Annotated in this window: 64 protein-coding genes (1 of these 64 running past the window's edge); 60 read left to right on the top strand and 4 right to left on the bottom strand. The window is 58.7% G+C overall.

Annotation, left to right across the window (positions count from 1 at the left end):
- From H7B90_RS13230 to ilvE, 26 genes are all read left to right on the top strand, one after another.
- Positions 1 to 1,566: the 3' portion of an SPOR domain-containing protein gene (locus H7B90_RS13230; protein WP_185136357.1), read on the top strand. It extends 3 nt beyond the left edge of the window; 1,566 of the gene's 1,569 nt are visible here — the last part of the coding sequence; the start codon falls outside the window, past its left edge; the stop codon is at positions 1,564 to 1,566.
- Positions 1,567 to 1,743: 177 nt separating this feature from the next.
- Positions 1,744 to 1,986: a DUF4321 domain-containing protein gene (locus H7B90_RS13225; protein WP_185136356.1), complete on the top strand. Its 243-nt coding sequence runs from the start codon at positions 1,744 to 1,746 to the stop codon at positions 1,984 to 1,986.
- 127 nt (positions 1,987 to 2,113) lie between these two features.
- The gene (locus H7B90_RS13220) at positions 2,114 to 2,734 is read left to right on the top strand and encodes a Maf family protein (protein WP_185136355.1); all 621 of its coding nucleotides are present in this window, start codon (positions 2,114 to 2,116) and stop codon (positions 2,732 to 2,734) included.
- An 81-nt stretch (positions 2,735 to 2,815) separates the two neighbouring features.
- On the top strand, positions 2,816 to 3,526 hold the full coding sequence (radC, locus tag H7B90_RS13215) for a RadC family protein (protein ID WP_246578539.1): 711 nt from the start codon (positions 2,816 to 2,818) through the stop codon (positions 3,524 to 3,526).
- 39 nt (positions 3,527 to 3,565) lie between these two features.
- Entirely contained in the window at positions 3,566 to 4,600 is a 1,035-nt protein-coding gene (locus H7B90_RS13210) for a rod shape-determining protein (protein ID WP_185136354.1), read from the top strand.
- Between the two features lie 62 nt (positions 4,601 to 4,662).
- The gene (gene mreC / locus H7B90_RS13205; RefSeq protein WP_185136353.1) at positions 4,663 to 5,529 is read left to right on the top strand and encodes a rod shape-determining protein MreC; all 867 of its coding nucleotides are present in this window, start codon (positions 4,663 to 4,665) and stop codon (positions 5,527 to 5,529) included.
- Positions 5,526 to 6,056 carry a rod shape-determining protein MreD gene (gene mreD / locus H7B90_RS13200; RefSeq protein ID WP_185136352.1) on the top strand — a complete coding sequence of 177 codons (531 nt, stop codon included), beginning with the start codon at positions 5,526 to 5,528 and terminating at the stop codon, positions 6,054 to 6,056. Before mreC ends, mreD begins: the two co-directional genes overlap by 4 nt.
- An 86-nt stretch (positions 6,057 to 6,142) precedes the next feature.
- On the top strand, positions 6,143 to 6,802 hold the full coding sequence (locus tag H7B90_RS13195; RefSeq protein WP_185136351.1) for a septum site-determining protein MinC: 660 nt from the start codon (positions 6,143 to 6,145) through the stop codon (positions 6,800 to 6,802).
- A gap of 4 nt (positions 6,803 to 6,806) precedes the next feature.
- On the top strand, positions 6,807 to 7,601 hold the full coding sequence (gene minD / locus H7B90_RS13190; RefSeq protein WP_185136350.1) for a septum site-determining protein MinD: 795 nt from the start codon (positions 6,807 to 6,809) through the stop codon (positions 7,599 to 7,601).
- Between the two features lie 6 nt (positions 7,602 to 7,607).
- A complete protein-coding gene (locus tag H7B90_RS13185) occupies positions 7,608 to 8,756 on the top strand; it encodes an FtsW/RodA/SpoVE family cell cycle protein (protein ID WP_185136349.1) in 1,149 nt (382 codons plus the stop codon).
- A 207-nt stretch (positions 8,757 to 8,963) separates the two neighbouring features.
- On the top strand, positions 8,964 to 10,217 hold the full coding sequence (locus H7B90_RS13180; RefSeq protein ID WP_185136348.1) for a peptidoglycan DD-metalloendopeptidase family protein: 1,254 nt from the start codon (positions 8,964 to 8,966) through the stop codon (positions 10,215 to 10,217).
- The gene (locus H7B90_RS13175; RefSeq protein ID WP_185136347.1) at positions 10,210 to 11,085 is read left to right on the top strand and encodes a M50 family metallopeptidase; all 876 of its coding nucleotides are present in this window, start codon (positions 10,210 to 10,212) and stop codon (positions 11,083 to 11,085) included. Before H7B90_RS13180 ends, H7B90_RS13175 begins: the two co-directional genes overlap by 8 nt.
- Before the next feature lie 33 nt (positions 11,086 to 11,118).
- On the top strand, positions 11,119 to 12,354 hold the full coding sequence (locus H7B90_RS13170) for an Rne/Rng family ribonuclease (protein WP_185136346.1): 1,236 nt from the start codon (positions 11,119 to 11,121) through the stop codon (positions 12,352 to 12,354).
- Between the two features lie 109 nt (positions 12,355 to 12,463).
- Positions 12,464 to 12,748, top strand: coding sequence for a hypothetical protein (locus H7B90_RS13165; protein ID WP_185136345.1), 285 nt, complete (start codon positions 12,464 to 12,466; stop codon positions 12,746 to 12,748).
- Between the two features lie 119 nt (positions 12,749 to 12,867).
- Positions 12,868 to 13,644: a class F sortase gene (locus tag H7B90_RS13160; protein ID WP_260411002.1), complete on the top strand. Its 777-nt coding sequence runs from the start codon at positions 12,868 to 12,870 to the stop codon at positions 13,642 to 13,644.
- Positions 13,645 to 13,794: 150 nt separating this feature from the next.
- Positions 13,795 to 14,304 (top strand): YhcN/YlaJ family sporulation lipoprotein, encoded by a 510-nt coding sequence (locus H7B90_RS13155; RefSeq protein ID WP_185136344.1) that lies wholly within the window; start codon positions 13,795 to 13,797, stop codon positions 14,302 to 14,304.
- 287 nt (positions 14,305 to 14,591) lie between these two features.
- Positions 14,592 to 14,903 (top strand): 50S ribosomal protein L21, encoded by a 312-nt coding sequence (rplU, locus tag H7B90_RS13150; RefSeq protein ID WP_185136343.1) that lies wholly within the window; start codon positions 14,592 to 14,594, stop codon positions 14,901 to 14,903.
- 16 nt (positions 14,904 to 14,919) lie between these two features.
- Entirely contained in the window at positions 14,920 to 15,252 is a 333-nt protein-coding gene (locus H7B90_RS13145; RefSeq protein ID WP_185136342.1) for a ribosomal-processing cysteine protease Prp, read from the top strand.
- Positions 15,253 to 15,270: 18 nt separating this feature from the next.
- Positions 15,271 to 15,582 (top strand): 50S ribosomal protein L27, encoded by a 312-nt coding sequence (gene rpmA / locus H7B90_RS13140; RefSeq protein WP_185136341.1) that lies wholly within the window; start codon positions 15,271 to 15,273, stop codon positions 15,580 to 15,582.
- A gap of 160 nt (positions 15,583 to 15,742) precedes the next feature.
- Complete coding sequence (locus tag H7B90_RS13135) at positions 15,743 to 16,513, top strand: Spo0B domain-containing protein (RefSeq protein WP_185136340.1); 771 nt, start codon at positions 15,743 to 15,745, stop codon at positions 16,511 to 16,513.
- 24 nt (positions 16,514 to 16,537) lie between these two features.
- Positions 16,538 to 17,875 carry a GTPase ObgE gene (gene obgE / locus H7B90_RS13130; protein WP_185136339.1) on the top strand — a complete coding sequence of 446 codons (1,338 nt, stop codon included), beginning with the start codon at positions 16,538 to 16,540 and terminating at the stop codon, positions 17,873 to 17,875.
- A gap of 353 nt (positions 17,876 to 18,228) precedes the next feature.
- Positions 18,229 to 18,666 (top strand): ACT domain-containing protein, encoded by a 438-nt coding sequence (locus H7B90_RS13125; protein WP_185136338.1) that lies wholly within the window; start codon positions 18,229 to 18,231, stop codon positions 18,664 to 18,666.
- A gap of 19 nt (positions 18,667 to 18,685) precedes the next feature.
- Positions 18,686 to 19,972, top strand: a complete 1,287-nt coding sequence (locus H7B90_RS13120; RefSeq protein ID WP_185136337.1) for a homoserine dehydrogenase — start codon at positions 18,686 to 18,688, stop codon at positions 19,970 to 19,972.
- 15 nt (positions 19,973 to 19,987) lie between these two features.
- Positions 19,988 to 21,028 (top strand): homoserine kinase, encoded by a 1,041-nt coding sequence (thrB, locus tag H7B90_RS13115; protein ID WP_185136336.1) that lies wholly within the window; start codon positions 19,988 to 19,990, stop codon positions 21,026 to 21,028.
- A 5-nt stretch (positions 21,029 to 21,033) separates the two neighbouring features.
- Positions 21,034 to 21,903, top strand: a complete 870-nt coding sequence (gene pheA, locus H7B90_RS13110) for a prephenate dehydratase (protein WP_185136435.1) — start codon at positions 21,034 to 21,036, stop codon at positions 21,901 to 21,903.
- 22 nt (positions 21,904 to 21,925) lie between these two features.
- Positions 21,926 to 22,807 carry a branched-chain-amino-acid transaminase gene (gene ilvE / locus H7B90_RS13105; protein ID WP_185136335.1) on the top strand — a complete coding sequence of 294 codons (882 nt, stop codon included), beginning with the start codon at positions 21,926 to 21,928 and terminating at the stop codon, positions 22,805 to 22,807.
- A 215-nt stretch (positions 22,808 to 23,022) separates the two neighbouring features.
- Here ilvE and H7B90_RS13100 read toward each other — a convergent pair whose 3' ends face one another.
- From H7B90_RS13100 to H7B90_RS13085, 4 genes are read right to left on the bottom strand one after another with little or no spacing between them, the layout of a single operon-like run.
- Entirely contained in the window at positions 23,023 to 24,249 is a 1,227-nt protein-coding gene (locus H7B90_RS13100; RefSeq protein WP_185136334.1) for a tyrosine-type recombinase/integrase, read from the bottom strand.
- Complete coding sequence (locus H7B90_RS13095; RefSeq protein ID WP_185136333.1) at positions 24,242 to 24,580, bottom strand: helix-turn-helix domain-containing protein; 339 nt, start codon at positions 24,578 to 24,580, stop codon at positions 24,242 to 24,244. The genes H7B90_RS13100 and H7B90_RS13095 overlap by 8 nt, the downstream gene beginning before the upstream one ends.
- A gap of 4 nt (positions 24,581 to 24,584) precedes the next feature.
- On the bottom strand, positions 24,585 to 24,926 hold the full coding sequence (locus H7B90_RS13090) for a helix-turn-helix domain-containing protein (protein ID WP_185136332.1): 342 nt from the start codon (positions 24,924 to 24,926) through the stop codon (positions 24,585 to 24,587).
- Between the two features lie 2 nt (positions 24,927 to 24,928).
- Positions 24,929 to 25,516, bottom strand: a complete 588-nt coding sequence (locus H7B90_RS13085; RefSeq protein ID WP_185136331.1) for a helix-turn-helix domain-containing protein — start codon at positions 25,514 to 25,516, stop codon at positions 24,929 to 24,931.
- A gap of 79 nt (positions 25,517 to 25,595) precedes the next feature.
- Between H7B90_RS13085 and H7B90_RS13080 the strand changes: the two genes are divergently transcribed.
- From H7B90_RS13080 to yajC, 34 genes are all read left to right on the top strand, one after another.
- The gene (locus tag H7B90_RS13080; RefSeq protein ID WP_185136330.1) at positions 25,596 to 25,808 is read left to right on the top strand and encodes a helix-turn-helix transcriptional regulator; all 213 of its coding nucleotides are present in this window, start codon (positions 25,596 to 25,598) and stop codon (positions 25,806 to 25,808) included.
- A gap of 194 nt (positions 25,809 to 26,002) precedes the next feature.
- Complete coding sequence (locus H7B90_RS13075) at positions 26,003 to 26,236, top strand: helix-turn-helix transcriptional regulator (protein WP_185136329.1); 234 nt, start codon at positions 26,003 to 26,005, stop codon at positions 26,234 to 26,236.
- Positions 26,233 to 26,880 (top strand): hypothetical protein, encoded by a 648-nt coding sequence (locus H7B90_RS13070; protein WP_185136328.1) that lies wholly within the window; start codon positions 26,233 to 26,235, stop codon positions 26,878 to 26,880. Before H7B90_RS13075 ends, H7B90_RS13070 begins: the two co-directional genes overlap by 4 nt.
- Complete coding sequence (locus H7B90_RS13065; RefSeq protein ID WP_185136327.1) at positions 26,877 to 27,143, top strand: hypothetical protein; 267 nt, start codon at positions 26,877 to 26,879, stop codon at positions 27,141 to 27,143. Before H7B90_RS13070 ends, H7B90_RS13065 begins: the two co-directional genes overlap by 4 nt.
- Entirely contained in the window at positions 27,118 to 27,432 is a 315-nt protein-coding gene (locus H7B90_RS13060) for a helix-turn-helix domain-containing protein (RefSeq protein ID WP_311772725.1), read from the top strand. The genes H7B90_RS13065 and H7B90_RS13060 overlap by 26 nt, the downstream gene beginning before the upstream one ends.
- A 15-nt stretch (positions 27,433 to 27,447) precedes the next feature.
- Positions 27,448 to 28,392: a phage replication protein O gene (locus tag H7B90_RS32930; RefSeq protein WP_260411000.1), complete on the top strand. Its 945-nt coding sequence runs from the start codon at positions 27,448 to 27,450 to the stop codon at positions 28,390 to 28,392.
- Complete coding sequence (locus H7B90_RS13055; protein ID WP_260411016.1) at positions 28,274 to 29,038, top strand: ATP-binding protein; 765 nt, start codon at positions 28,274 to 28,276, stop codon at positions 29,036 to 29,038. Before H7B90_RS32930 ends, H7B90_RS13055 begins: the two co-directional genes overlap by 119 nt.
- 13 nt (positions 29,039 to 29,051) lie before the next feature.
- Positions 29,052 to 29,522 (top strand): ArpU family phage packaging/lysis transcriptional regulator, encoded by a 471-nt coding sequence (locus H7B90_RS13050; RefSeq protein ID WP_185136326.1) that lies wholly within the window; start codon positions 29,052 to 29,054, stop codon positions 29,520 to 29,522.
- Positions 29,523 to 29,677: 155 nt separating this feature from the next.
- On the top strand, positions 29,678 to 30,886 hold the full coding sequence (locus tag H7B90_RS13045) for a phage portal protein (RefSeq protein WP_185136325.1): 1,209 nt from the start codon (positions 29,678 to 29,680) through the stop codon (positions 30,884 to 30,886).
- A 60-nt stretch (positions 30,887 to 30,946) separates the two neighbouring features.
- On the top strand, positions 30,947 to 31,525 hold the full coding sequence (locus tag H7B90_RS13040; protein WP_185136324.1) for an HK97 family phage prohead protease: 579 nt from the start codon (positions 30,947 to 30,949) through the stop codon (positions 31,523 to 31,525).
- A gap of 6 nt (positions 31,526 to 31,531) precedes the next feature.
- Positions 31,532 to 32,761 carry a phage major capsid protein gene (locus H7B90_RS13035; RefSeq protein WP_185136323.1) on the top strand — a complete coding sequence of 410 codons (1,230 nt, stop codon included), beginning with the start codon at positions 31,532 to 31,534 and terminating at the stop codon, positions 32,759 to 32,761.
- 90 nt (positions 32,762 to 32,851) lie between these two features.
- On the top strand, positions 32,852 to 33,130 hold the full coding sequence (locus tag H7B90_RS13030) for a head-tail connector protein (RefSeq protein ID WP_185136322.1): 279 nt from the start codon (positions 32,852 to 32,854) through the stop codon (positions 33,128 to 33,130).
- Entirely contained in the window at positions 33,130 to 33,489 is a 360-nt protein-coding gene (locus tag H7B90_RS13025) for an HNH endonuclease (protein ID WP_185136321.1), read from the top strand. The genes H7B90_RS13030 and H7B90_RS13025 overlap by 1 nt, the downstream gene beginning before the upstream one ends.
- A gap of 88 nt (positions 33,490 to 33,577) precedes the next feature.
- Entirely contained in the window at positions 33,578 to 33,883 is a 306-nt protein-coding gene (locus H7B90_RS13020) for a hypothetical protein (RefSeq protein ID WP_260410999.1), read from the top strand.
- Complete coding sequence (locus tag H7B90_RS13015; RefSeq protein WP_185136319.1) at positions 33,880 to 35,520, top strand: terminase large subunit; 1,641 nt, start codon at positions 33,880 to 33,882, stop codon at positions 35,518 to 35,520. Before H7B90_RS13020 ends, H7B90_RS13015 begins: the two co-directional genes overlap by 4 nt.
- A 16-nt stretch (positions 35,521 to 35,536) precedes the next feature.
- Positions 35,537 to 35,869, top strand: a complete 333-nt coding sequence (locus H7B90_RS13010; RefSeq protein WP_185136318.1) for a phage head closure protein — start codon at positions 35,537 to 35,539, stop codon at positions 35,867 to 35,869.
- Between the two features lie 14 nt (positions 35,870 to 35,883).
- The gene (locus H7B90_RS13005) at positions 35,884 to 36,096 is read left to right on the top strand and encodes a hypothetical protein (protein ID WP_185136317.1); all 213 of its coding nucleotides are present in this window, start codon (positions 35,884 to 35,886) and stop codon (positions 36,094 to 36,096) included.
- A complete protein-coding gene (locus H7B90_RS13000) occupies positions 36,093 to 36,653 on the top strand; it encodes a hypothetical protein (protein WP_185136316.1) in 561 nt (186 codons plus the stop codon). The genes H7B90_RS13005 and H7B90_RS13000 overlap by 4 nt, the downstream gene beginning before the upstream one ends.
- Positions 36,653 to 37,255, top strand: coding sequence for an Ntn hydrolase family protein (locus tag H7B90_RS12995; protein WP_185136315.1), 603 nt, complete (start codon positions 36,653 to 36,655; stop codon positions 37,253 to 37,255). The genes H7B90_RS13000 and H7B90_RS12995 overlap by 1 nt, the downstream gene beginning before the upstream one ends.
- Positions 37,256 to 37,377: 122 nt before the next feature.
- On the top strand, positions 37,378 to 37,572 hold the full coding sequence (locus H7B90_RS12990) for a helix-turn-helix domain-containing protein (RefSeq protein WP_185136314.1): 195 nt from the start codon (positions 37,378 to 37,380) through the stop codon (positions 37,570 to 37,572).
- A 9-nt stretch (positions 37,573 to 37,581) separates the two neighbouring features.
- The gene (locus H7B90_RS12985) at positions 37,582 to 37,938 is read left to right on the top strand and encodes a DUF771 domain-containing protein (RefSeq protein ID WP_185136313.1); all 357 of its coding nucleotides are present in this window, start codon (positions 37,582 to 37,584) and stop codon (positions 37,936 to 37,938) included.
- 383 nt (positions 37,939 to 38,321) lie between these two features.
- Positions 38,322 to 40,949, top strand: coding sequence for a LysM peptidoglycan-binding domain-containing protein (locus H7B90_RS32925; protein ID WP_260410998.1), 2,628 nt, complete (start codon positions 38,322 to 38,324; stop codon positions 40,947 to 40,949).
- Positions 40,950 to 41,013: 64 nt separating this feature from the next.
- Positions 41,014 to 41,718 (top strand): BofC C-terminal domain-containing protein, encoded by a 705-nt coding sequence (locus tag H7B90_RS33400; RefSeq protein WP_185136312.1) that lies wholly within the window; start codon positions 41,014 to 41,016, stop codon positions 41,716 to 41,718.
- A gap of 186 nt (positions 41,719 to 41,904) precedes the next feature.
- Positions 41,905 to 42,840, top strand: coding sequence for a copper amine oxidase N-terminal domain-containing protein (locus tag H7B90_RS12970; RefSeq protein WP_185136311.1), 936 nt, complete (start codon positions 41,905 to 41,907; stop codon positions 42,838 to 42,840).
- Between the two features lie 28 nt (positions 42,841 to 42,868).
- Positions 42,869 to 46,111: a PKD domain-containing protein gene (locus H7B90_RS12965; protein WP_185136310.1), complete on the top strand. Its 3,243-nt coding sequence runs from the start codon at positions 42,869 to 42,871 to the stop codon at positions 46,109 to 46,111.
- 376 nt (positions 46,112 to 46,487) lie between these two features.
- Positions 46,488 to 49,016: a glycoside hydrolase family 78 protein gene (locus H7B90_RS12960; protein WP_185136309.1), complete on the top strand. Its 2,529-nt coding sequence runs from the start codon at positions 46,488 to 46,490 to the stop codon at positions 49,014 to 49,016.
- A gap of 135 nt (positions 49,017 to 49,151) precedes the next feature.
- Positions 49,152 to 49,655: a crossover junction endodeoxyribonuclease RuvC gene (gene ruvC / locus H7B90_RS12955; RefSeq protein ID WP_185136308.1), complete on the top strand. Its 504-nt coding sequence runs from the start codon at positions 49,152 to 49,154 to the stop codon at positions 49,653 to 49,655.
- Positions 49,652 to 50,278: a Holliday junction branch migration protein RuvA gene (ruvA, locus tag H7B90_RS12950; RefSeq protein WP_185136307.1), complete on the top strand. Its 627-nt coding sequence runs from the start codon at positions 49,652 to 49,654 to the stop codon at positions 50,276 to 50,278. Before ruvC ends, ruvA begins: the two co-directional genes overlap by 4 nt.
- A 35-nt stretch (positions 50,279 to 50,313) precedes the next feature.
- Entirely contained in the window at positions 50,314 to 51,318 is a 1,005-nt protein-coding gene (ruvB, locus tag H7B90_RS12945) for a Holliday junction branch migration DNA helicase RuvB (RefSeq protein WP_185136306.1), read from the top strand.
- Complete coding sequence (locus H7B90_RS12940; RefSeq protein WP_185136305.1) at positions 51,315 to 51,782, top strand: thiol-disulfide oxidoreductase DCC family protein; 468 nt, start codon at positions 51,315 to 51,317, stop codon at positions 51,780 to 51,782. Before ruvB ends, H7B90_RS12940 begins: the two co-directional genes overlap by 4 nt.
- Positions 51,779 to 53,887, top strand: a complete 2,109-nt coding sequence (locus H7B90_RS12935) for a SpoIID/LytB domain-containing protein (RefSeq protein ID WP_185136304.1) — start codon at positions 51,779 to 51,781, stop codon at positions 53,885 to 53,887. Before H7B90_RS12940 ends, H7B90_RS12935 begins: the two co-directional genes overlap by 4 nt.
- Positions 53,884 to 54,936, top strand: coding sequence for a tRNA preQ1(34) S-adenosylmethionine ribosyltransferase-isomerase QueA (gene queA / locus H7B90_RS12930; RefSeq protein ID WP_185136303.1), 1,053 nt, complete (start codon positions 53,884 to 53,886; stop codon positions 54,934 to 54,936). The genes H7B90_RS12935 and queA overlap by 4 nt, the downstream gene beginning before the upstream one ends.
- Before the next feature lie 15 nt (positions 54,937 to 54,951).
- Positions 54,952 to 56,088, top strand: coding sequence for a tRNA guanosine(34) transglycosylase Tgt (gene tgt / locus H7B90_RS12925; RefSeq protein WP_185136302.1), 1,137 nt, complete (start codon positions 54,952 to 54,954; stop codon positions 56,086 to 56,088).
- 24 nt (positions 56,089 to 56,112) lie between these two features.
- Positions 56,113 to 56,484, top strand: a complete 372-nt coding sequence (gene yajC / locus H7B90_RS12920; protein WP_185136301.1) for a preprotein translocase subunit YajC — start codon at positions 56,113 to 56,115, stop codon at positions 56,482 to 56,484.
- Positions 56,485 to 56,576 lie beyond the last annotated feature (92 nt).

Genomic DNA, 56,576 nt, shown 5'->3' with positions numbered 1-56,576 from the left:
CAGCCAAAAGCGAGAATGACGTTCCGCTTCGACGGGGCGCCCCCCGCGAGGCCGGAGCCGGAGCGGCAGCGGGAGCAGGCCCGGATTCCGAACCGAAGCGAGGCGGAACCGATCGAGCGGAAGACATTGGAGACGCCGGAGCCCGCCGCAGGTCCCCCGACGGACGACTATTACGCGTGGAGCAGCCCCTATCAGGACGATATCCGCGCTTTGGAAGAGATTATCCGGCAGCCCGCGAAGGCTTCGGCGGAAGGCAATCGGCGGAGGGCCGCCGAATCGGAAGGCCATTCGGCCCGGGAAGGCCGGCCCGCTGTCCGGGAAGTCGAGGAGGACGAGCGGGGGACGGAGAGCCGGGACGGGCGGAAGACAGAGGTCCGGGGCGCCCGGGCGTCGATGGAAGACGGCTCGCGTTCGGCCAGGGCCGGCGGAACGAAGGAGATAGAGGATCGGGGCGACGAAGAGACGACGATCGCCGGATTCGGCCGCCGCGCGTATCCCGCCCCCGCGGAGCGTTCGGTCCGAGAGGCGCCGTCCGGCCGGATGGGGCGCACGATCCCGTTCCCCGGCGCGCGGCGAACGGACGAGCCGGACCCGGAGGAGGAGATCGACGACGAGGGTATCCCCGAGCTTGAAGCGGAATGGGGGGCGGCAACCCGCTATTCCCGTCAGGAAGGACCGTCCTGGTGGCGGGTGATCGCGACGGTCGTCGGGGCCATCGCGACGGGCGGGCTGTTCGGCTACTTGCTCCTGACCTTGTTCACGGGCGAGCCGCTGTTCCCTTCTTCCGATCCGACGGGCGGCGCGGTGCCCGCGGCGGCTCTCCCGGCCGGGGAAGCTTCCGCGCCGGCTGCGACCGGTGCCGGCGCTGCCGGCGCAGCCGGCAATGCCGGAGCGGGAGCCTCCGCGGCGAAGCCCCCGGCGGCAGCGGAGACGCCGCCGGGCAAAGCCGGCGCGACGGAAGCCGCCGCGGCCCCGGGCGCTGCCGTCTACTTGCTGCAGTACGGCGTGTTCCGCACCGAGCAGAGCATGAACGAGGCGGCGAGCCAGCTGAGCGGCAAGGGGCTCGCTTCCGCCTCCGACGCGTCGGACGGCTACCGGGTCTACGCCGGCATCGCGTCGAGTAAGGATGAAGCCGAGGCGTTGGCAGACCGGCTAGCCGGCACGGAAGTGTACTTGAAGCCTGTCGCAAGTCCGGAGATTCGCTTGACCGGCTTGAAGCAGGCCCAGAGCAAGGCGAACTTCCTCGCTCTCGGCTCGGAGCTGTACGCCAAGATCGCTTCCTTCACGTCCGCGGCTCTCGCCGGCTCCGGGGAGGATACCGGCGTCCAGAAGATCCGCACGGCGCACCAGCTCTGGTTGGAAGCCGGGAAGGCCGCGGGCGAGTGGGAAGAGCCGCTCGCGAAGGCGGTTCAGAACGAGACGGAGCAGCTCAACGCCGCCGTGTCGGCCATCAACAAATACAGCGACAAGCCTTCCGAAGCGCATCTGTGGAACGCCCAGTCCGCGGCCATGAAGGCGGCGCTCGCCGATCTGGCCATCCGCTCTCTGGCCGGCCAGGCGGGCTGAAGCGGAGTCCGCCTCCTTCGAGATGGACCGGGGCGAAGACGAAGAAGCGCGCGCCATAGGCCGATCGTCCCGACAGCCTCCTCCCGGGGGCTGTCTTCGTTTTGTGCATTGTCTACCTTGCCGGGGGGACGTATAATGAATTCACAAGTGTCAGAAAATGGTGGGAGACGTTGAATCGTGAAGAAAAACGGTTGGATTTTGCTGCTGCTCGTGTTTATCGGACTTCTGGCGGGAGCGTTGGTCTCCAGATGGCTGGAGGCGGTTCCCGGCCTCGACTTCCTGACCAAGACGTACAAGGTCGATTGGTCTCCCGCCGCCGATCTGCTCGTGCTGAACTACCATATCCAGATCGGCTTGAACATCAGCCTTCTCAGCATCGTCGGAGCCGCGGCCGCGATCTGGATTTACCGCAGAATGTAATCGCGGCGATCCGGCGTTCGAGACGGCATCGCGGAGAGGATCCGCGATCCTCAGGCGTTGGGACGCAGCATGGAAGGAATTATTACGCGAACGTAAAGAAAATGGCGAATCGAAAGGAACTTGATCGATGCTTGCAACGTCTAATTCTATATCCCCGGTTACTCTGGTGCTGGCCTCCTCTTCTCCGCGAAGACAAGAGCTGATCGCGACGCTCGGCCTCCCCGTTCTCGTCCGCCCGAGCCTCGCCGACGAGAGCACGCCGCCCGGCTGGACGCCCTCCCGCGTCGTCGAAGAACTGAGCCTGCGCAAGGCGAAGGCCGTCGCCGAATCGATGGAAGCGCCGCCGGCCGGCGAATCCTTCATCGTCGTCGGAAGCGACACGATCGTCGCTCTCGAAGGCGAGATCATGGGCAAGCCGAAGAACGAGGAAGACGCGCTCGGCATGCTCGAGCGACTCTCCGGGCGAACCCACGAGGTCTATACGGGCGTAACCTGCCTCGAGCTCGGAACGGGCAAGGCGGCCACCTCCCACCGCTCGACGAAGGTGCGGATGCGGCCTCTCTCGAGCGTTCAGCTCGCCAGATACGTCGCCACGGGCGAGCCGATGGACAAGGCCGGCGCCTACGGCATTCAAGAGAAGGGAGCTCTTCTCGTGGAAGGCATCGAAGGCGACTTCTTCAACGTCGTCGGCCTCCCTCTCTCCCTGCTGGCCGAGATGCTCGAGCCCTTCGGCGTCTCGCTGCCGTAACGCCCGCGCGAAGACATGTCCGGACGACCCTAAGCCGATACCCGCGGCCGACGCGGAAGACCGAGAAGAGGGAATTGCGCGATGGAGCTTAAGAAGGAACAACGGTCTCCCCGATCGTATATGCTGCGGGAGGTGCCGGCGGACGAACGGCCGCGGGAGAGGATGCAGAGGCACGGCGCGGGCGCGCTCAGCCACGCGGAGCTGCTCGCCATCCTCCTGCGCACGGGAACCCGCGACGAATCCGCCGTCCGGCTGGCGGAGCGCATCCTGAGCGACTGCGGCGGCCTTCGGGGATTCGCCGAGCGGAGCTGGGACGAGCTCACGCACATCCGCGGCATCGGCCCGGCCAAGGCGCTGCAGCTTCAGGCGTCGATCGAGCTGGGGCGCCGGGTGGCCCGGTCGCGTCTGCCCGACATGGTCAAGATCACTCGTCCGCAGGACGCGGCCGATCTGCTCATGGAGGAGATGAGGCATCTTCGCGAAGAACACTTCGTCTGCCTGTTCCTGAACACGAAGAATCAAGTGATCGGCCGCCAGACGCTGTCCATCGGGAGCTTGAACGCCTCCGTCGTCCATCCCCGGGAAGTGTTCCGGGCGGCCATCCGCCGGAGCAGCGCTTCGATTCTGTGCGCGCACAACCACCCGAGCGGCGATCCGACGCCCAGCCCGGAAGACATTCAGCTCACCCGCCGCCTCGCGGAAGCCGGCGAGCTGATCGGCATCGAGCTGCTCGACCACCTGGTAATCGGTGACAATCGCTATATTAGTTTGAAGGAAGCCGGACGCTTGTAATATAATAATAAGGATTGTCCCAACAGGAGGTAGCAGCATATGTTTGGTGGATTTACGCGCGATCTGGGCATTGACCTTGGAACCGCAAACACGCTTGTATACGTCAAAGGCAAAGGAATCGCCGTTAGGGAACCTTCCGTGGTCGCCCTGCGTACCGATACGAAAAAAATCGAGGCCGTAGGCGAAGCCGCCAAGAAGATGATCGGCCGCACGCCGGGCAACATCCGGGCCATCCGCCCGATGAAGGACGGCGTCATCGCCGACTTCGAGACGACCGCGACGATGATCAAATACTTCATCCGCAGAGCCCAGAAGGAGCGTTCGTTCCCGCCGCGCCATCCGAGCGTGATGGTATGCGTGCCTTCCGGCATTACCGCCGTCGAGAAGCGCGCGGTCGAGGACGCCACCAAGCAAGCGGGAGCCCGCGAGGCGTATACGATCGAGGAGCCGTTCGCGGCCGCGATCGGCGCCGATCTGCCGGTATGGGAGCCGACCGGCAGCATGGTCGTCGATATCGGCGGAGGCACGACCGAAGTCGCCGTCATCTCTCTCGGCGGCATCGTGACGAGCCGCTCCATCCGCGTCGCCGGCGACGAGATGGACGAAGCGATCATGCAGTACATCAAGCGGCTGTACAATCTGATGATCGGCGAGCGGACTTCCGAGCAGCTCAAGATGGAGATCGGCTCGGCGCTTCCGCTCGACAAGGTCGAATCCATCGAGATTCGCGGACGCGACCTCGTCTCCGGTCTCCCGAAGACGCTCGCCATCACCTCGGACGAGATTACGGAAGCTCTGTCCGATACGGTGAACGCCATCGTGGAAGCCGTCAAGGTAACGCTCGAGAAGTGTCCTCCGGAATTGTCCGCCGACATCATGGACCGGGGCATCGTGCTCACCGGAGGCGGCGCGTTGCTGCGCAACCTGGACAAGATGCTGGCGCGCGAGACGGGCATGCCGGTCATCGTCGCCGAGCATCCGCTCGATTGCGTGGCCATCGGCACGGGCCGTGCGCTCGAGAATATTCACTTGTTCAAATCCTCCAAGGGCGGATCCGGCTCGAAGAGGCGCTGATAGCGTTCGGATCGGAGCCCGATGGGGGAAGGGAAAGCAGGTGATCGGTTATTTTTAAGATAATGCGCAACAAACGCTTGTTCATTCTCATGATCGGGCTGATCCTGTTTATCGCCATGCTGGGCTTCACATCGGGACGTACCGGACTGACTTGGCCCGAACGCTTCGTCAACGACGCGTTCGGGACGGTCCAAGGGGCTTTGTACCGGCCGGTCGGGGCAGTGTCGGAATTTTTCCGCGACCTCGGCCGGCTTTCCGATGTGTATAAGGAGAACGAAGAGCTTAGACGGACGGTGGCCCAATATACGCAAGACAAGATCCATTACAACATGGTCGAGAATCAGAACAAGCAATTGATGAAGGCGCTCGAGTTCAAAGAACGGCAACAGAAATTATATAATTATAAATACATTCCCGCGCAAGTCGTGGCGAACAGCTCGAACCCTTACGACAAGACGATCAAGATTAACCTCGGCGCCCACGACGGCATCAAGCCGAAGATGGCCGTGACGTCGGTCGACGGCATGGTCGGCCTCGTCAGCAAAGTGTCGGAGTTCACGTCGACGGTTATGCCGATCACGGAGCTCGATCCGACGTCCAGCGACCGGATCTCGATCTCCGCGACGGTGCTCGGCCGGGAGGAGCAGACGTTCGGCATCGTCGATTACGACAAGGAGAACAACGTGCTTCAGATGACGAGAATCGACGAGAACGCCGAAGTCAAGGAAGGCGACCTGATCGTCACGTCGGGACTCGGCAACGTTCTGCCTATGGGAATCATTATCGGCACCGTCGTCAGCAACGAGGTAGGGGACTTCGGCTTGACGCATACGGCCGCGATCAAGCCGGCCGCCAAGTTCGACCATCTGACCGACGTGTTCGTCGTCATCGCCCCGGATGTGGACGCTCCGGATGTGGACGCCCCGTGACGAAGGTTCGCATCAATCGGACGATTCTGTTGACGCTGGCGCTTCTGCTCATTCAGACCTCGGTGCTGCCCTGGCTCGTCCCGGACGCGTGGAGCGAGCGGCTGCTGCCGAACTTGCCGTTCATCATGTCGGTGTTCGTCGCCCTGTTCGGCGGCCGGCATCCGGCGTTCCTGTTCGGCCTGGGCTTCGGCCTTCTCGAAGATTTGCTTTTCTACGGACATCTGATGGGCTCTTACGGATACTTCATGGCTCTGCTAGGCTACCTGATCGGGCTGGTCTCCGACCGCAGGCCCCGCACGATCGGCTTCACGCTGCTCGCCGTCGGCGTCGGCAGCGCCATCCTCGACACGCTGATCTATCTCGTCTATCGGCTGTTCCAATATACGTCGGACAGCTACGGGTTCGCGGTCTACTGGCATATCGTCCCCACGCTGCTCCTGCAGGTGGCGCTGGCTCTCGCGCTCTATCTGCCCGTCCGCCGCTGGATGCTCAAGGCCGCCTCGGCTTCCGACGAGAACGCCGGGTGACGTTCCGTACCGTTCCTCCGCGCGGCCGGCAGGAATTCAGGTTCGTCCGGCAGAATGTTATATAGCATGGGGAGGGGCGGACGAAGGTGAGCGTCAAAACGGCCATAACGATCAAAGGCACCAAGGAAGGCCTCGTATTCCTGCTGGACGACCGGTGCGAATTCGGGGCGCTTCTGGACGAATTGCAAGAGAAGTTGGACAAGCACGAGCAGCAGCTGACCGGGCCGATCGTGCACGTCTTCGTCAAGCTCGGCTCGCGAAGAATCGGCGAAGAGGACAAGGAGAGGCTGCGCGCCGCCATCCGCAGGCAGGGGAACTTCCTCGTGCAGGCGATCGAGAGCGATCCGACGCCGGAGGAGCTCGAAGCGCAGCGCAACGTCATGCGCACGATGACGGGAATCGTGCGGTCGGGTCAGACCGTCCGCCACGAGGGCCATCTGCTGCTGCTCGGGGACGTGAACCCCGGCGGTTCGGTCCTCTGCACGGGCGACATTTATATTATGGGCGCGCTGCGGGGGACGGCCCACGCGGGCTGCGAGGGCAACGCGAACGCGATTATCGCGGCGTCGCTCATGACGCCGACCCAGCTGCGGATCGCGGAGGTCATCAGCCGCCCTCCGGAGGAATGGGCGTCGGCCGAGCCGACGATGGAATACGCTTATCTGCGGGACGGAGTCATGGAACTCGACAAGCTGACGCATCTGCATCATCACCGCAAGGAAGCCATGTTTTTCAAAGGAGTGTAGAACGATGGGAGAAGCGATTGTCGTCACTTCCGGCAAAGGCGGCGTGGGGAAAACGACGACGTCCGCGAACTTGGGGACGGCGTTGGCGCTGCTGGGACGCAAAGTCTGCATGGTCGATACCGACATCGGATTGCGCAACCTGGACGTCGTCATGGGGCTCGAGAACCGCATCATATACGATCTGATCGACGTGGCGGAAGGCCGCTGCCGGCTGAATCAGGCTCTCGTGAAGGACAAGCGGTTCGACGAGCTCTACATGCTGCCCGCCGCCCAGACGAAGGACAAGCATGACATCACGCCGGAGCAGGTGCGCAAGATCGTCGAGGATCTGAAGCCCGACTACGACTACGTGATCATCGATTGCCCGGCCGGCATCGAGCAGGGCTTCGACAACGCGGTGGCCGGGGCCGACCAGGCGATCGTCGTGACGACGCCCGAGAACGCGGCCGTCCGCGACGCCGACCGCGTCATCGGCATCCTGGAGCAGAGAGGCTTCAAATCCCCCAAGCTGATCATCAACCGCATTCGCCCGAACATGCTGAAGAGCGGCGACATGCTGGAGATCGACGATATCTGCCAAGTTCTCGCCATCGATCTGATCGGCATCGTCCCCGACGACGAGATCGTGATCAAGTCCGCCAATCTGGGAGAGCCGACCGTGATGAACCCGTCCTCCCGCGCCGCTATCGCTTATCGCAACGTCGCCCGCCGCATTCTGGGAGAGACGGTTCCTCTCATGCAGCTCGAAGAGAAGAGCGGAATGTTCGGGCGGGTCAAGAAGTTTCTCGGAATGGGATGATCCCCCTTGCTAAACCGATTCAAGAAGATAGATTGGCTGATGATGCTTATTCTGGTCGCGTTCATGGTTATCAGCACGCTCGTCGTGCGAAGCGCGACCCATAACGACCCGCTGTATTACCACTTCGACGTCAAGACGTTGACTTATTACGCAGTAGGCTTCGGCGTCGTTCTATTGATGGTGCTTGTCGATTATCGGCTGCTCCTGAAAAGCTGGTACGTCTGGTATGCGTTGGGCATCGCTTTGCTCATCGCCGTTTTTTTCTTCGCTCCCGTCCGCAACGGGGCGCGAAGCTGGTTCGAGCTTCCAGGGGGCCTCACGTTCCAGCCGGCTGAATTCATGAAGATTATCCTGATCCTATCAGTAGCGGCCGTGCTCGGACGGAGGCAAGGCGACCCGCTCCGCATGCGGACCGACGTCATGGCCATCGCCGCCGTCTCGTTCGTCCCGTTTATTCTCGTCATGATCCAGCCGGACCTCGGGAACGCGATGATCTATATCTTCATCGTGCTCGGCATGCTCTGGATCGGCAACGTCCGCTACACGTACGTGACGATCGGCCTGGTGGCGGTCGTCGGCGGGCTGATCCTGTTCGTCACCCTCTTCAACACGTTCAATACGGACATCAAGAATTACCTCGACGATCATGAAAAGTCTCACTGGTATCAGCGGATCAATACGTTCATTCATCCCGAGGAGGCGAGCGCGGACGAACGGCGGCAATCCGAATACGCCCAGATCGCCATCGGCTCCGGCGGCCTCGCCGGCGACGGCTACATGAAGGGCGAATCGAAGAACCGCAAGTTCATCCCGTACCCGTATTCGGACTCGATCTTCGTCGTCATCGGAGAGGAGTTCGGATTCCAGGGGGCGGCGGTCCTCTTGCTGCTCTACTTTATTTTCATTTACCGAATGATTCTGATCGCCTACCAGTGCTACGACTTGCGAGGCTCGTTCATCATTATTGGCATCGCGTCCATGATGGTGTTCCAGATCTTCCAGAACATCGGGATGATGATCGGATTGATGCCGATCACGGGCATCACGCTTCCGTTCATCAGCTACGGAGGCACCTCGCTTCTGCTGAACATGCTGTCGATCGGCCTGATCTTCAGCATCCGGGCGCATCAAGAGAAGTATACGATGGACGACTAGCCGTCGATCGCCTCCGTTCGACTTGTTCTCCAGCCCGCCGGGTTCGCCCGGCGGGTTTTTCGCGCGCTCTCGTCCCCCTGGGCAGGCATCCCGCCTATGCCGCCCGGCCCGATCGCCGCGATCCCGGTTCGTCCCGCCCAACAGGTCTAAACCCGCCAGGCTTGCCATATCGTGATAACAAAGAGGCGGACAAGGGAGGAAGCGGCCATGGAAGTGCGGAACAACGTCCGCCAGCGCAGGCGGGAGAGGATTCGGCAGCTGACGGCGGAACGTCCGGAGAACGGGAGTCGCGAGCCGGAGACGCCGAGCTTGTTCGGGAGGTACGAGGAAGATTCGAGGTTGGCGGACGAGTCGCGGGAAAATCGCGGGGAATTCGCCGGCGCGGACGGCAGCCGGCAAGAGGGAGAAAGCTCGTATCCTCCCGGAATAAGCCCGATGCCCGATCCGTGGCCGGAATCCGCGCCGGGCGAGCTGCCGGAACCGGCTGCGCGCTTCGCGCCGGGAGAAGGAGGCTACCTGCGTTCCTCTTCCGTGCGGGATCGATCGGAGAGAGAAGAGCCCGACCCCGAGAAGTGGTGGAAGGAGAAGCAGCGCAGCGAATACGGGAGAAAAACAAGCGGCGCCGGCGGAAACGGCGGCGGTTACGCCGCGAACGACGCGACGCCTCCGCGCACCGTCTTCGCCCGGCCGGATTCCGTCCGCGAGCCCGGCGCCGAGCCGGGGCGGCCTTCCGGGACGGGACCGATCGGCTCCTTGTCGAGCCTCTCCCCCTACCGCGGGCTGTCGGGCCGCTCCGGCTGGGACGAGGAGCCGCCCGAGGGGGGGCCGGGAACCTTCCTGCGCCGGTTCGTCCGCGGGTTGACGATCCGGACGGCCGTCGCCGCCGTTCTGCTGGGAGCCGGATGGGGGTGGACCCGCCTGGATCTTCCGGGCAGCCGGGCGGCCGAAGCCTGGGCCGTCCGGACGGTGACCCAGGACATGAACTTCGCCGCCGCGGAGGCTTGGTACGAGAGAACGTTCGGCGGGACGCCCGCCTTCCTTCCGATCTTCAAGCAGCAGAACCCTTCGAAGGCGGTGTCGGCCGCTTGGAGCCGGAACGAGACCGTGCCGCCGATCGCCGGGCGGGTCGTGCAGACGTTCGCCCAGGACGGCACCGGCGTCCGGCTGGCCGCTCCGGCGGGAACGCCCGTCATCGCGGTCCACACGGGACGCGTCACCCAGGTGACGATCGGCGAGCAGGGCTACGCGACGATTCTGGTGCAGCATGCGAACCGGATCGTCACGGTTTACGGCAACGTGGACAATCCGGCCGTCCAGCCGGACGATTGGGTCGAAGCCGGAACCGCGCTCGGGGAGCTGGCCTCCTCCTCCGCCGGAGGCGAAGGAGAAGGGACGCTCTACTTCGCCGTCAAGCGGGACGGCCAAACTCTCGATCCGGCGGAAGTGGTTCCTTTTGATTAAATGGCGGGGGATCTCCTTCAAGCTTCATCCTCTATTCGTGCTGCTGATGCTGCTGTCCGTCATGACCGGCCAATTGACGGAAGCGGTCACGCTGTTCGGCATCGTCCTGCTGCACGAGCTCGGCCATCTGGCGATGGCGATGCGCTTCGGCTGGACGATCCGAGAGGTGAAGCTGCTCCCGTTCGGCGGCGTGCTCGAGGTGGAGGAAGCCGGCACGGTGCCCGCGCGCGAGGAGGCGTTGGTGGCGATCGCCGGACCGCTGCAGAACGTCTTCCTGGCCGCCGCCGCCTTCGCCGCCGGGTGGGCCGGGTGGGTCGACGGCTCTTGGGCGGACGGATTCGCGACGGCCAACGCGACGATCGCCCTGTTCAACCTGCTCCCGATCCTGCCGCTGGACGGGGGCAAGCTCGTTCAATGCTGGATGAGCCTGCGAATTCCGTATCACCGCACGCTGCTGTGGAGTATGAGAATCAGCTTGCTGTTCAGCGCCGCGACCGTTGCCGGTTCCGTCTATCCTCTGCTGAACGGAGGGCGTCCCCACTTCAATCTGCTGATCGTCGGTTCGTTCCTGTGCGCATCCAACTGGACGTACCGGCGCAACGTTCCGTTCGTGTTCCTGCGCTTCCTCGTCCATCGCGCGAGAAGGTCGGAAGGGCGGATCGGGGCAGGCACGCTCGCCCAGCCGATCGTCGTCTCCGAGCATCGTCCGCCATCCGCGGTCGTCAAGCTGCTTATGAAGGAACGCTACCATCTCGTCTACGTCATGAAGCAGGGGAAGATCAACCGCGTCGTGCCCGAGGGGCAATTAATCGACGGTTTTCTCCGTTCTTTGACGAACGGGCATGCGGATTTGCGTTTTTTCATGTAGAATGGAGGAAATAAGCATCGACGGGAGGCAGGCATGAAGCAGCTGTTCGTCCACTGCGCGCGCAACGCGACCCATACGGCTCTCCTGGAAGACGGAAGATTGACGGAATTCAGCGTGGAACGGTCCGAGGGCCACTCGATCGTCGGCAACCTGTACAAGGGCCGCGTCGTGAACGTTCTTCCGGGCATGCAGGCGGCGTTCGTCGACATCGGACTGGCCAAGAACGCTTTTCTGTACGTGGACGACGCTCTTCATCCGCATCTGGACAAACAGCCGAAGGACAAGCCTTCGATCTCCGAATTGCTGAAGCCCGGGGACGAGACGATCGTCCAGGTGATGAAGGAACCCCTCGGGGGCAAAGGAGCGAGAGTGACGACCCATTATTCGCTGCCGGGCCGCTGGCTCGTCTACATGCCCCACGCCGATTACGTCGGCGTCTCCAAGAAGATCGAGCAGGAGCAGGAACGGTCGCGCCTGAAGAACATGGCCGAACAGCTGCGGGAGCCCGGCGAAGGCATTATTCTGAGGACGAACGCGGAAGGAGAGAGCCTGGAAGCTCTCGAGGACGATCTGCAGGCGCTGCGGAGCGTCTGGAACGACATTCGGGAGCGGGGCCAAGCGGCGGCCGCGCCCGAGGAGCTGCACCGGGACTTCGGCCTCGTGCAGAGGATGGTGCGGGACGTGTTCACCCCGGACACGGAGGAGCTCGTCATCGACGACGAGGCGGCCTATCGGGAAGCCGCGTCCTATCTGCGCCGGACCGCTCCGTCTCTCGAGGACCGGATCCGGCTCTACGGGGAATCCGTCCCGCTCTACGACAAGTTCGGAATCAACGAGCAGCTGAGCAAGGCGTTCCAGCCCCGGATCTGGCTGCGAAGCGGGGGCTACCTCGTCTGGGACCGGACCGAGGCGCTTACGGTGATCGACGTCAATACGGGCAAGTATACGGGGACGGTCGATCTGGAGGAGACGGTGTTCCGCACGAACATGGAAGCCGCGCAGGAGATCGCCCGCCTGCTCCGGCTCCGGGACGTAGGCGGCATCGTCATCGTCGACTTCATCGATATGGAGACGGAGGACCATCGGCACCAGGTCGTGCAGCAGCTGGAGAACTCGATGAAGCGGGATCGGACGAAGTGCCAGGTGCTCGGGTGGACGAGGCTCGGTCTGCTGGAGATCACCCGCAAGAAGGCGAGGGCCAACGTCGAGAGCTACTTCTACGAGACTTGCGCGGCGTGCAAGGGCAAAGGGAAAATCTACATCCGGTAGCAACCCGAGCGCTGGAGGCCATAACCTGACAAGTATCGATCAACGCGTTATGGCTTACTCTAAGATTCGGGGAGAGCACCCCCAATGAACTCTTAGGGAGGAATTCGCGTTGAAGAAGGCAGCCATCGCGTTGTTGTCCGCTTGTTTGATGTTGACGGCCGCATCCGCGTCCGCGTCTGCCGCTCCGGCGGATCAGAAGCACAAAACCCACGCTCACAAGATGCATGCGAAGAGCGCGGCCAAGCACAAGCTGCATGCGAAGAGCACGGGCAAGCACAAGCTTCACGCCAAGAGCAAGGCGAAGCCGAGAGCGCTCGGCGGAAGCAAGCTTCGCGCGAAAAGCATCACTCCCAAAGCTCTTCCCAAGACCGGTTACGGCGGAACGAGCGAGTAAAGGCTGCTGCATTCGGGAAGAGGGGCGACCCTCTTCTTGGACGTTAGAGACGACGGCATCGGCATGAGGAACGAGGACTATGAGGACATCATCCCTTCTCTTCGTTTGGATGGCGGCGATTGCGATCGCGACGGGGTGCGGGGATCGCGGCGCCGGGCCTTCGGAGCTTGAACGGACCCCGGCGCCGACTGCCGAGTCGTACGGGGGATCTGCGCGCCCGCCCGAAGCGAGAGCGCACGGGATCGGCGCGGCTCCGGGTCGTTCCGCGGTTCCGGATGATTCCGCTCCAGGGAGTCTCGGTCCCGGGAATTCCGCTCCGGGCTCTCCCGCGCGGGAATCGCCATTCCCCGCGCCAGGGGGTTCCCCCCCCGTCTCCGCTTCCTCGGCCGGCGCCTCGCGCCGCCGCGGAGAAGCCGGCGGCTCCGGCGCCAAGCCGGTCCTTCGAGAGCCTGGCGTTCACGCCGGACCGGGTCGTCATCCCGACGCTTCGGATCGACGCCCGCGTCGAACAGGTCGGCGTTCTCGAGAACGGCCGCATGGACGTTCCCGAATCCCCGCACGTGACCGGAATTTTGTCGCCGGGAATCAAGCCCGGGCAGAAGGGCAACGCGGTAATCGCCGGCCACGTGGACAGCCACACGGGACCCGCCGTCTTCTACCCGCTCAAGAAGGCCAAGCCGGGCGACCCGATCGTGGTCACGAATTCGAAGGGCAAGGCGCTCGTGTTCAAGATCACCTCGGTCGAGTCGTTCAAGACGGCCGAAGCTCCGATCCAGCGGATATTCGGTCCGGCCGACGAAGCCCGTCTCTGTCTGATTACGTGCACGGGCAAGTTCAACCGCGCCCGGCGGGAACACGAGGAACGGCTCGTCGTGTTCGCTCGCCTGATGACTTGATGGAAGTCGCGCCCCGATTGCGGGGCGCGACTTCCTTTTTTTTTCGGCTACATAGGCAGCGGCGCTTCATAGGGGAAAAATGGGGAACGAGGATTCCGCCGCATGCAAACCGCTTCCGCCGCGCATTTTAAGCGTCAGGAGGCGATAAAAATGCACAAGCTGATCGGAGCAACTCTGCTGGCCGCTTCGCTCGTCGTCGCGGGGACCGGGTGCGCCAAGCAGGACGGCGTGAAGACCAACCAATACAAGGCGAAGCCGCTCGGCGACCGAACCGGCGCCAAGACCCGCGTCCAGAACGTCCCTTCCGCCTTCGACAAGCAGACCTCGGACGTGATCTCCCGCCACGTGGCGAACGTCAAGGGAGTCCGGAAGACGACGGTTCTCGTTCACGGCCGGGAGGCGATTATCGGGATCGACGTGAAGGGCGGAGAGAATCGGGCGAAGGTCGAGAACGACGTGCGTCATAGCGTTCAGACGTTCAAGCCCGGCTACCGGGTCCATGTGACCGCCGATAAAAATCTTCATGCGCGGATTCAGTCGATCCACGCGCAGAGCCTGAAGCCTCTCGACGGGCATCCGGTTCGCAACTTCGCCCAGGACGTCGGGATTCTCATTCGCGACATCGGCCGAACGGCGGCGGCTCCCTTCCGCAAGTCGTAACCAACGCATGTCGTAACCAACGCATGCAGCCCTTCGCCCGACCTTCGCGGAGGCTTACCGGAACGATGCAGATCGCTTCCGGTATTTTTGTTGCCGTTCGAAGATATAGGTTGTAATCGCGGATTCCTTATGATAGAATTCTAGGGTGCGTGCAAAGCGCTCCTTCGGGAATTGCATGCTACAACCGCTCTTTACCGGGTATCGAAGACCGGCGCTGTCCTGGCTGCTTCAACGCTGCGACATCCGGCACCCATCGAGGCGAGTCTTAGAGACGAGGAGGTGCACACATGTACGCGATTATCGAGACCGGCGGCAAGCAATACAAAGTCCAAGCGGGCGACGTCCTCTTCGTGGAGAAGCTCTCCGCTAACGAAGGCGACAGCGTGACGTTCGACAAGGTTCTGGCCGTCTCCAGCGACAAAGGCTTCGTAACCGGAGCTCCGCTCGTAGCCGGCGCATCCGTCACGGCTAAAGTCGAGAAGCACGTTAAAGGCGAGAAGATCATCGTCTTCAAGTATAAGCCGAAGAAGAACGAGCGCAAGAAGCAAGGCCATCGTCAACCGTACACGAAGGTGACGATCGAGAGCATCAAGGCTTAAGAAGGACGAGCCACTGATGGTCACGGTTACGATCGTTCGCGGTCCTGACGGACGGATTCGAAGCTTCTCCGTCTCCGGTCACGCTCGGTACGCCGATCCCGGCAAGGACATCGTCTGCGCGGGCGTGTCGGCCGTGACGGTCGGCACCGTCAATGCGATCGAGAAGCTGACGGGACTCGTCCCCGAAGCGAAGATGCAGTCGGGCTGGCTGTCGGCGAGCGCTCCGGAGAGCGAAGACGCGGCGAAGAACGGCCAGGTCCAGCTGCTGCTGGAAGGAATGGTCGTCGCGCTGGAATCCATCGTAGAGACATACGGCAAGTACGTGAGAATAAAGCAAGGCACCAAGTAAAGAAGGAGGTTGACATCCATGTTGAAGCTGAATCTTCAGTTGTTCGCTTCGAAGAAGGGCGTAGGCTCCACGAAGAACGGACGCGACAGCCGTTCGAAGCGCCTCGGCGCGAAGCGCGCCGACGGTCAAGCCGTTCGCGGCGGCACGATTCTCGTGCGCCAACGCGGCACGAAGATCCATCCGGGCGCGGGCGTAGGCATCGGCAAGGACGATACGCTGTTCGCTCTCGTGGACGGCGTCGTCAAGTTCGAGCGCTGGGGACGCGATCGCAAGAAAGTGAGCGTATATCCGGTCGAGCAAGCTCCTGTAGCTGCCGCTCTTGAAGGCTAATACCGACACACCAGAGAACCCCGGCCGCCATGTGAGGCCGGGGTTCTCGGCCGTTGCGGGGCGTCGTTCGGGCGAGCATGGCAAGACGGCCGCGAAGGCCGCCGGCCGGCTCGCCGTCCGCCAACCGTCCGACCATTAACGAAACGGGGAAGTCGCGATCATGTCGAGGAAGTCGATTGTATGGGCCGTCGTGGCCGCCGTCTCGCTGCTGATTCCGGCGGCGGCGATGTTCGTCTGGCAGGGCCAAGGGTGGCCGGCCGTTCTGTTCGTCGTCTGGACGATCGGAGCCGCGGCGGCGTTCGTCGCTTCGGACCGCCGGTCCGAGAGGCGGAGGCACGCGAGAATGCTGGAGCTGATGCAGAATTCCGCGATCGAGACGCTCAGCCATCATCGCCACGACTGGATGAACGAGCTGCAAATCCTGTACGGTTATTTAAGGTTGGGCAAGCCCGATAAAGCGGTCGCCGTCGTGGACAGAATAAGAAGAAGGATGGAGCAGGACAGCCGGATCTCCCATCTGGGAGTGCCCAAGCTGGCGGCGTTCTTCCTGTCGTTCCGCACCGTCTGCGACACGATGCGTCTCGAAGTCGACGTCGAGGAAGGGTTCGGGGTCAAGGACCGCGGACTGGACGGCGAACGGCTCACGTCGGCCGTCATCGGCCTTGTGAACGTCATGCGGTTCCGGGCCGCGGCGTCTTCCGAGGAAGAGAACGTGCTCCGGCTTCGCTTCCGCTCGGAAGAACGGCAGGCTCGGCTGGTCATGACCTTCGAGGGCAGGCTCGCCGGCGAGGACAGCCTGGTCGCCGAGCTGGAGAGAGTGCTGGACGGCTTCGGACGGTTGACGGAAGAGAATCGGAGCGATCCGGAGACGGCGACCGCTGCCGGAAGGACGATCGTCGTCGCCTTCCCGCTCGAAGAGAGAGCCGTATAACTTGCTAAACGGAGTGAACTCATCATGTTTGTGGACAAAGCGAAGATATACGTGAAGGGCGGCGACGGAGGGGACGGGCTGGTGGCGTTCCGGCGCGAGCTGTACGTCCCGGAAGGCGGCCCCGCCGGCGGCGACGGGGGCAAGGGCGGCGACGTCGTGTTCCGCGTCGACGAAGGCCTGCGCACGCTGATGGACTTCCGCTATCAGAAGCACTTCAAGGCGCCGAAGGGCGTCAAAGGGAAGAACAAGACCCAGCACGGCGCCAACGCGGAGGATTTGATCGTGCGCGTTCCGCCGGGGACGATCGTGTACGACGACGATACCGGGGAGATGCTCGCCGACTTGACGCGTCACGGCCAGGAGGTCGTCATCGCCAAGGGCGGGCGCGGCGGACGGGGCAACACCCGCTTCAAGACGCCGGCCAACACGGCGCCGGCCATCGCCGAGAACGGCGAAGAGGGCCAGGAGCGATGGGTGACGCTGGAGCTGAAGGTCATGGCCGACGTCGGCCTCGTCGGATTCCCAAGCGTCGGCAAGTCGACGCTGCTGTCGGTCGTGTCCGGCGCCCAGCCGAAGATCGGCGCGTATCACTTCACGACCCTGACGCCGAACCTGGGCGTCGTGCAGGTGAGCGACGAGAGCAGCTTCGTCATGGCGGACCTGCCCGGCTTGATCGAGGGCGCTCATGCCGGCGTAGGTCTTGGACACGAGTTCCTGCGGCACGTGGAGAGAACCCGGGTCATCGTGCACGTCGTCGACATGTCCGGCATGGAGGGACGCGATCCGTTCGACGACTGGGAGAAGATCAACGAGGAGCTGAAGCTGTACAACGCGAAGCTCGCGGAGCGTCCTCAGATCGTCGCGGCGAACAAGATGGACATGCCGGAATCGGAAGAGCAGCTCGCCGCGTTCCGCGAGAAGGTCGACGCGGTTCGGCCGGGTATCGAGATCGTGCCGATCTCTTCGCTGACGAGGCAAGGCGTGCCCGAGCTGCTGTACAAGGTGGCGGATCTGCTCGACTCGCTGCCCGATCCGTCGGAGGTCGCCGAAGAAGCGACGGCGGACGAGGACGAAGGCATCGTCTATCGGATGGAAGAGCGTCCGTCCGACCACGAGTTCCGGATTACGCGCGACAACGAAGTGTACGTGGTCGAGAGCGAATCGATCGAGAAGCTGCTGAAGCGGACGCAGTTCGCTTCCTACGAGGCCGTCCTGCGCTTCGGCCGCATTCTGCGCAACATCGGCGTCGACGCGGAGCTGCGCAAGCGCGGCGCCCGGGACGGGGACACGATCCGCATCGGGGACTTCGAGTTCGAGTTCTTCGAGGGCGGCAAGGACGATTATTTGTTCGAGGATCGTTAAATAGAGAAGCACAAAGAACCAACCGGGGATGGGGAGAACGGTTGGTTTTTTTCTGCAATTGTCCAATTCGCATACAGACTCGGTTTTCCAGGTTAGTTCCGCATTCTCGCCTAGATCGGACTATGCAGAGTCTGATTGCAGCGGTTTAACGCGTGCGTTTTTTTCAATCAAATCGTCGAAATAATCGCAAATAAAGCATTCGAGGCGTGCAAGCGGAGACCGAGAGCGGTTCGGCCTTCGCCGGCGGCCGATCGTTTCCCTATTTTTTCTCCATCGGCCTATTGCCGCAGCCCGCTCGATCCGATATAATGTCCACTATACGTAAACATTCGTCTTTCCTGGGAGGACGGAAGATGGCGGAACGCTACTACGTCGTCCGCGAGGACCTGCTGCCGGATGGCATCCTCAAGACCGAACAAGCGAAGGATCTGTTAAGGCGCGGCGAGGCGGCGACGGTTCACGAAGCGGCCGAGCGGGTTGGCCTAAGCCGGAGCGCCTTCTATAAGTACAAGGACGGCGTGTATTTGCTGGAGCAAGCGAACCGGGAGCGCATCGCGACGCTGTCGATGGATCTGGAGCACCGCTCCGGCGTCCTGTCGGCCGTGCTGTCGATGCTGGCGCGCAGCCAAGGCAACGTGCTGACCATCTCCCAGTCGATTCCGCTGCAGGGGATGGCCAACGTCGTCGTCACCTTGGATACGTCGGGGTATTCCGGCCCCTTGAATGAATTGGTAGAGCAATTGCGATCGCTGGAAGGCGTCAAGAGAGCAATCGTCGTCGGCCGCAGCTAACGAGGAGGATAGGACCAGCATGAAGCCAGTCAAAGTAGGATTGTTCGGCCTCGGCACCGTCGGGACGGGCGTCGTCCGTATCGTCGAAGGCCATCAAGAGGATCTGCAGAGCCAGGTCGGCTCGCCGATCTCCATCTCCAAGATCCTGGTCAAGGATCGCGCCAAGGCGCGCAGCATCGACGTCGATCCGGCCAAGCTGACGGAAGACCCGTGGGAGATCGTCCGCGATCCGGAGATCGACATCGTCGTCGAAGTGATGGGCGGCATCGCGAACACGAAGGAATACATTCTGGAGGCGCTGGAGCGGGGCAAGCACGTCGTCACCGCCAACAAGGACCTGATGGCGCTGCACGGCCAGGAGATTCTCGCCAAGGCGAGCGAGAAGGGCTGCGACGTCCTGTACGAAGCGAGCGTCGCCGGCGGCATTCCGATCATTCGCACGCTGATCGAGGGCTTCTCCTCCGACCGGATCACGAAGATCATGGGCATCGTGAACGGCACGACGAACTACATCCTGACGAAGATGAGCCAGGAAGGCGCCGCGTACGCGGATGTGCTGAAGGAAGCGCAAGCTCTCGGCTACGCCGAAGCCGACCCGACCTCGGACGTGGAGGGGCTCGACGCGGCCCGCAAAATGACGATCCTGTCGACGCTCGGCTTCCGCGCCAACGTGGCGCTCGAGGACGTCGACGTCAAGGGCATCAGCTCCGTCACCCAGGAGGATATCCGCTACGCGCAGCGCTTGGGCTACGAAGTGAAGCTGCTCGGCATCGCCGAGCGGCAGGACGATTGCATCAGCGTCAGCGTGCAGCCGACGATGGTGAAGAAGAGCCACCCGATCGCTTCGGTCGGCGGCGTGTTCAACGCGGTGTACGTCTACGGCGAAGCGGTCGGGGAGACGATGTTCTACGGGCCGGGCGCCGGCGAGATGCCGACCGCCACTTCGGTCGTCGCCGACCTCGTCGCCGTCGTCAAGAACTCGAAGCTGGGCGTCAACGGCCGCCAGGCGGCTCTCGCTTACAAGGAGAAGAAGCTGAAGACGGACGAGCAGATCGCGTCGAAGTACTTCCTTCTTCTGCACGTGGAAGACCGCGCGGGCGTGCTCGCCCAGATCGCTCAGGTGTTCTCCCGCTACGAGCTCAGCATCGAATCGGTCATGCAGCCGGCCGCGCCGGACCAGCACGGGGCCGAGCTGATCATTACGACCCACAACGCGAACAAGGCCTCCTTGAACCAAGTGCTGAAGGAATTCGCGGAACTGCCGGCGATCCGCACGATCAAGAGCGTCTACCGGGTGGAAGGCTAAGGAAGGAACAGGATCATGGACTTGAACAGCAGCATCGCGATCAAGACGGCGGGCGCCCCGCGCGGCCGCGCCGTCGTCCGGGTGCCGGCCAGCACGGCCAACCTGGGACCGGGCTTCGACACGCTCGGCATGGCCTTATCTTTATTCTCTTGGGTCGATCTTCGGCCATCGACGCCGGAAGAGGGAACGACGGTCGCTCTTCTGGGAGACGGGCTGGACGGCCTTCCGACGGACCGCACGAACCTCGTCTACGAGGTCGCCCAGAAGGTGTTCCGCCGCGCCGGCGTCGAGCTGCCGGAGCTGCACATCGGCATCCGCAGCGACATCCCGCTGACACGCGGACTCGGGAGCAGCGCCTCGGCGATCGTGGGAGCGCTCGTCGCCGCCAACAAGCTGATCGGCGAGCCGCTGGGCGACGACGAGCTGTTCCGGATGGCGAGCGAGATCGAGAACCATCCCGACAACGTCGGGGCCTCTCTGTTCGGCGGCATCGTGGCTGCCGCCTGGGACGGAACCCGCGCGGAGGCGGTCCGGCTGGACCCTCCAGCCGCGCTGGAGGCGCTCGTCGTCATTCCGGAGTTCGAGCTGTCGACGAAGAAGGCCCGCAACGTGCTGCCGGAGAGCGTCTCCATGCAGGACGCGGTGTTCAACGTGAGCCACAGCTCGCTGCTCACGGCGGCGCTGGCGACGGGCAATCTCGGCCTGCTGCGCCACGCGATGCGGGACAGGCTTCACCAGCCGTACCGGGCGGCTCTCGTCCCCGGCATGGAGAAGATTCTGCGCGAAGCGGCCGACCACGGTTCGCTCGGCGCCGTCCTGTCCGGAGCGGGGCCGACGCTGCTGCTGCTGGCCGACCGCGAGAAGAGCGACCGGGAGCGGATGGTCGGCTTCGTGACCGAAGTCATGGCGGCCGAAGGCATCCAGGTATCGGCAAGATGGCTGCGTCCTTGGGCGAAGGGAGCGGAAGCCATCGTTCTCGACGCAGGCGACCCCGGCTTCGGCTTCGGCCCGGAACGGCTTCTGCCGGATGACGGAGCGGAGGTGGCCGTCCGATGACGAAGCTGCCGACCGCGGCCGTGCTGCCGAAGGGGACGTTCTCGGACGAGGCGGCCCGTTACTTTTTCCAAGGCGTGCCCGTCGAACTGAAGTACCAGAAGATGATCGCCGACGTCTTCAAGTCGACGGCCCGGGGCGATACCGACTGGAGCGTCGTGCCGATCGAGAACACGATCGACGGTTCCGTCAGCCTGCACATGGACTGGCTCGTGCACGAAGTCGATCTCCCGATCCGCGCCGAGTGGGTGTTCCCGGCCATCCAGAACCTGGTCGGGCGCCGCTCCGAGCTGACGGGAGCCGAAGGCGGAGATTGGGACCCCTCGAAGATTACGAAGGTGCTGAGCCACCCGGTGGCGATGGCGCAATGCTACGAGTTCCTGCGATCCCGTCTGCCTCACGCGGAGCTGGAGACGCTAAGCAGCACCGCCGAAGCGATCCGGACCGTACACGCGAATCCGGGGCTCGGCTGGGCGGCCATCGGAACGCATACCGCCGCCGCGGACTACGGCCTCGACGTGCTCCAAGAGGGCGTCACCGACCACGACAACAACTATACCCGCTTCCTGCTCGTCGGCGACAAGCCGTTCGACAAGCCGGGCGCGTCGCATTACAAGACGAGCATTCTGATCACGCTGCCGGAGGACTATCCGGGGGCTCTGCATCAAGTGCTGTCGGCCTTCGCCTGGCGCCGCGTCAACCTGTCCCGGATCGAATCGCGCCCGACGAAGAAGAAGCTGGGCAACTATTACTTTTTTATCGATATCGAGATGTCCCTGGATACGGTTCTGCTTCCTGCCGCCATCGCCGAGATCGAAGCGATCGGCTGCCAGGTTCGCATACTGGGTTCATACCCGAGCTATCCCTACGAGGGCTAAATTACCGGAGGTGTCAGAGAGCATGTCGGAGCAATGGATTTATCTGAATGGCGAATTCGTCACCAAGGAAAATGCAAAAATCTCCGTATATGATCACGGTTTCCTGTACGGGGACGGGATTTTCGAAGGGATTCGGATTTACGACGGGAACATCTTCCGTTGCAAGGAGCATCTCGACCGGCTGTACGATTCGGCGAAGTCGATCATGCTGGACATTCCGCTGTCGTACGCCGAGATGCAGGACGCGCTCGTGGAGACGCTCCGCAAGAACGGCATGAAGAACGGCTACATCCGCCTCGTCGTATCGCGCGGCCCGGGCAACCTGGGACTCGATCCGACCCGCTGCCCGCAGGCGTTCGTCGTCATCATCGTCGAGGAGCTGTCGATCTACCCGGAGGAAGCGTACCGCGAAGGCTTGCGCTCCGTCTCCGTCAGCCCGCGCCGGAACCTTCCGGACGCGCTGAACCCGAAGATCAAATCTCTGAACTACCTCAACAACATCCTGGTGAAGATCCAGTCGAACCTCGCGGGAGTCGGCGAAGCGATCATGCTGAATTCCCAAGGGTACGTGGCGGAGGGCTCGAGCGACAACATCTTCATCGTCAAACGCGGAGTCGTCTACACGCCGCCTTGCTACATCGGGGCTCTGGAGGGAATCACGCGCGGGGCCATCATCGATCTGTGCGCCAAGCTCGGGTATCCGCTGAAGGAAGAGCCGTTTACGCTGCATGACGTGTATACGGCCGACGAAGCGTTCTTCACGGGCACCGCCGCCGAAGTCATCGCCGTACGCGAAGTGGACGGGCGGACGATCGGGGCCGGGCACGCGGGGCCGATCACGACGCGATTATTGCAGGAATTCCGCAAGATCGTCACGGTCGAGGGCGTCCGAGCCTTCGAATAGCAGGGAATGGGGACGAACCGTTTCGCCTTTTGGCGGAGCGGTTTTTTTGCCGAGGGGATGTCATTTGCCTACCTCCTGCATAGGATGTTGGACGGCTGTAGGCCTTGATATTACTGGGTTTATTTAATAGGAAAAGAGTGTTTGTTGCAAAATTGTCGCAAAAACCTTTGCGGAAACGTCTGAACCAACACCAAAAGACGCCAAGAGCGGAGGGCTCAAGGCGTCTTGTTTTTGGCCGTTGTTTTCTTCGTGAAAAGGGATTCGAACTTGTCCGCCGCGGCCTGATCGGCTGACCGGAGGGCATGTCCATAGATGTTCATGGTCGTGCTGATGTTTCCATGTCCCAGGCGCTCCGAAATGATTTTAGCATGGACGCCTTGGCTTATCAGCAGCGTTGCGGATGTATGTCTCAGATCATGAAGGCGAATACGTCGAATGCCGTTAGCTTGCAAGAATAGGCGGAACCATTGGTTCGGGGTATGATGGTGAAACGGCGTCCCGTCCGCATGACTAAAAACGAAGTTCCATTCACGCCCATGCTTATCCTTGCCGTTCCAGGCGTCTCCAAGCTTGTCCCGTTCCTTCACGCGATAAGCATAGTATTCTCGAAGATCATCGAGCACAGAGACGGGTAGGGAAAGCTTACGCCGGCCGTTCTTCGTTTTCGGCTCCTTGACGATGATTTCACCCTTGTTTGCATAAACAAGCGTTTGCGACACTTCTATAATGCCGTTCTTCCAGTCAATGTGCTTCCATTCCAAGCCCAACATCTCGCCGCGTCTCATGCCCGTTGTAAGGGCTAGAGTAATCATTATACGCCAGTGGTACGGCTCTTTCTGGAGCGCTTGAAGGAGCTGCCTAACTTCGTTCTCATCGAATGGTTCAATCTCTTGATGGGTAACTCTCGGCTTACCAACGGTCGCAACTGGGTTGATCTTAATTATCCGCCATTCTACAGCGCGTTTAAAGATGTTCATCAGTACACGCCGGTTCATTTCGATGGTGCTAGATGCAAGGCCTCCGTTACCCTTTGCTTTTTTCGCCTGTTCAAGCTTGTCCAGATAATCGACGATATGCAGCGGCTTGATATCTTCAAGCTTCATCTCTCCGAATTCCGGCAGGATATGCGAACGGAGCTGAGTCTCATATGCGGCGATCGACTTGAATGCTAAATGCTTTATGGCGTATTTCTGGCGCCAGTTCTCCACGAACGCCCGAAACGTCATCTTCTCCGGCTTGATGTATTCCCCCGATTCTACTTCTTCCCGGAACTTAACGTATTCCGAATTTAGGAAGTCGTCGAGCCGTTTCTTCGTCTTCAAAAGGGCTGGATCGTCGATCGTGACCGTTTTAAATCGTCGGATGTACTTCCCGTTTGCATCCTTGCCGGCCATGACGGTAAGCAACCAAGAATTCTCTCCGCGCTGGCGGATGCTAGCCATTTTGCTCGACCACCTTCGGAAAATTCTTTTGCATCTTTGACTGGATAAACTGGTCAAGGTCGCTTTGTCTAAACCTAAGCCTGCGACCTATGTGAAAATGAGGGAGTTCTTTATTCTTCATTAATAGCCAAAGCGTGCCGTGGGATACTCTTAGATAGGCTGCTGCTTCTTTAGATGTAAATAGATTCTTACTAATTCTCTTCTCGATCAGTGGCATTAACTCATCCAAGAGCTCTTGTTTAAGCTCTTGTTTAAGCTCTTCTCGAATCTCTTCTCGAAGTTCCCGCTTGATGTCTGCCCTTAGAGCTTCGATGAATCCCGCAGTATCCAATCGCTCACCCCCGCTCGCGTGATTCAAGCCATTTAAGAAAATCGTCTCTTCTGACTCTTCTTCCGGATCCGACTTTGAAGCTTGGAATGCCTCCGAATTGCGGCTCTAGACGCAATAGATCATAAACGCGCCTTCGACTCTTCTGTAGATAATCAGCAATGTCTTGTGGAGTAAGAAGCTCGGAGGTGCCATCGTATTCATTGGGGAAATCGAATCCGGACTTTGGGTTGAAGCCTGCGTAGCTCATCTTTCCTAACGCTGAAACCACGGCGACTGAAATAGCTGAAATAAGCTCGTCGGTTAACTCGATGGATAGGTTAATAACCATCTTCCGATCGTTTTTCACGCTCACGTCTCCTTCGACGCATCTTCAGGAAATAGTACTTTAATCATATCTAGTATGCGTTCACGATCCTTTTCATTTAACTTGCGACCGTTGTACCTGATTCTAAGGTGCTTTATTATGTGCTCTATTTCGTTGTCAAGGCAATTATCCAAAAAAGCCATTAAATCCCGTGCATTCCCAACTGTTAAGGTGCGACCTCTCCATGTTGTATTTCCTGTAAGTAACCATTTGTCTAATGGGATGGTTCCTTGCTTTAGGCTCTCGATAGCATCATCTTTCATATTTTGAATTTGAGATTCCATAACCTTAAGTCCAGATGTTAATTCGTTATATAGCTCAGATTTTAAGTACACGTTTGCATCGTCATCAAAATACCCTGCTTTATCCATGAGTTCAACATAATCAATATCAAAAGCAGATGCCAACTTCTTTATTGTATCGATGGAGGGCACAATCTTCTCGCCAGATCTTGGGTCAAAGCCTTTTTCAAGCTTACTGATATATGTGTGACTAACATTAGAAAGGCGCTCTAATTCCCTTAAGCTCTTGTTTCCACGTAGCTCTTTGATGTAATTTCCGAACTCAGACATTCATATTCCCCCTCAATGCAAACCATGGTTGACACTAATGATATCATCATGTATTATGAATGACAAGGAGGTGTAACACATGGTTAGCAACAACAGGCTTCGTATGGTTAGGAAGGAGGTAGGGATGCCACTATCTGAGCTTGCTCGTCGATCTGGAACGAGCCGACAAACCATCACAAACATTGAATTGAAGGGGCAAGTTCCTAACGGTTTGTTAATGCTCTCCATTTGCGAAGCTCTGAAGAGATCCCCGGATGAGATTTTTTTTGCAAGTCATGTAAACCATGGTTAGCATAAAAATCGTCGAATTGGGACTATGTGGTGTAGCTCTTGGTGGCCGCTTGTACGTCCGCACGAAGCGCGGCAATCTGATCGCGCTGGCGCTACTGGCTCAGGAATGATCTAACCCGCTCCTTGAAAACTGAATATGGCATTACCTCGATTCAGCAGATAAACGGTAAACCATTCATTTGAGGAGGGTTTCAAGTGAAGTTGACATTGAGAATGATAAGGGAAAACGCCGGCAAGACGGAACAACAGGCAGCAAAGGAAGCTGGAATTGATGTCAAAACACTTCGACGTTGGGAGAAGAACAATCGTTCCGCCTCGCTCTCCCTCTTCGTGAAATTATTGAAAGTTTACCGTGTTTCGGTTAGCCAAGTTTACATCGGCAGCGAAGAAGAAGCGCTCGCTGAATGGAGAAAGGTGATAAACCAATGACGATCGAACAAATGGCCAGGGAAATGCAACAGCGGCTCGGCGGGAAAATCTTCGTCTTCCCGATCCGCGACGGCGATCCGTTCTCTCACTACGCAATTGCGATCGACGTCGGGGCGGGGCAATTCAAAATGTATGAGGATTCGTTTTCCATCAACGAAGCTGCTGCCTGCCTGTTAACGCTGATTGATTCGTTGAAGTCCGAAGGCTTCGAAGTGGAATACGAACGAGACGTTCGGTTCGTCTCTTACGGGGCCCAAATGAACGCCCCAGACGTGACAATGAGACGAATCAGGAACACGCCTGGAGCGTTCAAGCCAAGTTCTCAACTGATGGAGAAGGGGGCGGACGTAAGACCGAACCCGGAAGATCCCGAAGGCGTCTTGTTGTCCGCTCGTGGGATTCTCAAGTTCTGTTTGCTGGAGATGATGGACAAGAATCCGAAGGGCGCCCTGTTCATGGGCGAATACTTCAAGCTGCTCGCCTCTCGTCGCTATGGCAAGACGGCGGCGGCGATCAAGCAAGAGGTTCGACGAATGAGCAAGCATGAGGCTGTCCAGTGGGCGGAACGGACTTACACGCGGTACATATCCAATGACCGCGATATCATGGATATCTTCCAACGTTTGCGGGGTGCGGAAGTATGAATGAGCAGAAATTCAGTAAGCGGGCAATCTGGATGGCCGTTAATAGCGAGCATGGCGACCGACTCGTAGAGATCGCAAGGGAGCATGTACGGCTGGCGAAGGAGCTGACGACTAATCAGATAGCGGATCTGGATGACGGCACTACCTATAACGTGAGGGGAATTATCGGGGCCCGGATCGAACAACTTCGCGCCGAGCGCAACGCAATCATTCAACAATATGAGGAGGAAGATACCTATGGGGATTCAAGCAACGGAAGCTGAAGCGCTCCTCCGCGAGTTCATGGAGTTTCTGGAGAATAAAGGTCTTATCGGACATCGGCAGGAAATGCAAAGCCCTGATCCGGTGCAACAGGCTCCACAGAAGCCGCAGCGCCAAACGGTGGACGTCAAGACGGCGGCGGAATTGATGGGCGTGTCGACCGGAACCATCTATACAATGGTTCGGGAAAACCAACTTCCGCATGTGAAGGTGCGCGGCCGGATTCTATTCCATCGAGAAAACATCGAACTCTGGCTTCGCGGGGAGCTGCTGGCACAATATCAGGCTTAAGAGCGGTGATGCGGCATGGAAGGCTGGATTAAGCTTCATCGCAAATTGCGGGAGAACCCCATCTTTAACAATGTCGAATTGCTTCGCTTGTGGCTGATATGCCTGTTCGAAGCGACCCACAAAGAGCGGGATCAAATCGTCGGTCGCCAGATCGTCCACTTAATGCCAGGCGAGTTCGTGACCGGTCGATTCGACCTTCATGCGATGTTCAACATGGGTTTGCCCATTGACCAACAAAAAAGCCCTAAAACGGTATGGAGATGGTTAGAGGCTCTTGAAAACGGCGGATTTTTGACCATCAAACCGACCAACAAATATTCAGTCGTATCAATACTTAACTGGCATAAATACCAAAATGATGACCAGCAGTTTGACCAACAAGTGACCAACAAACGACCAACAGATGACCAACAAGTGACCACAAACAAGAATGTAAAGAATGATAAGAATGTAAAGAATGAAGATCAAAAGACTTCTTCTCGGAACAGCAAGACCTATTCCGAGGATTCTTCTCCCTACGTAATGGCGGTTTATCTTCACGAAAAGATAATGGACCATGCGGAAGCATCCGGGGTAGGGCACCTTGTCAGAAATGCGAATATTCAGAAATGGGCTGACGAGTTCCGGAAGCTCCTTGAAGTCGACAAGGTGGATGAATCGCTTGTCCGGTCCGTGATTGACTGGGCTACGTCGCACCACTTCTGGCGAACGAATATTCTTAGCGCGTCCAAGCTGAGGGCAAAATTCGCCGACTTAGCGATGAAAATGAATCAGGAGAGGAACGGGAGGGATAGGAGTGAAAGCAGTCAAGGAAATCGCCCAGGGGTTCGATATGGAGGAGCTGCGCCAAAGAATCCAGCGGATTCAGTTACAGGAGGCCAACTCGGATGGATCAAGCCAAGAACACGCGAAGTCGTATCGATGCCTTACGTGCAAAGATCAGATGGGCTACCTAGTTAAAGGCGAAGACGGCCTCGAATACTGGCGGGAATGCGAGCATTGCGGCAGTTCTCGAAAAACAGAAAGAATCATGAAGCAAAGCCGGATCACAGACGAGTTTAAAACGAAGTCCTTCGGCGCATTTGATCTTGAAGACAGGCCGGAAATCGTCAAAACAGCGTATGAAGCCGCTTATGATTACGCTAAATGGTTTCATGAAAACAAGGGTAAGCGGCGGAATAGCTTGGCATTACTCGGAAATCCGGGATGCGGCAAAACTCATCTCTGCATGGCTGTAGCCAATCACCTCATGCGGAAAGGCGTCCCCTTGATCTATTTCCCTTGGGTAGAAGGATTCGCCGAGCTCCGAAACAACCTTGACGAACTGGAAACCAGAATCGGACTCATGCAGCGGATCGACGTCTTGTACATCGATGACATGTGGAAGGGCCGGAAGACTCCGACGGAATTCCAGATCGAACAAGCCTTTGCCATCATCAACTATCGGTATTTGAACAATCTACCGATTCTCGTATCCTCTGAATTCGATATCGACGCCATGTGTGAGTTCGATGAGGCTACCGCCACTCGAATATTTGAAATGTCTAAAGACCATTGCGTAGTAGTGCATGGCGACCGGAAACAGCTTAATTACAGACTGGCATAGGGCTGGTGAGGTGATGGAAACCTACGCAATCAATTTGGACAAGCAGGCGACGAAAGCAAGAACGGAAGAGTATCTAAAGCGAGTCCGAGAATACAAAGTCACCGAGTACATTCCGATTGAACCGCAGATCACGCAATCATACGAAGTGCGCTATCACGGATACACGGGCACAGTGAGCGATTCAACGGCTTCTGTAGCCCTTCGCAACCTCGAAGAGACAGAACGCCGCAGAAGGCACATAGAACGCGTAGAAAAGGCCGTGGCACGGCTAGGAACGCTTCATCAAAGCCTGATTCGCAAGCGATACATCGATGATGACTTCGTCTCCGACACTGATCTGGCACTTGATCTTGGATATAGCGAGCGGCACTACCGGCGCATTAAGTCTGACGCGCTCCTCCGCTTATCCCTGATTCTTGGGCTCGTGGTGACGAAAGAGGGAGGCAGCGAGGGCGGCGGAGCATCGATACAACCATATCGCTAAAAAAACGAGAAAAATACAACCAAGACGTCAAAATTAACGCGGATTATTCCAAAAATTATTCCAATGTCCTTTTTCGATAGTTAATACCTATAACATATTTACTATCGATAGTTTTTAAATATAATGCTAAAATGATATTACAGGGAGTTGATGGGATGGCAGGCTTATTAAGCCGAATCTTCGGGCGAAGGCGAGAGCAGCAGACGACGAGTGTCGAGGTTATGAGCGGCGGCCCTGCGTTCTTCACGCCATTCAGCGGTGACGCCTACGAAAGCGACATCTACCGCGCTGCCGTGGACGCAATCGCTCGGAACGCGGCGAAGCTCCGAGGGACGCACGTCGTCACTTCGGAGCAACGGCGGAAGACGGGAGACAGCAGCTTGAACTATCTGCTGCAAGTTCGACCGAATCCGTACATGACGGCTTATGACCTGATTTATAAGCTGGTCACGCACTACTACCTTCATAGCAACGCCTTCGCCTATCTCCAGAAGGACGAGCGCGGCAACCTTATCGGCATCTGGCCGGTCCGTCCGCAAAGCATGGAATACGTCGTGGACGGAGCTGGAACGCTCTACTGCGCGTTCATTCTGGCCGGCGGGCAAAAGTTCACGTTGCCGTTCTCCGAAGTGTTCGTCACTCGCCGGTTCTTCAACTCCAACGACCTGTTAGGTGAGGCGAACACAGCCATTCTCCCGGCGCTGGACCTGGCGCATACCCAAAGCGAGGGAATGGAGAACGCGATCAAGGCGGGAGCGACGATCCGCGGGCTGCTGAAATTCAATCAAGTCATCGCTCCGGATAAGCTCAAGGCCGAAAAGGAAGCGTTCATCAACGATTACCTGACGGTGAGCAACAACGGGGGCATCGCGGCTATCGACCAAAAGGCCGATTATATCCCGCTTGATCCGAAACCAGTCGCCATTGACGAGAAGCAGCTTACCGCGGTCAAAACCAAGATTTACGAGTACCTGGGGATCAGCGAAAAGATCGTGAACAGCACCTACACGGAGGACGAGTGGGCCGCCTTCTATGAAAGCGTGATTGAACCGCTAGCTGTCCAATTCTCGCTGGAGTTGACGGACAAGCTGTTTACGCAGCGGGAGAAGGCATTCGGCAATTCGATCATCTTCGAGGCCAACCGGCTCCAATTCGCCAGCAACGCGACCAAGACGAATATCCTCAAGGAACTAATGCCGCTTGGGCTGTTCACCATCAACCAGGCGTTAGACATATTGAATCTTCCCCCGGTAGAGGACGGCGACCGCAGACTTCAGACCTTGAACGTGGTCAATGCGGAGAAGGCCGACCAGTACCAACTAAACGATGACCTACCGAACCAGGAGGGCACGGGTAATGAGTAGGTTGGAGGAAATCATCAGGGAGCTAGAGCTAGAATTGAGCGAAAGCGAGGGGAACCAGGAATGAAGGAACTAAGAGTAGCAGAACTAAGAGCAGCCGATCCGGCAGGAGAAAGCAGCCTTATTCTAAGTGGTAGACCGATTGTGTACGATCAGCCGACCACCATAAAAGACGTTTTTGGAGAGTACACCGAGGTTATACGGTCCGGGGCTTTAGACGGTGCGGATTTATCCGACATTCGCCTACTGTACAACCATGACGTGAGTAAAATCCCTTTGGCCCGTACACCACGAACAATGCGGTTCCAAGCAGACCCGGCAGGGCTGACCATGACCGCAGAGCTTCCAGAAACAGAGGAAGGCAAAAGCGTTTATACGGCAGTAAAGCGCGGCGACCTTTCCGGCATGTCATTTGCTTTCAAAGTACCAGAAGGCGGCAGCCACTTTGACGCAAAGACGAACACCAGGACGATTACCAAGATTGAAAAAGTATATGAGTTTTCTATTTGCCCTTTCCCGGCCTATCCTCAAACGAGCGTAGAAGCCCGGGCAGCGATTGAAGGGACCTGGGCAAAGCTCAAGGATCCCGAACGAGCTGCAGCACGAATCAAGATCAACCAAATTCTCAAGAGGAGCGTGTAACACGCCATGAAATTCAAAACCGTAGCAGAAGCATTCAACCACTATCGCAACCATAGCATCGCCGACCTCGAGAAGCGAGCCGCAGAAATCGGCCAATTGGTCGACAGCGATCCAAACGCCGACATCGCGTCGCTGAACATCGAACTGGACGGCCTTAAGGAAGCCAAGGCAAATATCGAACAGCGCAGCACAGGAGCCGGCGCCGGGTTCAACCCGATCACGGGCATGAACTTCCAACAGCAAACCCAACGCGATCCGGAAGGCGACGTGTTCGCCACCGACGAGTACCGCAGCGCATTCTTCAAGACGCTGCTGGGCCAGAAGCTGAATGAAGGCGAATCCCGAACCTACAAGCGGGCTATGGAGCTTGTGGGCACCGAGCGCCGCGCTGACGCGTTCAACACGACCACAGACAGCGCCGCGGTCCTGCCGACGACCACGCTGAACGAGATCATCAGCAAGGCCCGGAAGATGGGCGGCCTCATCAGCGTATGCCGGAACTTCAACATTCCGACGAATCTCCGCGTCCCGATCGGTACCCCGACGAGTAAAGCTGCCTGGCACGTTGAAGGCGCGGACGTCGAGAGCGAGAAGGCGACGACGGCATATGTCTCCTTCGCTGGCTATGAGCTGCTGAAGATCATGTCGATGAGCGCTACCGTTCGCCGCATGAGCATTACCGCATTCGAAGCCTACATCATCGACGAGCTGAGCAACAGCGTCATGGAGGCAATCGCCGACTCTCTGGTGAATGGAACTGGAAGCGGTCAGGGCACCGGCGTTTTGTCGGGCATTACGTGGAATGCATCCAATAGCTTCACCTATGCGAACGGCCAGATTCCGAAGTATACGGACTTCACGAAGATGATGGGGATGCTCAAGCGCGGATACGGAGCCGGTGCGCGGTTCGCCATGAGCAACGCGACACTCTACAACAACGTCTACAGCATCGTGGACGCCAACGGCCGGCCGATCTTCATCTCCGATCCGAAGAACGAAGAAATCGGATATATCCTAGGCAAACCGGTCACCATCGACGACAACATCGAAGACGGCACGATCGTGCTGGGCAACTTCAATTACATGGGGTACAACATCCCGCAAGGCATCCTGATCGAAGTTTCCCGGGAGTCGAGCTTCAAAAACGGTCTGATCGACTACCGCGCATTGGCGATCGCTGACACGAAGCCGCTTATCGACGAAGCGTTCATCAAGCTGTCGGAGTCTGCGGCATAACAACAAATTGCGGTTCCGAATTTCGGAAATGCAAACAAGAAGGGGATCAGCGAAGACGCTGGTTCCCTTTTCACAAGGGAGTGAATTCAAATGCTGATTACTCTTAAAGAAGGTAGAGAAGCGCTTAGACTCGATGGAACAGACAACGATAACATCATTCAAGCGCTGATCGATTCGATTCCGTCCTATCTGGAAGTGAGCACGGGCAGATCGTGGGATACGGAGCCGGTGCATCCATTGGCGCAGACCATCGCGAAGTTTATCCTACAGCTCTGGTACTACGAGCAGGGACCGGATACCGAACGCTTAAAGCGCACGATTGACAGTCTTCTCGTGGGACTGACAGCAATCGGAAGGACGTTGGAATAATGGCGCAGGAATACGCCAAGGCGTTCTACCATAGCGCAGCGTGGATCAAGTGCCGGAACGCTTATATGGCGAGTAGGAACTACATCTGTGAGCGGTGCGGGGGATTGGCTGAGATATGCCATCACAAGACATACATCACGCCTCAGAACATCCATGATCCAAGTGTCACGCTAAGCTGGGACAACCTGGAGGCGGTCTGCCGAACTTGTCACCAGCACGAACACTTTGCAGAGGCTGAGGTATGCGCCGAGGGGCTGACATTCGACGCGAACGGCAACCTTGTACCGGTCCCCCCCGGTTTACGAACGAGCAGGCAGATTTCTGTGACCGGCGCGGCCCCTTTTGAAGCCCCTCTATGAGAAATCGTATTAAGGGTGGGTTAGTCACTATAAATAGTAAAGGAGTGATTCCATGAGATCGCAGAATGTCGCGGACGTTTCGGCGGAAATGAAGAAACTTAAAGCGAGCATGAAGGACATCCCCAAAGAACGTCAGGCTCTCGCGCAAAGTCTATACAACGAGCTCGTCTTCATGCAGAAGACCCTTTCAACGCTAAAGGAGCAGGTAGAGAAGGAAGGGCCGACGGCCATGTTCAAGCAAGGGGCGCAGGAGTTCCTTCGCGAGCATCCGGCGCTTAAGGCTTACAACACGACCGTCCAGCGGTTCAGTCTCCTCTCGAAGCAGCTCGCCGATCTTCTTCCGCCCGCAAATGCTGTACCTACCAAAGACCCGCTGCTTGAATTCATTAAATGAACTGGGTTCTTGCCTATTGGGAAGAGATCGAGGCGGGAAGGGCGACCGTCTCCAAGCGGGTGCAGAAGCAATATCAGCGACTGGTGGAAGAAATCAGAAACCCGGGCAAATACGTATTCGACGAGGCCAAGGCGAATAAGCCTATCGAGTTTATCGAGGCGTTCTGCAAGCACAGCAAGGGAGAATGGGCGGGGCAGCCTGTTCTCCTCGAAATGTTCCAGAAAGCCTATATTGCTGCTCTGTTCGGCTTCATTGACTCTGGTACAGGACTTCGACGCTACCGGGAGAGCCTGTTCTATGTGGCGCGGAAGAACGGGAAGTCAACCATGCTGGCCGGCATCGCGGCTTACATGATGGTCGCGGACGGAGAAGGCGGCGCGGAGGTCTACAGCACGGCTACAAAACGCGATCAAGCCCGGATCCTGTTCGATGAGACGCACAACATGATCAAGCAGAGCCCGGACCTCTCCAAGCACATCAAGAAGCGCAAGAGCGATCTATATTTCCCGCTCACCATGAGCAAGTTCCAGCCGCTAGGGAAGAACAGCAACACTCTGGACGGCCTGAACGCCCACTGCGTCATTATGGACGAGCTCCACGGCGTGACAGACCGGAACCTGTACGAAGTCATGAAACAGAGCCAGAGCGCCCGCAGACAGCCGCTCCTCATTATGATTACCACGGCCGGTACGGTCAGGGAGTGCATCTTCGATGATATGTACGCCTACGCCGTCAACGTGGTAGATGGGAAGTTCCAGGACGACAGCTTCCTTCCGATCCTGTACGAGCTGGACGAGCGCGAGGAATGGACAGACACAGCGATGTGGGAGAAGGCGAATCCCGGTCTCGGCACGATCAAGAAGCGGGATGACCTTTCCCGGAAAGTCGAGAAAGCCAAGAACAGCCCGAACGACATTAGCGGCGTTCTAACCAAGGACTTCAACGTCAGGGACACGATCGCCAGCGCATGGCTCACGTTCGACGACATCAATAACGAGGATACTTTCGACATCTCTAGATTCAAGAACTGCTATGCGATCGGCGGCGCCGACCTGTCTATCACGACTGACTTAACCGCGGCCACGCTCTTGATGATGGACAAGGAGACGCAACAGAGATTTGTTCACCAGATGTACTGGCTGCCGCGTGCAAGCTTCGAGAAGCGTGTTCAGATGGATAAGATTCCGTACGATAAGTGGCTCCAGAAAGGGCTTTTACGGCTCTGTAACGGCAACAGCATCAATTATGCGGACGTGACAGCATGGTTCCTTGAAATGGTCAACGAGCACGGCATCACGCCTCTGTGGGTCTATTATGACAGCTACAGCGCGAAGTATTGGGTCGAGGAGATGGAGCAGCACGGATTTAAGATGGAACGATGCATCCAGGGGGCGAAGACATTAAGCTTGCCGATGCAGATGATGGGCGCCGACCTTCAGGCGAAGCGAATCAATTACAACAACAACCCGATCCTGAAATGGTGCCTGACGAACACCGGCATCCAGACCGACCGCAACGGGAACATCGTTCCAGTCAAGAACCAGGCGGCGAAAATGCGAATCGATGGCATGGCCTCCATGTTGGACGCCTATGTTGGCCTGTTCGAGCACTATGAAGAGTTCGTAAGAGCCTTGTAGGGAAGGAGGTAAGAGGGTGGCCCCATCACAACAGAAACGAGATAAAAAAATCTCAATCCTCGGGAAAATCCAAAAAGTGGACCCCGAGGGAATTCCAGTTGAGTCCTGGGAGCCCATAACTGGCGGTGAAAACATATGGGCTTATTACCGACAAGCGTCGGCGAAAGAATTCTACGAAGCGGCAGCGACGAATTACAGAGTGGATGCAATCTTCCATGTAAATTGGAGAGATGATGTTGATTCATCCATGATGATTCGCTTCCGAGGGGAAGATTACAACATTTCAAGAATCGACGATTTTGAAGGATACAAACGCGAACTGAAAATCCATGCTTATAAACTTAACTAAAGGGGACGATGGGTATGAAATTTAATGAACTCGATACCAAGCTTCAAGAGGTTGTAAATAGGTTCAATACGGAGATGAAATTCAATCTCGATACGTTCGAGCAAAGCCACGATGGGGATCAACTGACGAAGCGCGACATGGAAGAAATCAGCAGACAGGTGTTCTATGCCCTTAATGATTTCCGCCGGGCGATTGTTGAATTCGTTAAATCGGAGGGAAGAGCATGAATCTCTGGCACTGTTATTCGAGAGGCGTCGCAGCCGGCGGCGGTGTTGTAACGACGATCCAGGACGGCAACAGTTACATCGTTGACGGGAACGGTTCCGTAAAGCAGGGGAACAACTTGATTACTGGTGGCTTAATCCTGGGCGGATCGAAGGTTAGAGGGATGGCAACTGGTGGCGGTGGTGCGGTGATGACAACAAGCGACGGCGCGACTGTTACGCTGCCGAACCATGAACACGACGTCTACAGCCATGCGCACTTTATCGACCATGAACACACCCTCAACCTGCCGCCCCATGTTCACCCGCTGGAATATGGCATCTATGAAGGACCGACGCCGACGGCCGTCACGCTGAAGGTAGACGGAAACACAGTCCCAGGCGTAGGAACAAGCGAAAGTGACCTTGACCTGATACCGTACTTGGCCAAGGACGCTGAAGGGAAGATCCAGCGCGGCCAATGGCACGAAATCGAAATTACACCGAACTCGCTCGGCCGGATCGTCGCAAACGTAGCCGTTCAACTGTTCGTGACCAGCCGTGGGGGAGGTAATTACTAATGACCCTGGCAGCCGTATTCGCAACGAAGGAGTTTGCGGTAGCCGTAGCCGATCGGCGACGCACACAGCTCGAGTCCGGCGTTCAGCTGGACGACGTTCGGAAGATTCACCAGATTAACAGCAAAGTCGTCTGTACGTTTGCGGGGATATACATTCCAGTTGGAGCGGGTATGTTCCGGGGATCAGCCGAGCAGCTGATAAAGGAATGTAGCTACCTCATCGACGTCAACTCTCCTGTGGAAGAAGTCGCAACCATGTTCAGCAGGATAATTAAAGGCAGGCTATCCGCAGGGGTACCGAAGGATACGATGGATGTGACGTTCCACTTCGCCGGCATGGATCGCTTCGGACGCTTCGCCATAGCCCGTGTGAGCCGCTTCGAGGACTTCGAGCCAGTTACGGTACAGACCAATGACCGCGGCCTTATATGGAGCCTGAGCAGGGCTGAGCATGACCCGACAGGATGGCTTGAAGCCCGTATAGCGTCATTGCCTGACATGACCCCTGAGAGCGTCCAGGAGCTCGCCCTGCAGCTTGTAGAGCATACGGCAACCCATGATCGGTATGTATCCGAGAAGTTCGACATGCTGACAATACAGTGATTTCGCTAGAGCCCCAACTTCGGGGCTTTTTTATTTTACAAATAAAGACAAAATTCATCGAAGGAAAAGTATGATCAGCCATCGAACAATGTCTCAAAACATAAGAGGAACGGTGATGATTAATGAGGATTAGCGATCTTCCAGAAATTCTGACGGTCAAACAAATTGCAGAGCATATTGGATGGCATCCGAACACTGTCTACTTAAGATGTAAAAGCGGCGAACTAAGGAGCTTCAAAAGCGGAAATTCAAGACGTATTCGCAAGTCTGCCTACATTGAGTGGATGGCGAAGTTAGAACGTCAAGAGAGAGTTTGAGGGTTCACCATGCAGCGGATAAAAGCTGAAGTGGTAATTCAAATTCCCGAAGAATATGTCCTAATCAGCCGGGTAGAACTGGAGCAGTTGAAGAGCAATGAGCTAAGCGGCGTCTACTGGTCGATGAAGGATTTGGAAAGGCGAATTAGTCGAAAAAGTGAATGGATCAAAGAAAACATACTCTATCCGCCCCGATTCCGAAAAATCCTTGATGTTGCACATGGAGGCTTCGTTTATTACCCCCGGTCCAAAGGGCAGAGTTGGAGCTTCCATGCTCAGAAGATGGCCGATTTTTTGAATAACCGATTTTATGATATATGGACTGGAGGAATTAATTATGAGACGTCGAGCACGAACGCGAATTAAAATTGTTGCTCACTTCATGCAGATCAACGGGAAACTGGTGGAGATCGACCCGATCCAAGCGGGTATTCCAGACCGATGCAAGCTGGTGTTAGCCGAAGTAATTACAGGAAATAAGTGTCGACTAGTGAGTAAGTCTGAAGCTCCTTTACAACCATGAATTCTTGTTGCAAAATTGTCGCAAAAAGTTGTTGTAAAACCATGTTAAAGGCACTAAAAGTAAGAGATAGGATAGAAAGTCGAATCCGAGAATCCTTGATATTATGCGATTACTTTCAAGCCAAGAAGCCCATAGGCACGTGTACCGTACCTCCTGCATAGGATGTAATGATTGTGCGGGGGGCATTCGCCCGCACGCGATCCAACAGAGACCAGGAGGGAACGGCTTGAAGATCCATGTGGTGAAAAAAGGGGATTCGTTGTACGCCATCGCGCAGAAGCACAACGTCTCCCTGGAGGAATTGCTTCAGGCGAATCCGGATATCGCCAATCCGGACGTTATCGACGTGGGGATGAAGATCAAGATTCCGAAGCCCGCAGCTCCCGCGTCGCCCGCCCAGCCCGCCGCCCCCGCCCAGCCCGAATACGAGATCATGCATCAGCACAAGGTTCAGCAAGGCGATACGCTGTGGAAGCTGTCCAAGGCTTGGGGGATCCCTCTGGAGACGATGATCAAGGCCAATCCCCAGCTGAAAAATCCGAACGTTCTGTTGACGGGCGAGATCGTGAACATTCCGAAGATCCCGTCCGGCGGCGTCGATGCGCCTGCGTCCGGCGGCATGGATCCGGCCCCGGGGGACCCGCACGGGCCTATGGGGCATGGCCATGGCGGCTGGTGGCCGCCGCAAGGGAAGGCGAACACGGCCGTGATGCCGGGAGCCGGCAATGTCTCCCCGGGAGCGGGGAACGTGTCGCCGGGAGTCGGCAACGTATCGCCGGGAGCGGGGAACGTGTCGCCGGGAGCCGGCAACGTATCGCCGGAAGCGGGCAATGCGTCGCCCGGAACCGGCAGCGTGTCTCCGGAAGCGGGGAATACGCCGCCTGGGGCCGGCAGCGTGTCCCCGGAAGCGGGGAACGTCTCTCCGGAAGCGGTCGAAATCCCCGGTACCGGATGGAAGCCCGGCACCGGCGTGAAGCCGGGAACGGGGGTTAAGCCCGGAACCGGCACGAAGCCGGGCGCCGAGATCGTCCCGATGCCTTTGCCTCAGCCTTTACCCCAGCCTATGCCCATGCCCGCGCCCGAAGCTCCGGCCCTTCCCGAAGCGAACGCGCCCGCCCCTCTTCCCGCGCTGCCCGTTTACCCGCAGGTCAAAATCGAGTACCAGCATATCGATCTGTTCAAGCAGCACCCGATTCCGGCCGTCGAGGTCGTCTCCCCCGTCGCCGAGGAGCCTTATCCGGCGCCGCATGGCTACGGCAAGCACGACCACGGCTATGACGTCGGGAATGCCGCTCCGATCGGGTTCGCCCCAGGGCCCGCGTACGGCCAAGGTTACGGGCATGACGGATATGGAGCGTACGGTTACGGGCATGAACATGGACATAAGCACGAGCCGGAGTACGGGCTAGGCGCGGAATATGACCATGGCTACGGCAAGCCTTACGGAGACGGATACGGACACGGATATGGGCACGGATACGGTCAATCGTATGGCCATGAGCAAGACTACGGATATGGTCAGCCGTATGGGCACGAGCATGGATTCGGGTACGGTCAACAACCGTACGCCCAGGAAGCCTTCGGAGGCTACGGGCCAGGCCATGAACACGCGCTCCCTGCCGCGAACGAGGCTCCCTCGCTGGGCGAAGAATACGACTACGGCAAAAAGGAACATGCCCACGAGAAACACGGCTTCGAATCCGGCTACGGAGCCGAACCGATCCAAGGACTCGAAGGGCTTCCGTACCCGGTATTCCCGACCGAAGAGATGGCTAAAGCCTACGCAACCTCCTATGGGGGCGGCTGGACCGGAATTCAGCACTTCAGCGGCGAATATCCGGGTACGGGGTACAGCGGATATTTTCCGGGAAATGTCGCGCCTCTCGTCTCCCCGGCGTCCGCTGCTCAACCGACGGCCATCTCTCCCGCCAACGCATGGCCTCAACCCGGCTGCAGTCCTTGCTCGGGAGCTCCCGTATGGCCGGAATCGGCCGTGTCGCCGGCGGCGACGGGACCGATCGGAGCGGGCGGGTATCCGGGTCTCGGGTATCCGGAGCCGGGCTTAGGAGGCGCCTTCTACGGAGTTCCTCATGGGCCGACGGCGGTGTCGCCGGCGTCGATCGCCCCGTTCGGAACGTCGTACGGGAACGTCTCGCCGACGGCGGTGTCGCCGGCATCGGTCGCTCCGTTCGGAACGTCGTACGGGAACGTCTCGCCGACGGCGGTATCGCCGGCATCGGTCGCTCCGTTCGGAACGTCGTACGGGAACGTCTCGCCGACGGCAGTGTCGCCGGCGTCGGTCGCCCCGTTCGGAACGTCGTACGGGAACGTCTCGCCGACGGCGGTATCGCCGGCATCGATCGCTCCGTTCGGAACGTCGTACGGCGTCTCGCCGACGGCGGTATCGCCCGCCGCTTTTCATCCGACGGCCATATCTCCCTTCGGCGAGCTGCCGACGGGCAAGTCGAAGCTTGAAGCGGCGAACGTCGCCAATCTGGCGCCGACGAGCGTAGCGGGAGCGGCGACCGGCTTGCCGGGAGCGAATGTCGGGTACCCGGGTTTGTATCCGTCGTATTCGTCTTATCCGATGCATCCATTGTACGCGCCGTATCCGGAAGCCGTGTCTGATTTTCCTGCGATCCCCCCGATGCCGCCGATGCCGGGACTAAGGCCGAACGAAGAGGACGGCAAGGAGGAGGAAGCCAGTCCGGTGAACAGAGACGCGGAAGCGGCTTCCGTCAAGAAGGAGCCCGCTCCCAAAAAGTCGGCGGCCAAGGCCAAGATCAAATCGAAGTCCCCGGCCAAGTCCTCCAAGCCGAGGCGCAAGCAGAGCCTTCCTTGGGTGAAGTGGTAACAAGTTGCGCATAACGCCGGAATCCCCGGGCAACAATAGGAAAAAAGCAGAGAAGGGGATTCCGGTGTTCGGTTTACGCATAAAAGATCTCAAGAAGCGTCTCAAGCGCAATCGCCGCCCCGTCTGGTCTTTGGGAATGTGGATCGCCGCGATCGTCGGGTCCGCCGTCTTGGGGACGTTCATCTCCTCCTTTTACGTGAATCACGTGTTCGATTCCGCCCCGCGGAGGGGCGATTCTTTGCCGGTCTGGTCGGACAACCTTCCGGTGACTTACGATCCGGACCATTCGCAGAGGGGCGAGACGCTGACGGCGTTGTCCCGGTGGGAAGGCGAAGTCGAGGTCGTTCTCCATCGCGTGTACCTGTGCGGTTCGGAGACGAGACAGCTGGGCCGCCATACGACCGAGGAGACGATGAATCTGCTCAAGGCCCATCGCGAATGGAGCGCCTCCTTCGACCCGATCGGACGGGTCGTGCTGCAGGAGTCGGTGGACGACCTCTCCCCGCAGTGCAGCAAGTCCGCTTATATCTCCGTGGACCGGGTCGGCAACCTGTCGCTGTTCGACGGGCCCCCGAAGAAGGAGAAGATCATTCGCACCTTCTTCCAGCTCGACGTCAAGTCGCTGGAGAGCAGCCTGTCGAAGGAGAAGCTGAAGGAGCTGGCGGACGGGATCCGGGTGAGCGACAAGGACGAGTTCAACAGCGTTCTCTCCTCGTTCAGCGATTTCGCGCTGCTCAGCGCGAAGGACGTCATCAAGCCGACGGAATAGCTTGGGACCAGGACCCCCTTTTTTTCGACAATGGGGTTGACGGATTTTGGAAAATGACCCTATAATAAATTATCCCAAAAACCGGATAATGGACATCAAGCTGGGAAGCACCCGCAGACGAATGGAACGGCGTCGCGCGTGCTTCTTTTTTATGCCCTCAATCGATAAGCCAAGGAGAGATCTGTGATGAGAAAAAAAGGGTTTTTGCTTGCCGCGGTGCTGGCTTCGATGATTGCCGCTCCGGCTTCGTCCTACGCTGCGGACAAAATCGTAATCGCGCAAGACAAGTTGAACCTGTCGCTAGAGGTTCTCGTGAACGCGCGCCGCGTGGCGTTCCCGGATATGAAGCCTATCCGGAAGGACAGCCGGATTCTGGTGCCGCTTCGGTTCGTCTCGGACAAGCTGGGGGGCAAGCTGTCTCTCAAGGGGAACGACATCACGATCGTCAAAGGGGACCGTACGGTGAAACTGACGATCGGGGCGAAGGTCGCGGTGACGAACGACGAGATCGTTAATCTGGACGTAGCGGCGAACGCGATCAACGGCCGGACGATGGTTCCGCTTCGCTTCATCTCGGAAGCGCTGGGCGAAGCGGTCGAGTGGGATGTCGTCAATCAATATGTTTGGATCGGGAGCAAGGACGTGCCTCACGTCAGCGAAGTGGTGAAGGCAGAGGACGTGAAAAAGTACGAGAAGTATTATGTTGGTGATGCGAAAGAGACTTTGCTGACGGCGATTGATTGGACACCCATTACAAAGGTTATGGTCGTGAAGCCGAATGATTTTCCTGTAGAAATTGGTGGGAAAATCTACTATCGACTTAATAAAGCTTACGATACGAAAGGCAATGAGTTTATTCGAATGACCAGTAATGAGACTTTTGATATTGGAAGGGACCTTTTCCTTCTTCGTAGCGGAAAAACGACGTATAAGAGGGAAGCTGCTGCAAAACTTCAAGAAAAACAAAAAAATATTAGCGTACAGTATCAACCAGTTGTTGACGATCGAGATTTTTATCTTTACCACGATAAAAAATACCTGGACCTGAAACTAAGCGACGTCGATTACATCGCTATGTACACAAAAGAAAAGTTCTCTACCCTATTTAAGGCAGACTTTTAAAAATTGCGAATAGGTAGGAGCGACGTAAATGAAGCGGAAATTAATACGAGGGATGAAGAGCTGGTTGTTCATGTTCGTGATTTTGGCTCTTCTCATCCCTGACTTGTCTGTTAGTCCTAAGCAAGCATCAGCTCTCAGTTTTAGCAACAGTTCCATAACGCCCTATAAAGACCCTACGAAGGCTCCAACAAAGAGATTCACAGTCGGTTTTATGAGCTATGAAACGTGGCCAAAGGATAATGGAACCTATACAAACGGAGCACCAGGATCTACACAGGATGATATGTATTTCGAATATACGTATTCTTTCAGAGACCGAGTGGTCAACAAGGTAACGGTACGTACGGCAGACGAGGAACCCCAAATCGGGGAATATTTCGATGGTTCACGGACAGTTAAACCAGGTGAATCCGATTACGCTTTTTACTCAACAAAGCTTGCCAAGGCTATAAAAATCAACTCCTCCTCGAGTACCGGAAATAATACTAACAGCATCACGGTAAAAGTAAGGGTAACGGGGGAATTAGAGGAAAACAAAGCCATAAGAACTGAAGGGACGGGAACAAAAAAACAAGGATTTCGTTGGTATTATCCGATTGTCTTCGAATTCGATCTCGCCGGAAAGCAGACCGTCAAGCCATTTACTCGAGACGGGGTGCCTCTCGGAGACGTGGTAACAAAGCATATGAAAGTTGGGACGCCGTACCCGGCATCGATTCCGACCATTCCCGGATACGAATACGTCGGTTACCGTGAAACGATTGACCAGGCAGAAGGCCCCCTCTATGTCACCAATGATCCGGCAACTAAACCAGCACCAAAACCGGAAGCGAAGAACTACGATGGCTCCTTCGACGAGAAGAATATAAGCCTTTACTACGATCCTATCGTCACAGCCGGAACGATTCACGTCCGCCATATGGTTCGGACGTCGCCAACCGCTCCTTTCAATGAGGCGTCGTCGGAAGATATCAGCGTGAGGAAGATCCCGGATAAACGAACCGTATCGCCTAAATCCGGATTGGGAACCGTAATCGGCTCTAACCTTGTCTATTCGGGTGGATTCTCAAACGCCATCGATTACTCCAAGAAGTCTCAGGTACCGGACCTTAAAACGCCGTCGCCTAAAGAAGCGTGGGTATCGATATTCTACGAGAACAACCAACCGCCCCAGCCGGACCCGAGCAGCCTTACCGGTGACTTCGATATTTGGCCGGGGCCGGTCATTAAGAACGGCGATCCGTTTACGCTTCATCCGAAAAATTTCGAATTGAAGTCGTGTACCTACATTTCGCACCGCTTCATGATCGAGCGTGACGGACAGCACCACTTAGAACCAAACGTGAACGGCATGAGTACCGACAGCGTATACCAAGGAAACAAATACCCGCCGCTGATTCAGTACGACTCCATACACATGATTAGCATGAAAATCTTCACCAGTTGCGGAGAAACCGAATGGATTGGCCCGAAGAGTCTAGAGCTTAAGGGTGATCCGCCCGGCCCGTCCGGACCGGTCGCGGTTATTAAAGGGCCGGTGAAAGTCAAGGCTGGTCAACCGTTGCCTTTCCCGTTCGATGGGTCTGATTCGTTCGACTGGGAAGGCAAGCGCATCGTTCAATACACGTGGGACCAGAAGCTTGTGACCAAGAGTCCGACCTATTCGCCAACGTATGATACGCCGGGTACCTACACGGTCAGGCTCAACGTTAAGAACGATTGGGACGTTCTCTCGGAAACGGCCGAACACACGGTCGAAGTCGTGGGCAATGATCCCCCGGTCGCTCTGCTCTCCGTTCCTCCGGAGGGAACACGGCTTAGCCCGGTAGTGATTCAAAGCATGGCGTACAGCACGGACGGGGACAAGATTGTGTCCCACAAGTTCCAGATGAAGTACGACGCCAAGAACAACGGTTTCGAAGACGATGCTTGGCAGACATTGCAGGAAGGCGCGTCGGACAGCTACACGCTTCAAAAGCCGGCTCGCGTCGGCAAGTATCTGTTCCGGGAGGAAGCGTGCGAGATCGGGAACATTTGCGCGGATACGGACGATCAAGCCGAGAACGAGCGGACGCTCGTCATTCATAACCTGGAGCCGATGGCCGACGTCAAAACGTCGTCGCCGGTGAATGAGCCGGACACGCGAACCCCGCTGCTTATGAGCAATCTTTACAACAACGGAACGGTCGTCTCGCTCGACACGGGAGCGACGGGCGATAAATCCGGATGGATTCTCCAAGGCGGCGAGCTTCGGACGAAATCGTATAAATTGGATTTCGGCATGTTTAATACGAACGTCGGCGCGCCTGACAAGTATTTCGGCGAAGACTACGTGAACCGCACTCTGTTCGCGGGTATGCAAAACGCCCCGACCTATCGTTTGGTAGGCGCATATGACAAGAACACAATCTTTTTCGCGGACGAGAAGTATGTATATTCCGTCGCGCGGGGAGCAACCGATACGGATGCCGTCCTTGTCGCTTACGACAAATCGATGAATGTTCGTTGGCAGAAATCTTTTTCGATGACGAATTTGCACACCGTCTACGCCTTGACTAACACGGAGTTGATGACCTCGGCCATGGTCAAGGACGGGCGAATCTACCTGATGGTCCGTTCTACGCAGTCGCCGACATTGCCGTCCGGCAAGGCGGAACCTTTCACCTTTGTCTTCGACCGCGAGAATGGCGCTATGGTGGCCGGTCCGCTGAATATCGGGTCTCGGATGCCTGCGGCCGTGAATACGCCGTGGATCATGCAGAACAATCTCTACGCGGACAGCAAAGGCATCATTCACATGCAGAACGGCAGCCGCTCCACTCAGACGCAACGGGACTACCAATGCGGGACGGGCCTTTGCCGAGCCTCCTATGACTTCGGGTCGAACGAATCTTATTATGGCGGGGTCATGCAGGGCGATACCAATGAGATTTTGCCCCGTTATATCTCGCAGAAAGGAACCTCCGTCTACTTTACCGGATCCGAAACTTATGTTCGTGACCCTATTCTTTTCGATCCGAACCAGGTACAAATCGGAATGCTCGAGTATCCGTACAACAGGGGAACCGGTTTTAACAAGGCGTCTATTCAGTTTCGGTTGATCGGGGTGGACGATGCGGGGAACTTCTATTCCTCGTTCCACAATAAATCGGATAAAGTGGCTATCGCCATCCATGACAAGACCGGAAAACTAATAAAGACGTATGAGGTTCCGGATGCATTAGTGCTTAGCGAACCGGTTTATTACTCGGGCACAACGGATATCTCCTAACTATGAACGCTATTTGAACCCGCGTAACCTTTACACGGTCGATGGCAAGGGAAACATTTGGACGGCACATATGAATAAAGCCTTTGTGCTAAAGCCGACGGGCCAGGTTGCATCGGTCTATGACTTTACGAATAAGTCGTCCACCACCCAAAAGGTTGCCGCTATTTATGTCGGTTCCGACGGTCTGATTAACTACTTTTCGTTTTACAGGGACGATCTGACGATTGGCGCGAAGACCGGCAAAATGGAAACCGTCGTGATCGATCCGAACACGTATAGCGTCGTTCGGACATCGACTTCGGATCCGCTGATTTTGGATCCAGGCGCCACGTCTATCGGTTATGTGGACGCGAACTATACAGGAACCATGTGGCCGATGAACATCATTCCGATTGGTGACCAAGCTTTCCTGATGCAAGGGTTCACCAAGGGAACGCAGGCGACGAACAAGTCGAACGTCTACTTGATCCAGGCGTCTGGAGCGCTCACTTACCCGAAAGCCTACGACATTGGAACACCGTCCAAGGACGTATGGCTTGGGACGAGCGTGGACGGTGCGCTTGCCTTCCAGGGAGACCTGACTCCTTCGATCTCTTCTCCGGAATCGGCGGCGAAAGCGGCGGCCGGGTACGTCTACCGAGCGCAGGACAAATCGAATTACTACAGCGCGGAATTCGAGGGCGGGCAGCTGCGAGTCAAAAAGACCGTGAACGGGGCGGTGACGACGGTGTTCGCGAAGCCGTTCACGCTTGTTCCGGGCCAGATGTACACGGTCCGGTTCGTTCCGGAAGAAGGCGGGTTCGGGGTTTACGTGAACCGGCTCAGGCAAGCGACAATTGCCGAAACAACCTGGACAAGCGGTCGCTACGGAGTTATTAGCCGGGGACAGCCTGGCGTCGCGTTCGCAAACGCGTTAACCGAAGCCGTGGGCAAGAAGATCGGGAATATCTCGGGCGTCGTCCTGGTTGATGAGCCGATTACCTACGATGTTATCATGAACGATCCAGAGAACGATCCGCGCGTGCCGGAAGTCGAAGGCTGGACGTATAACCATGACCCGAATGTCTTCTTGCAATCGCTCGGGACATGGGGCGAGAACGGCAAGCTCGTGAAGTCGCCCGTGACCGTGTTCCACCTGCCCGGCGAGTACACGTTCAAGTTCCGGACGAAGGACGATCCCAATCCGGATTATCGGTATCCGAGCATGGTATTCGATGAGTACCGAAAGGATTCGAACGAAGTGACCGGGAAGATCCGCGTTCACCGCCGGCCGGTGGCCGTGCCTGGCGTGACGGTCGGAGCGGATCAGAAGCTGACGTACACGGACGAATCTTACGATCCGGACCGTTATATCCCTTCGACCGGCCAGTATTCGACGGAGAATACCGGCATCGACTACGCGGCCACGCGCGGCGTCATCGAGCGCCGCTGGCGCTATCGGGCGTTCGATTCGTCCGTCTATACGGACGGCCAGCCGCAGCGATTGGTAAGCGGAAAGTATGTCATCGAGCTGGACGTGACCGATGAATACGGCGCGCATAGCGGCTGGGTGGCCGTGAACGTGGAGGTTAAAGGGGTTACCGCGCTGCCTCCGAAAGCCGGCTTTACGGCGATTCCGGGAATTACGTATCGCGGCGTGCCGGTGACGATCGACTCGACGGCGAGCGATCCGCAGGATGGCGGCCGCGAGAACCTGGAACATGCCTACTACATTCGGAATGTATCGACGGGCGGCGCGGAATCGCTGCAGAGCGACGTCCGCACATCCTGGGACAAGCTGTTCAGCAGCCTTGGCGTGTTCAACATTCGCCAGCTCGTCACGAACAGCTACGGACTGACCGACGAAGCGAACAACACCGTGACCATCGTCAACCGCAAGCCGGTCGCTCAGGTTACGGTCCCGGCCAGCGCAGACTCAGCGAATCCGACGCCATACGAGACGCTGCGGCCGACATTCGAGTGGACCTACCGGGATGCCGATGAAGATAAGCAAAAACAATGGCAGCTGCGGATCTATAAGTACGGCGGAACGACGCCGGCAGCGGACACCGGCGTTCGCGGCGGCGCGGATCTCGCTTGGACGCCGACGGCCGACCTTGCGGACCAGACGAAATATTACATCCAGGTCCGCGTGTTCGACGGCTACGACTGGAGCGACTGGAGCGCCAACAAATATTTTCTCATCAGCACGAACAAGCCTCCGACCGGAGACTTCGCTTGGCTTCCGGGCTTGGTCTTTGAAGGAGATACGGTAACGCTCAAACCGACGGTTGACGATCCGGACCGGGACCGGCTAAGCGTGTCCTTCAAGGTGACTTCACCATCGGGCGCTGTCTCGAATTACAGTTACAACTGGGACTACCCGTACCCGACGACAGGTCCGGTCATCAAGATGGAAGAGCCGGGCTCCTGGCCGGTCGTCATGACCGTCAGCGACGGGAAGGCGCCGGCGGTAACCGTCTCGAAGTCCGTGCGGGTCCGGCCGCTCGGGATCTCGGGTCAAGTTCTGCATACGGACGCTTGGGAGGAGAACCGGCTGCGCTATAACGAGAAGCATCCGGGAGCCGAGCGCCCGCCGAACTGGTTCTGGGCCGGGGAAGCGTTCGTCCTGGAAGCGCTCGTGACGGACACGGGCGAATCGGCGACGAAGGCCGTGCAGGTGGTCGCCGACGCGGGAGGCGGCCTGCGGAAGAAGCTGTCTGCGGCGAATCCGCCCGCGGTCAGCGAATGGACGGGAACGCTCGACAGCGAAGCGGCGGGCCGGGAGCTCGTCACGCTGCCGGAGGGGGATTATACGTTCGCCTTCACGGTCGTATATAGCAACGGCGTCGTGAAAACCGCCGCGGCGACGATCCGCATCCAGGAGACGGTCGACCATTACGTGCAGGTGCATCGGATTCAATAGAGTCGTAGAGCGCGAGAGATCCGCCGGCCCGGGCCGAGCGGGTCTCTTTGTTCGTCTCTTTGTTCTCATTCAGGCGAACATTTGCTATAATCTACTCTGTACGCGAATGAGAAGAAGAGAGCGGGGAACTAGGGCATGCGCGTTCTGGGCATCGACCCCGGCATCGCCATTATGGGTTTCGGGTTCGTCGACAAGATCGGCCACCGGATCGCTCCCGTTCAATATGGCAGCATCCAGACGGAGGCGAATACGCCGACCGAGACGAGACTGGTTCAAATCTACGAAGCTTCCTGCGAGCTTCTGGATCGATACAAGCCGCAGACGATCGCGGTAGAGAAGCTGTTCTTCAACAAGAACGTCACGAACGCGTTCAGCGTCGGGCAAGCGAGGGGCGTGCTGCTTCTGGCGGCGGCCCAGAGAGGCATCCCGGTCGGCGAGTACACGCCGATGCAGGTGAAGCAGGCGGTCGTCGGCTACGGCGGCGCCGAGAAGAGACAGGTGCAGGAGATGGTCAAGCGGCTGCTCAAGCTGTCCGCCGTCCCGAAGCCGGACGACGTGGCGGACGCGCTCGCCGTGGCGATCTGCCATGCCCATTCGATTGTCCTGAACGATAGAATGAACGGAGTGACGCCATCTTGATCGATTTCCTGAGAGGCCGCGTGGTCCATATCGAGACGGAATACGTCGTGCTGGACGTGCGGGACGTCGGTTACCGGGTGTTCACGCCGAATCCGTACGCCTTGGCGCGAAGCGAAGAGGCCGTCGTGCTGTACATACACCATCACGTGCGCGAAGACGCGATCCAGCTGTTCGGCTTCCCGACGAGAGAGGAACAGGCGATGTTCCGGCGGCTGCTCGACGTCTCCGGGATCGGCCCGAAGGTCGCGCTCGGCGCGCTGGCGGGCGGAAGGCCGGAAGTGATCGCGACGGCGATCCAGTCCGAGAACTTGAGCTTCCTGACGAAGCTGCCCGGCATCGGCAAGAAGACGGCGCAGCGCATGATTCTGGACCTCAAGGACAAGCTCGGAGCCGTCGACGAACGTTGGGCGGCGGCGACGTCGGTGCAGATCGCCATGGACGCCGGACCGGCCTCCGAGGCAGGCGGCTCCAACTGGGCGGCGGCGCGCGAAGCGCTCTCCGGCCTCGGCTACCGCGATTCCGAGCTCGACAAGGCTTGGAACGCGATGAAGGGACAAGTGACCGGCGAGGAGTCGCCGGACGTGCTGATGAAGCGGGCGCTTCAGCAGCTTTTCCAAGGATAGGCATAGGGTAGGCAGCGGGAGAGGGGGACTCGAAGTTGGACGAGAGGATCGTCACCGCCCATTTGATGATGGAGGACCAGGCGGCGGAGTTCAGCCTGCGTCCCCGATACCTGGCGGAATATATCGGCCAGTCGCAAGCGAAGGACAATCTGAAGATCTACATCGAAGCCGCGAAGCTGCGGAACGAAGCGCTCGACCACGTGCTGCTGTACGGCCCTCCGGGTCTGGGCAAGACGACGCTGTCCAACATTATCGCCAACGAGCTCGGCGTCCAGATCCGGACGACGAGCGGTCCCGCCATCGAGCGGCCGGGCGATCTGGCGGCGATTCTGTCGAACCTGCAGGAGAACGACGTGCTGTTCATCGACGAGATTCACCGTCTCCATCGGACCGTCGAGGAGGTGCTGTATCCGGCGATGGAGGACTATGCGCTGGACTTCATCATCGGCAAGGGACCAAGCGCCCGTTCGGTGCGGCTCGACCTGCCGAAGTTCACGCTGATCGGGGCGACGACGCGCGCCGGGCTTCTGTCCGCGCCGCTTCGGGACCGCTTCGGCGTCGTCAGCCGGCTCGAGTACTACACGGAGGAAGAGCTCGCCTACATCGTCTCGCGGACGTCCGACTTGCTCGGCGTCGGCATTATCGGAGACGCCTCGAGGGAGATCGCGCGGCGTTCGCGCGGCACGCCCCGGATCGCCAACCGGCTGCTCAAGCGGGTGCGGGATTACGCGCAGGTGCGAGGGGACGGCATCATTACCGAGGATCTGGCGCATGAAGCGCTCGAGAGAATCCAGGTCGATCCGATGGGGCTCGACGCGATCGACCACAAGATGCTGCTGGCGATGATCACGAATTACAAGGGCGGTCCCGTCGGCGTCGACACGATCGCGGCGTCCATCGGGGAAGAGAGCCAGACGATCGAGGACGTGTACGAGCCGTACCTGCTTCAGATCGGGTTCCTGCAGCGGACGCCCCGGGGACGCACCGTGACCGCGGCGGCGTACCGCCATCTCGGGCTTCCCGTGCCGGAGAAGCCGTGAAGGGCGGACTCGCGAGGCGCGAAGGCCATGAGCGGACGCTGACCGTCGTCTACGACGGCGAGTGCAATCTTTGTCTCGCGACCGTTGCCAAATTGCAACAAATCGACACCGACGCGACGTTAAAATGGGTAACGCTCCAATCCCTGCTGTCCGGCGAGACGCCCGCGTGGCCGGCGATCGCCGCCGTGCCGCCGTCCAAGCTGGCCGCCCAGATGCACGTGACCGACGACGAAGGCCGGCTGTACGGCGGTTCGGACGCCGTCCTGCGGCTGCTGCGCGAGGTTCCGTCGCTCCGGCGGCTCGCCGTCCTGGGCGAGCTCCCGGGATTAAGGGGATTGAGCCGATTGCTGTATCGGTTCGTCGCCCGCTACCGCTACCGGTTGTTCGGGAAGAACGAATCCTGCGCGGACGGCGTCTGCAGCCTGCCGCGCACCAAACCATCAGCCGGAGGATCTAAACGATGATCAATCGAAAGGGCTTATCGCTCGGCAGAACGGCCGTGCTCGGCTCGCTGCTGGCGGCCGTCGCCTTGGGCACGACCGGCGCGTCCGCTTGGGCGGTAAGCGTCCCGGACCAAATCCGAGTCGCTTTGTTCGTGGATTTGGGCTCGAAGTATCAATCCTTGACCCCCGCCGTGACGCTTAACGCCGCAGGAGGCATGAAGCTGAGCTGGAACGGGATCGCGCTCGCGTCCGTGCAAGGCGGACAATCCGCGCGCTTCGCCGTGGACGGCTACCGCGCGAAGCTGCTCGAGACGGAGGATCTGGGGTCGGCCGTCTCCGTACTGAAGAAGGTTCAGGCGTCTTCGAACGCCGCTTTTATCACGCTGCTTAACAAGAACGACAAGCCGGTCTACCAGGTGACCGAGGGCAATTACGCTTCGGCGGCCGCGGCTTCGGCCGCGTTGGCCAAGTGGACCGGCGCCGGCGCGACGGTCGGCGCCCAATCGCTGTCGGCCGCGTCCGTGGCGGGACCGTGGGCGGTCGAGGCCGGGCCTTACGCGAGCGAAGCCGAAGCGTCCGCCGCCGTCTCGCGGTTCGGCGCGGCGGGGCTCGACGCGTTCGTCGCCCGCAAAGCGTCGGCTGCCGGCGCCGGCTACTACGTCCGGATCGGACAAGCTTCCGATCCGTCGGCTCTTGCGGCGCTGCAGGAAGCGGCTTCGGCCTCCGGACAAGCGGTCCGGATCCCGGCCGCGGGAGAGGCGTACGTCGTCGTGCGTAACGACGTGACGCTGAACGGGGCGACGGGACAAGCCGTGCCGTTGTACGCGCTGCCCCAGTCGGGGGGAGCCGCGCTGAAGGCGGCCCCGGTCGGGGACAAAGGCATTCAAGCGTTGGAGAGAAGCAAGAGAACCTATCGCGGCAGCATGGAGATCAGCGTTCTGAACAACAATCTGGCGCTCGTGAACGAGCTTCCGCTGGAACAGTATCTCTATTCGGTCGTCGGTTCGGAGATATTCCAGGGCTGGCCGGCGGAAGCGCAGAAGGCGCAGGCGGTGGCGGCCCGTTCGTACGCCCTGTCCCAGGGCGTCGGCTTCCAGATCGCCAACGTGGTCGACACGACGCTCAGCCAGACGTATACCGGGATGGGCGGCGAGAACGCGCAAGCGGTCGCGGCCGTCGAGGCGACCGAGGGCGAAGTGCTGACGTCCGGCGGCAAGGCCATCACCGCCGTGTTCTCCGCGAACGCCGGAGGGATCACGGCGGACAACCTGTCCGAGATCTGGCGCAACGACACGCCTTATCTGGCCAGCGCGGCGCAGAGCCCGGACGAGGGGCCGCAGGAAGGCAAGCTGGACTGGTACAAGGTCGCCCTGTCCGGCGGCCAAGTCGGGTACATACGGAGCGATCTGCTGGAGGACAGCGGAACGAAGAACGCCGCCGGCATCCCGCTCTACCGGACGACCGAAGCTGACGTCGCGGTTCGTCCCGGCCCGCAGATCGTCGCGACCGTCGAGCCGATCGCGAGGCTGAACGCGGGGGCCTCCGTCGTCGTGCTGGATAAGGTGCCGGAGTATACGAATTACAGCTGGGTGGAAGGACCGTTCACGGCCGACCAGCTGCTGAACTCGCTGAACAAGCGGGCGAAGACGAAGCTGACGTCGCTTCAGACGCTCGAAGTGTCCAAGAGAGGGCCTTCCGGCCGGGCGATGGAGCTGAAGGCCGACGGAACGGTTATCGACGTCGGCGTTCCGGATAACCTGAGAGGCGCGCTCGGCGGCATCAAGAGCACGTTGTTCGAGATCGAAGAGACCGGGCGGTATACGGTGATCGGGGCGAACGGCGAGAAGAAGGAATTCCCTTCGGGCGGCTCGTCTCTCAGCATCGCGGGAGCGGACGGCGCGTCCGTCCCGGCGGGCAGCGGCAATCTGTTCGTGCTCGGGGCCAAGGGAGAGCTGCGGGCGGCGACGACGTCGCCGGGGTTCATCATCAGCGGCAAGGGCTTCGGCCACGGGCTCGGCATGTCGCAGTGGGGAGCCAAAGGCCTGGCGGAGCAAGGGTATGACTACCAATCGATTCTGCAATACTACTATAAGAACGTGAAGATCGAGAAGGATGGCGGCAAATGAACGTAAGCGACTTCGACTTCGAATTGCCCGAGCGGCTGATCGCCCAGACGCCGCTCGCGGACCGCACCTCTTCCCGCCTGCTCGTGCTGCATAAGGAGACCGGGGAGACGGAGCATCGGACTTTTACCGATCTGAGAAACTACTTGCGGCCGGGAGACACTCTGGTGCTGAACGACACCAGGGTGCTCCCCGCCCGTCTTTACGGCGTCAAATCCGATACGGGCGCCAAAGTCGAGCTTCTGCTGCTGAAGCGGGTGGAAGGCGACGTCTGGGAAGCGCTCGTCCGGCCGGGCAAGAAGATTCGCAAAGGCGCCGTCCTGCATTTCGGAGAAACGGCCGAGGGCTCCGTGAAACCTCTTCTTACCGGCATCGTAGAAGAAGAAGGGGACATGGGCGCGCGGCATATCCGGTTCGAATACGAAGGCATCTTCAACGAGCTGCTGGAACGGCTCGGGCAGATGCCTCTTCCGCCGTATATCAAGGAGAGGCTGGAGGACCGCGAACGGTATCAGACGGTCTACTCGAAGCACGAAGGCTCGGCGGCGGCGCCGACGGCGGGGCTGCACTTCACCGAAGAGTTCCTGGAGGAGCTAAGCCGCTCGGGCGTCCGGCTGTGCCGGATTACGCTGCACGTCGGCCTCGGGACGTTCCGTCCGGTGTCGGTCGAGGACGTCAGCGAGCACGAGATGCACTCCGAATGGTACTCGGTGAGCGAGGAGAGCGCGGCCATGCTGAACCGAGCCCGCGAAGAAGGCGGACGAATCGTGGCGGTCGGAACGACGTCGGCCCGCACGCTGGAGACGGTCGGGCAGCGGTACGAAGGCTCGAAGATCGAGGCTTGCAGCGGGTGGACCGATATTTTCATCTATCCGGGTTATCGCTTCCGGCTCGTCGACGCGCTTCTCACCAACTTCCACTTGCCCCGGTCCACGCTCGTCATGCTCGTCAGCGCGCTGGCGGGCAGGGACAACGTGCTTCGGGCGTATCGGGAAGCCGTCGAACGGGAATACCGGTTCTTCAGCTTCGGCGACGCGATGTTCATAACCTAGGAGGCCAGCCACGACATGTCAGCCATACGCTACGAACTGATCAAGACGTGCGCCCAGACCGGAGCCCGGCTCGGACGCGTCCATACTCCCCACGGAACGATCGACACGCCGACCTTCATGCCGGTCGGCACGCAAGCGTCGGTCAAGGGGATGAGCCCGGAAGAGCTGAAGAGCTTGAACGCGCAGATCATCCTCAGCAATACGTACCACCTGTTCCTCCGTCCCGGGCACGAGCTCGTCCGGGAGGCCGGCGGCCTGCATAAGTTCATGAACTGGGACCGGGCCATTCTGACCGACAGCGGCGGCTTCCAGGTGTTCTCGCTGGCCGAGATGCGCAAGATCCGGGAGGAGGGCGTCGAGTTCCGTTCCCACTTGAACGGTGACAAGCTGTTCCTCTCGCCCGAGGTCGCCACCGAGGTTCAGAACGCGCTCGGCTCGGACATCATGATGGCGTTCGACGAATGCCCGCCTTACCCGGCGGAGTACGAGTACGTCAAGCAATCGACGGAGAGAACGACCCGCTGGGCGGAGCGCTGCCTGAAGGCGCACGCTCGTCCGCACGACCAGGGACTGTTCGCCATCGTGCAGGGGGGCATGCACAAGGACCTGCGCCGGCAGAGCGCGCTGGATTTGACTTCCCTGGATTTTCCGGGGTATGCTATGGGTGGACTGAGCGTGGGCGAGCCTAAGCATCTCATGTACGAGATGCTGGAGGAGACGGTGCCCCTGCTCCCGAGCGGGAAGCCCAGGTACCTGATGGGCGTCGGTTCGCCGGACGCCCTCATCGAAGGCAGCATCCGCGGCATCGACATGTTCGATTGCGTGCTGCCGACGCGGATCGCGCGCAACGGTACGGCCATGACGAGCCAGGGCCGCCTGGTGGTCAAGAACGCCAAGTACACGAGCGACTTCGGCCCGCTCGACCCGGAATGCTCCTGCTACGCGTGCCGCAACTATTCCCGAGCCTACATACGCCATCTGATCCGGGCGGACGAGATGTTCGGCCTTCGTCTGACGTCGATCCATAACCTGCATTTCCTGGTCCATCTGATGGAACAGGTGCGGGAAGCGATTCGGGAAGACCGGCTGCGCGATTTCCGGGACGAGTTCTTCGAGAAATACGGCATGGCTCATAACGAGAGCGGCTTCTAAAACAAGGAAAGGAGGAGACATGGAATGTTAATGCAAAGTTCTAGCGGCGGCGGCAACATCTGGATGACGCTGCTTCCGTTCGTGCTGATGTTCGTCATTTTCTACTTCTTGCTGATCCGCCCGCAACAACGCAAATCGAAGGAACGCAATTCGATGCTTCGGGCTCTCAAGAAGGGAGACAAGGTCACGACGATCGGCGGCCTGCACGGCACCATCGCGGAGATTACCGACGATACGATCGTGCTGAAGGTGAACGACGTGACGAAGCTGACGTTCGATCGCTCGGCGATCAACAACGTGACGGCTCGTTCCGAAGCCAAGGCCGAGAAGGCCGACAAAGCCGAGAAGGCGGAGAAATCGGACAAGGCCGAGGCCAAAGCCGAGAGCGAGGCGTAAGCCGAACCGCGCGGCGACGATAGAAGCCCTTCCTGCAGCGAACCATCGCTCGGGGAGGGCTTTTTTTCTATGGCGTGCCCAGAGGCACGCAT

The organism is Cohnella xylanilytica, assembly GCF_014212175.1.
Taxonomy (GTDB): domain Bacteria; phylum Bacillota; class Bacilli; order Paenibacillales; family Paenibacillaceae; genus Cohnella; species Cohnella xylanilytica.
This window is presented reverse-complemented; position numbering and strand designations above follow the sequence as displayed.

Excerpts from the sequence above, each read along its gene's own strand:
- tgt (WP_185136302.1), top strand. The coding sequence starts at position 54,952 with ATGTCAGCCATACGCTACGAACTGATCAAGACGTGCGCCCAGACCGGA.
- minD (WP_185136350.1), top strand. The coding sequence starts at position 6,807 with ATGGGAGAAGCGATTGTCGTCACTTCCGGCAAAGGCGGCGTGGGGAAA.
- H7B90_RS13045 (WP_185136325.1), top strand. The coding sequence starts at position 29,678 with ATGGCAGGCTTATTAAGCCGAATCTTCGGGCGAAGGCGAGAGCAGCAG.
- ruvC (WP_185136308.1), top strand. The coding sequence starts at position 49,152 with ATGCGCGTTCTGGGCATCGACCCCGGCATCGCCATTATGGGTTTCGGG.
- H7B90_RS13180 (WP_185136348.1), top strand. The coding sequence starts at position 8,964 with ATGGAAGTGCGGAACAACGTCCGCCAGCGCAGGCGGGAGAGGATTCGG.
- H7B90_RS13065 (WP_185136327.1), top strand. The coding sequence starts at position 26,877 with ATGAATGAGCAGAAATTCAGTAAGCGGGCAATCTGGATGGCCGTTAAT.
- H7B90_RS13120 (WP_185136337.1), top strand. The coding sequence starts at position 18,686 with ATGAAGCCAGTCAAAGTAGGATTGTTCGGCCTCGGCACCGTCGGGACG.
- H7B90_RS13155 (WP_185136344.1), top strand. The coding sequence starts at position 13,795 with ATGCACAAGCTGATCGGAGCAACTCTGCTGGCCGCTTCGCTCGTCGTC.
- H7B90_RS12990 (WP_185136314.1), top strand. The coding sequence starts at position 37,378 with ATGAGGATTAGCGATCTTCCAGAAATTCTGACGGTCAAACAAATTGCA.
- obgE (WP_185136339.1), top strand. The coding sequence starts at position 16,538 with ATGTTTGTGGACAAAGCGAAGATATACGTGAAGGGCGGCGACGGAGGG.
- mreC (WP_185136353.1), top strand. The coding sequence starts at position 4,663 with ATGCGCAACAAACGCTTGTTCATTCTCATGATCGGGCTGATCCTGTTT.
- H7B90_RS13135 (WP_185136340.1), top strand. The coding sequence starts at position 15,743 with ATGTCGAGGAAGTCGATTGTATGGGCCGTCGTGGCCGCCGTCTCGCTG.
- H7B90_RS13220 (WP_185136355.1), top strand. The coding sequence starts at position 2,114 with ATGCTTGCAACGTCTAATTCTATATCCCCGGTTACTCTGGTGCTGGCC.
- H7B90_RS13100 (WP_185136334.1), bottom strand. The coding sequence starts at position 24,249 with ATGGCTAGCATCCGCCAGCGCGGAGAGAATTCTTGGTTGCTTACCGTC.
- H7B90_RS12965 (WP_185136310.1), top strand. The coding sequence starts at position 42,869 with ATGAAGCGGAAATTAATACGAGGGATGAAGAGCTGGTTGTTCATGTTC.
- H7B90_RS13030 (WP_185136322.1), top strand. The coding sequence starts at position 32,852 with ATGCTGATTACTCTTAAAGAAGGTAGAGAAGCGCTTAGACTCGATGGA.
- rplU (WP_185136343.1), top strand. The coding sequence starts at position 14,592 with ATGTACGCGATTATCGAGACCGGCGGCAAGCAATACAAAGTCCAAGCG.
- H7B90_RS13050 (WP_185136326.1), top strand. The coding sequence starts at position 29,052 with ATGGAAACCTACGCAATCAATTTGGACAAGCAGGCGACGAAAGCAAGA.
- H7B90_RS12970 (WP_185136311.1), top strand. The coding sequence starts at position 41,905 with ATGAGAAAAAAAGGGTTTTTGCTTGCCGCGGTGCTGGCTTCGATGATT.
- H7B90_RS12960 (WP_185136309.1), top strand. The coding sequence starts at position 46,488 with ATGAACATCATTCCGATTGGTGACCAAGCTTTCCTGATGCAAGGGTTC.
- ilvE (WP_185136335.1), top strand. The coding sequence starts at position 21,926 with ATGTCGGAGCAATGGATTTATCTGAATGGCGAATTCGTCACCAAGGAA.
- H7B90_RS13040 (WP_185136324.1), top strand. The coding sequence starts at position 30,947 with ATGAAGGAACTAAGAGTAGCAGAACTAAGAGCAGCCGATCCGGCAGGA.
- H7B90_RS13015 (WP_185136319.1), top strand. The coding sequence starts at position 33,880 with ATGAACTGGGTTCTTGCCTATTGGGAAGAGATCGAGGCGGGAAGGGCG.
- H7B90_RS13125 (WP_185136338.1), top strand. The coding sequence starts at position 18,229 with ATGGCGGAACGCTACTACGTCGTCCGCGAGGACCTGCTGCCGGATGGC.
- H7B90_RS13025 (WP_185136321.1), top strand. The coding sequence starts at position 33,130 with ATGGCGCAGGAATACGCCAAGGCGTTCTACCATAGCGCAGCGTGGATC.
- H7B90_RS13000 (WP_185136316.1), top strand. The coding sequence starts at position 36,093 with ATGAATCTCTGGCACTGTTATTCGAGAGGCGTCGCAGCCGGCGGCGGT.
- H7B90_RS13070 (WP_185136328.1), top strand. The coding sequence starts at position 26,233 with ATGACGATCGAACAAATGGCCAGGGAAATGCAACAGCGGCTCGGCGGG.
- queA (WP_185136303.1), top strand. The coding sequence starts at position 53,884 with ATGAACGTAAGCGACTTCGACTTCGAATTGCCCGAGCGGCTGATCGCC.
- H7B90_RS13080 (WP_185136330.1), top strand. The coding sequence starts at position 25,596 with ATGGTTAGCAACAACAGGCTTCGTATGGTTAGGAAGGAGGTAGGGATG.
- H7B90_RS13210 (WP_185136354.1), top strand. The coding sequence starts at position 3,566 with ATGTTTGGTGGATTTACGCGCGATCTGGGCATTGACCTTGGAACCGCA.
- H7B90_RS32930 (WP_260411000.1), top strand. The coding sequence starts at position 27,448 with ATGGAAGGCTGGATTAAGCTTCATCGCAAATTGCGGGAGAACCCCATC.
- H7B90_RS13145 (WP_185136342.1), top strand. The coding sequence starts at position 14,920 with ATGGTCACGGTTACGATCGTTCGCGGTCCTGACGGACGGATTCGAAGC.
- H7B90_RS13085 (WP_185136331.1), bottom strand. The coding sequence starts at position 25,516 with ATGTCTGAGTTCGGAAATTACATCAAAGAGCTACGTGGAAACAAGAGC.
- thrB (WP_185136336.1), top strand. The coding sequence starts at position 19,988 with ATGGACTTGAACAGCAGCATCGCGATCAAGACGGCGGGCGCCCCGCGC.
- H7B90_RS13020 (WP_260410999.1), top strand. The coding sequence starts at position 33,578 with ATGAAGAAACTTAAAGCGAGCATGAAGGACATCCCCAAAGAACGTCAG.
- H7B90_RS13060 (WP_311772725.1), top strand. The coding sequence starts at position 27,118 with ATGGGGATTCAAGCAACGGAAGCTGAAGCGCTCCTCCGCGAGTTCATG.
- H7B90_RS12935 (WP_185136304.1), top strand. The coding sequence starts at position 51,779 with ATGATCAATCGAAAGGGCTTATCGCTCGGCAGAACGGCCGTGCTCGGC.
- H7B90_RS13005 (WP_185136317.1), top strand. The coding sequence starts at position 35,884 with ATGAAATTTAATGAACTCGATACCAAGCTTCAAGAGGTTGTAAATAGG.
- H7B90_RS12985 (WP_185136313.1), top strand. The coding sequence starts at position 37,582 with ATGCAGCGGATAAAAGCTGAAGTGGTAATTCAAATTCCCGAAGAATAT.
- H7B90_RS13035 (WP_185136323.1), top strand. The coding sequence starts at position 31,532 with ATGAAATTCAAAACCGTAGCAGAAGCATTCAACCACTATCGCAACCAT.
- H7B90_RS12995 (WP_185136315.1), top strand. The coding sequence starts at position 36,653 with ATGACCCTGGCAGCCGTATTCGCAACGAAGGAGTTTGCGGTAGCCGTA.
- radC (WP_246578539.1), top strand. The coding sequence starts at position 2,816 with ATGGAGCTTAAGAAGGAACAACGGTCTCCCCGATCGTATATGCTGCGG.
- H7B90_RS13170 (WP_185136346.1), top strand. The coding sequence starts at position 11,119 with ATGAAGCAGCTGTTCGTCCACTGCGCGCGCAACGCGACCCATACGGCT.
- rpmA (WP_185136341.1), top strand. The coding sequence starts at position 15,271 with ATGTTGAAGCTGAATCTTCAGTTGTTCGCTTCGAAGAAGGGCGTAGGC.
- yajC (WP_185136301.1), top strand. The coding sequence starts at position 56,113 with ATGTTAATGCAAAGTTCTAGCGGCGGCGGCAACATCTGGATGACGCTG.